At 69.9% G+C, this 55,262-nt stretch carries 60 protein-coding genes (2 of these 60 only partly in view); 45 read left to right on the top strand and 15 right to left on the bottom strand.

Features of this window, described 5'->3' with window-relative positions; translation table 11 throughout:
• Together O1W71_RS04800 and O1W71_RS04795 are read right to left on the bottom strand one after the other, a co-directional pair.
• On the bottom strand, positions 1 to 145 hold the start of the coding sequence (locus O1W71_RS04800; RefSeq protein WP_269266698.1) for an HNH endonuclease signature motif containing protein. Its footprint begins 1,331 nt before the window's first position; the window shows 145 of its 1,476 coding nt (coding positions 1–145); the start codon lies at positions 143 to 145; its stop codon lies beyond the left edge, outside the window.
• Between the two features lie 170 nt (positions 146 to 315).
• Entirely contained in the window at positions 316 to 498 is a 183-nt protein-coding gene (locus O1W71_RS04795; RefSeq protein WP_269266696.1) for a DUF5302 domain-containing protein, read from the bottom strand.
• Between the two features lie 289 nt (positions 499 to 787).
• Here O1W71_RS04795 and O1W71_RS04790 point away from each other — a divergent pair, with 289 nt between their 5' ends.
• From O1W71_RS04790 to O1W71_RS04760, 7 genes are all read left to right on the top strand, one after another.
• Positions 788 to 3,067: a polyribonucleotide nucleotidyltransferase gene (locus tag O1W71_RS04790; RefSeq protein WP_112613723.1), complete on the top strand. Its 2,280-nt coding sequence runs from the start codon at positions 788 to 790 to the stop codon at positions 3,065 to 3,067.
• A gap of 200 nt (positions 3,068 to 3,267) precedes the next feature.
• A complete protein-coding gene (locus tag O1W71_RS04785) occupies positions 3,268 to 4,290 on the top strand; it encodes an aldo/keto reductase (protein WP_112613725.1) in 1,023 nt (340 codons plus the stop codon).
• 85 nt (positions 4,291 to 4,375) lie between these two features.
• Complete coding sequence (locus O1W71_RS04780; protein ID WP_112613727.1) at positions 4,376 to 4,975, top strand: histidine phosphatase family protein; 600 nt, start codon at positions 4,376 to 4,378, stop codon at positions 4,973 to 4,975.
• 4 nt (positions 4,976 to 4,979) lie between these two features.
• A complete protein-coding gene (locus O1W71_RS04775) occupies positions 4,980 to 5,567 on the top strand; it encodes a GrpB family protein (RefSeq protein ID WP_269266695.1) in 588 nt (195 codons plus the stop codon).
• A 64-nt stretch (positions 5,568 to 5,631) separates the two neighbouring features.
• Complete coding sequence (locus tag O1W71_RS04770) at positions 5,632 to 6,453, top strand: sulfite exporter TauE/SafE family protein (RefSeq protein ID WP_269266694.1); 822 nt, start codon at positions 5,632 to 5,634, stop codon at positions 6,451 to 6,453.
• A gap of 10 nt (positions 6,454 to 6,463) precedes the next feature.
• Positions 6,464 to 7,279, top strand: coding sequence for a 4-hydroxy-tetrahydrodipicolinate reductase (dapB, locus tag O1W71_RS04765; RefSeq protein WP_269266692.1), 816 nt, complete (start codon positions 6,464 to 6,466; stop codon positions 7,277 to 7,279).
• Positions 7,276 to 7,725, top strand: a complete 450-nt coding sequence (locus tag O1W71_RS04760) for a tetratricopeptide repeat protein (protein ID WP_269266690.1) — start codon at positions 7,276 to 7,278, stop codon at positions 7,723 to 7,725. Before dapB ends, O1W71_RS04760 begins: the two co-directional genes overlap by 4 nt.
• Before the next feature lies 1 nt (position 7,726).
• Here the strand turns inward: O1W71_RS04760 and O1W71_RS04755 are convergent, their stop codons facing one another.
• From O1W71_RS04755 to O1W71_RS04745, 3 genes are all read right to left on the bottom strand, one after another.
• Positions 7,727 to 8,641 (bottom strand): TIGR01777 family oxidoreductase, encoded by a 915-nt coding sequence (locus tag O1W71_RS04755; protein ID WP_114587983.1) that lies wholly within the window; start codon positions 8,639 to 8,641, stop codon positions 7,727 to 7,729.
• Positions 8,634 to 9,059, bottom strand: a complete 426-nt coding sequence (locus O1W71_RS04750) for an OsmC family peroxiredoxin (RefSeq protein WP_023951786.1) — start codon at positions 9,057 to 9,059, stop codon at positions 8,634 to 8,636. Before O1W71_RS04750 ends, O1W71_RS04755 begins: the two co-directional genes overlap by 8 nt.
• Before the next feature lie 121 nt (positions 9,060 to 9,180).
• Complete coding sequence (locus O1W71_RS04745; RefSeq protein WP_181574138.1) at positions 9,181 to 9,615, bottom strand: TlpA family protein disulfide reductase; 435 nt, start codon at positions 9,613 to 9,615, stop codon at positions 9,181 to 9,183.
• A 74-nt stretch (positions 9,616 to 9,689) separates the two neighbouring features.
• Between O1W71_RS04745 and thyX the strand changes: the two genes are divergently transcribed.
• Positions 9,690 to 10,442 (top strand): FAD-dependent thymidylate synthase, encoded by a 753-nt coding sequence (gene thyX / locus O1W71_RS04740; RefSeq protein ID WP_269266689.1) that lies wholly within the window; start codon positions 9,690 to 9,692, stop codon positions 10,440 to 10,442.
• Positions 10,443 to 10,472: 30 nt separating this feature from the next.
• Here thyX and O1W71_RS04735 read toward each other — a convergent pair whose 3' ends face one another.
• On the bottom strand, positions 10,473 to 11,012 hold the full coding sequence (locus O1W71_RS04735; protein WP_269266688.1) for an NUDIX domain-containing protein: 540 nt from the start codon (positions 11,010 to 11,012) through the stop codon (positions 10,473 to 10,475).
• Positions 11,013 to 11,235: 223 nt separating this feature from the next.
• Between O1W71_RS04735 and O1W71_RS04730 the strand changes: the two genes are divergently transcribed.
• From O1W71_RS04730 to dapF, 15 genes are all read left to right on the top strand, one after another.
• Positions 11,236 to 12,078, top strand: a complete 843-nt coding sequence (locus O1W71_RS04730) for a type IV toxin-antitoxin system AbiEi family antitoxin domain-containing protein (RefSeq protein WP_269266687.1) — start codon at positions 11,236 to 11,238, stop codon at positions 12,076 to 12,078.
• Positions 12,079 to 12,235: 157 nt separating this feature from the next.
• Positions 12,236 to 13,213, top strand: a complete 978-nt coding sequence (gene dapA / locus O1W71_RS04725) for a 4-hydroxy-tetrahydrodipicolinate synthase (RefSeq protein ID WP_112613743.1) — start codon at positions 12,236 to 12,238, stop codon at positions 13,211 to 13,213.
• 52 nt (positions 13,214 to 13,265) lie between these two features.
• The gene (locus O1W71_RS04720; protein ID WP_269266686.1) at positions 13,266 to 14,942 is read left to right on the top strand and encodes a ribonuclease J; all 1,677 of its coding nucleotides are present in this window, start codon (positions 13,266 to 13,268) and stop codon (positions 14,940 to 14,942) included.
• Positions 14,943 to 14,990: 48 nt separating this feature from the next.
• The gene (locus O1W71_RS04715) at positions 14,991 to 17,714 is read left to right on the top strand and encodes an FtsK/SpoIIIE family DNA translocase (RefSeq protein WP_269266685.1); all 2,724 of its coding nucleotides are present in this window, start codon (positions 14,991 to 14,993) and stop codon (positions 17,712 to 17,714) included.
• Between the two features lie 17 nt (positions 17,715 to 17,731).
• Positions 17,732 to 18,304: a CDP-diacylglycerol--glycerol-3-phosphate 3-phosphatidyltransferase gene (gene pgsA, locus O1W71_RS04710; RefSeq protein WP_269266684.1), complete on the top strand. Its 573-nt coding sequence runs from the start codon at positions 17,732 to 17,734 to the stop codon at positions 18,302 to 18,304.
• Positions 18,301 to 18,846: a CinA family protein gene (locus O1W71_RS04705; RefSeq protein WP_114587978.1), complete on the top strand. Its 546-nt coding sequence runs from the start codon at positions 18,301 to 18,303 to the stop codon at positions 18,844 to 18,846. The genes pgsA and O1W71_RS04705 overlap by 4 nt, the downstream gene beginning before the upstream one ends.
• A gap of 157 nt (positions 18,847 to 19,003) precedes the next feature.
• The gene (locus tag O1W71_RS04700) at positions 19,004 to 19,324 is read left to right on the top strand and encodes a helix-turn-helix domain-containing protein (RefSeq protein ID WP_112613753.1); all 321 of its coding nucleotides are present in this window, start codon (positions 19,004 to 19,006) and stop codon (positions 19,322 to 19,324) included.
• Between the two features lie 15 nt (positions 19,325 to 19,339).
• Entirely contained in the window at positions 19,340 to 19,564 is a 225-nt protein-coding gene (locus tag O1W71_RS04695; protein ID WP_112613755.1) for a DUF3046 domain-containing protein, read from the top strand.
• A gap of 279 nt (positions 19,565 to 19,843) precedes the next feature.
• The gene (gene recA, locus O1W71_RS04690) at positions 19,844 to 20,896 is read left to right on the top strand and encodes a recombinase RecA (RefSeq protein ID WP_112613757.1); all 1,053 of its coding nucleotides are present in this window, start codon (positions 19,844 to 19,846) and stop codon (positions 20,894 to 20,896) included.
• Positions 20,893 to 21,612: a regulatory protein RecX gene (locus tag O1W71_RS04685; protein ID WP_269266683.1), complete on the top strand. Its 720-nt coding sequence runs from the start codon at positions 20,893 to 20,895 to the stop codon at positions 21,610 to 21,612. The genes recA and O1W71_RS04685 overlap by 4 nt, the downstream gene beginning before the upstream one ends.
• Positions 21,613 to 21,774: 162 nt before the next feature.
• The gene (locus tag O1W71_RS04680; protein ID WP_269266682.1) at positions 21,775 to 22,500 is read left to right on the top strand and encodes a hypothetical protein; all 726 of its coding nucleotides are present in this window, start codon (positions 21,775 to 21,777) and stop codon (positions 22,498 to 22,500) included.
• A 74-nt stretch (positions 22,501 to 22,574) separates the two neighbouring features.
• Positions 22,575 to 24,125 carry a tRNA (N6-isopentenyl adenosine(37)-C2)-methylthiotransferase MiaB gene (miaB, locus tag O1W71_RS04675; protein WP_269266679.1) on the top strand — a complete coding sequence of 517 codons (1,551 nt, stop codon included), beginning with the start codon at positions 22,575 to 22,577 and terminating at the stop codon, positions 24,123 to 24,125.
• Positions 24,122 to 25,126 (top strand): tRNA (adenosine(37)-N6)-dimethylallyltransferase MiaA, encoded by a 1,005-nt coding sequence (gene miaA / locus O1W71_RS04670; protein ID WP_269266678.1) that lies wholly within the window; start codon positions 24,122 to 24,124, stop codon positions 25,124 to 25,126. The genes miaB and miaA overlap by 4 nt, the downstream gene beginning before the upstream one ends.
• The gene (locus O1W71_RS04665) at positions 25,123 to 25,581 is read left to right on the top strand and encodes a GNAT family acetyltransferase (protein ID WP_269266677.1); all 459 of its coding nucleotides are present in this window, start codon (positions 25,123 to 25,125) and stop codon (positions 25,579 to 25,581) included. The genes miaA and O1W71_RS04665 overlap by 4 nt, the downstream gene beginning before the upstream one ends.
• Before the next feature lie 9 nt (positions 25,582 to 25,590).
• Positions 25,591 to 26,460, top strand: a complete 870-nt coding sequence (gene dapF / locus O1W71_RS04660) for a diaminopimelate epimerase (RefSeq protein ID WP_269266676.1) — start codon at positions 25,591 to 25,593, stop codon at positions 26,458 to 26,460.
• A gap of 36 nt (positions 26,461 to 26,496) precedes the next feature.
• On the opposite strand, the gene O1W71_RS04655 is transcribed toward dapF, so the two are convergent.
• Positions 26,497 to 27,138, bottom strand: coding sequence for a class I SAM-dependent methyltransferase (locus O1W71_RS04655; protein WP_269266675.1), 642 nt, complete (start codon positions 27,136 to 27,138; stop codon positions 26,497 to 26,499).
• A 274-nt stretch (positions 27,139 to 27,412) separates the two neighbouring features.
• Here O1W71_RS04655 and hflX point away from each other — a divergent pair, with 274 nt between their 5' ends.
• Positions 27,413 to 28,741 (top strand): GTPase HflX, encoded by a 1,329-nt coding sequence (hflX, locus tag O1W71_RS04650; protein ID WP_442923827.1) that lies wholly within the window; start codon positions 27,413 to 27,415, stop codon positions 28,739 to 28,741.
• Between the two features lie 119 nt (positions 28,742 to 28,860).
• Here the strand turns inward: hflX and O1W71_RS04645 are convergent, their stop codons facing one another.
• Positions 28,861 to 30,786, bottom strand: coding sequence for a prolyl oligopeptidase family serine peptidase (locus tag O1W71_RS04645; protein WP_269266673.1), 1,926 nt, complete (start codon positions 30,784 to 30,786; stop codon positions 28,861 to 28,863).
• Between the two features lie 101 nt (positions 30,787 to 30,887).
• Entirely contained in the window at positions 30,888 to 31,553 is a 666-nt protein-coding gene (lexA, locus tag O1W71_RS04640) for a transcriptional repressor LexA (RefSeq protein WP_112613785.1), read from the bottom strand.
• Positions 31,554 to 31,809: 256 nt separating this feature from the next.
• Here lexA and O1W71_RS04635 point away from each other — a divergent pair, with 256 nt between their 5' ends.
• The 6 genes from O1W71_RS04635 (at position 31,810) to O1W71_RS04610 (ending at position 36,158) form a co-directional block, all read left to right on the top strand.
• Positions 31,810 to 32,169 carry a LysM peptidoglycan-binding domain-containing protein gene (locus tag O1W71_RS04635; RefSeq protein WP_112613787.1) on the top strand — a complete coding sequence of 120 codons (360 nt, stop codon included), beginning with the start codon at positions 31,810 to 31,812 and terminating at the stop codon, positions 32,167 to 32,169.
• Between the two features lie 71 nt (positions 32,170 to 32,240).
• On the top strand, positions 32,241 to 33,326 hold the full coding sequence (locus O1W71_RS04630; RefSeq protein ID WP_112613789.1) for a histidinol-phosphate transaminase: 1,086 nt from the start codon (positions 32,241 to 32,243) through the stop codon (positions 33,324 to 33,326).
• Complete coding sequence (hisB, locus tag O1W71_RS04625; RefSeq protein WP_114587968.1) at positions 33,323 to 33,928, top strand: imidazoleglycerol-phosphate dehydratase HisB; 606 nt, start codon at positions 33,323 to 33,325, stop codon at positions 33,926 to 33,928. The genes O1W71_RS04630 and hisB overlap by 4 nt, the downstream gene beginning before the upstream one ends.
• Entirely contained in the window at positions 33,925 to 34,587 is a 663-nt protein-coding gene (gene hisH / locus O1W71_RS04620) for an imidazole glycerol phosphate synthase subunit HisH (RefSeq protein ID WP_269266671.1), read from the top strand. Before hisB ends, hisH begins: the two co-directional genes overlap by 4 nt.
• A gap of 58 nt (positions 34,588 to 34,645) precedes the next feature.
• Complete coding sequence (gene priA, locus O1W71_RS04615; RefSeq protein ID WP_112613795.1) at positions 34,646 to 35,392, top strand: bifunctional 1-(5-phosphoribosyl)-5-((5-phosphoribosylamino)methylideneamino)imidazole-4-carboxamide isomerase/phosphoribosylanthranilate isomerase PriA; 747 nt, start codon at positions 34,646 to 34,648, stop codon at positions 35,390 to 35,392.
• On the top strand, positions 35,376 to 36,158 hold the full coding sequence (locus O1W71_RS04610; protein ID WP_269266670.1) for an SseB family protein: 783 nt from the start codon (positions 35,376 to 35,378) through the stop codon (positions 36,156 to 36,158). Before priA ends, O1W71_RS04610 begins: the two co-directional genes overlap by 17 nt.
• A gap of 5 nt (positions 36,159 to 36,163) precedes the next feature.
• Here the strand turns inward: O1W71_RS04610 and O1W71_RS04605 are convergent, their stop codons facing one another.
• Positions 36,164 to 36,568, bottom strand: a complete 405-nt coding sequence (locus O1W71_RS04605; RefSeq protein WP_023951737.1) for a DUF1844 domain-containing protein — start codon at positions 36,566 to 36,568, stop codon at positions 36,164 to 36,166.
• A 227-nt stretch (positions 36,569 to 36,795) separates the two neighbouring features.
• Between O1W71_RS04605 and infC the strand changes: the two genes are divergently transcribed.
• From infC to pheT, 10 genes are all read left to right on the top strand, one after another.
• Complete coding sequence (gene infC, locus O1W71_RS04600) at positions 36,796 to 37,455, top strand: translation initiation factor IF-3 (protein ID WP_240309666.1); 660 nt, start codon at positions 36,796 to 36,798, stop codon at positions 37,453 to 37,455.
• 44 nt (positions 37,456 to 37,499) lie between these two features.
• Positions 37,500 to 37,694: a 50S ribosomal protein L35 gene (gene rpmI / locus O1W71_RS04595; protein WP_005048908.1), complete on the top strand. Its 195-nt coding sequence runs from the start codon at positions 37,500 to 37,502 to the stop codon at positions 37,692 to 37,694.
• 32 nt (positions 37,695 to 37,726) lie between these two features.
• Positions 37,727 to 38,107 carry a 50S ribosomal protein L20 gene (gene rplT / locus O1W71_RS04590; protein WP_023951735.1) on the top strand — a complete coding sequence of 127 codons (381 nt, stop codon included), beginning with the start codon at positions 37,727 to 37,729 and terminating at the stop codon, positions 38,105 to 38,107.
• A gap of 78 nt (positions 38,108 to 38,185) precedes the next feature.
• The gene (locus tag O1W71_RS04585) at positions 38,186 to 38,983 is read left to right on the top strand and encodes a TrmH family RNA methyltransferase (protein ID WP_114587965.1); all 798 of its coding nucleotides are present in this window, start codon (positions 38,186 to 38,188) and stop codon (positions 38,981 to 38,983) included.
• 113 nt (positions 38,984 to 39,096) lie between these two features.
• The gene (locus tag O1W71_RS04580; protein WP_269266669.1) at positions 39,097 to 39,888 is read left to right on the top strand and encodes an amino acid ABC transporter ATP-binding protein; all 792 of its coding nucleotides are present in this window, start codon (positions 39,097 to 39,099) and stop codon (positions 39,886 to 39,888) included.
• A 56-nt stretch (positions 39,889 to 39,944) separates the two neighbouring features.
• Positions 39,945 to 40,856 (top strand): glutamate ABC transporter substrate-binding protein, encoded by a 912-nt coding sequence (locus O1W71_RS04575; RefSeq protein WP_269266668.1) that lies wholly within the window; start codon positions 39,945 to 39,947, stop codon positions 40,854 to 40,856.
• A 70-nt stretch (positions 40,857 to 40,926) separates the two neighbouring features.
• Positions 40,927 to 41,574: an amino acid ABC transporter permease gene (locus O1W71_RS04570; protein WP_112613805.1), complete on the top strand. Its 648-nt coding sequence runs from the start codon at positions 40,927 to 40,929 to the stop codon at positions 41,572 to 41,574.
• Entirely contained in the window at positions 41,571 to 42,521 is a 951-nt protein-coding gene (locus O1W71_RS04565; RefSeq protein ID WP_269266667.1) for an amino acid ABC transporter permease, read from the top strand. The genes O1W71_RS04570 and O1W71_RS04565 overlap by 4 nt, the downstream gene beginning before the upstream one ends.
• A gap of 79 nt (positions 42,522 to 42,600) precedes the next feature.
• Complete coding sequence (gene pheS, locus O1W71_RS04560; protein ID WP_269266666.1) at positions 42,601 to 43,641, top strand: phenylalanine--tRNA ligase subunit alpha; 1,041 nt, start codon at positions 42,601 to 42,603, stop codon at positions 43,639 to 43,641.
• A complete protein-coding gene (pheT, locus tag O1W71_RS04555) occupies positions 43,641 to 46,148 on the top strand; it encodes a phenylalanine--tRNA ligase subunit beta (protein ID WP_269266665.1) in 2,508 nt (835 codons plus the stop codon). The genes pheS and pheT overlap by 1 nt, the downstream gene beginning before the upstream one ends.
• Before the next feature lie 108 nt (positions 46,149 to 46,256).
• Here pheT and O1W71_RS04550 read toward each other — a convergent pair whose 3' ends face one another.
• Positions 46,257 to 47,381 (bottom strand): AAA family ATPase, encoded by a 1,125-nt coding sequence (locus O1W71_RS04550; RefSeq protein WP_269266664.1) that lies wholly within the window; start codon positions 47,379 to 47,381, stop codon positions 46,257 to 46,259.
• A gap of 59 nt (positions 47,382 to 47,440) precedes the next feature.
• Between O1W71_RS04550 and O1W71_RS04545 the strand changes: the two genes are divergently transcribed.
• Together O1W71_RS04545 and O1W71_RS04540 are read left to right on the top strand one after the other, a co-directional pair.
• The gene (locus tag O1W71_RS04545; protein WP_269266663.1) at positions 47,441 to 48,244 is read left to right on the top strand and encodes an ABC transporter ATP-binding protein; all 804 of its coding nucleotides are present in this window, start codon (positions 47,441 to 47,443) and stop codon (positions 48,242 to 48,244) included.
• A complete protein-coding gene (locus O1W71_RS04540) occupies positions 48,226 to 49,806 on the top strand; it encodes a hypothetical protein (protein WP_269266662.1) in 1,581 nt (526 codons plus the stop codon). The genes O1W71_RS04545 and O1W71_RS04540 overlap by 19 nt, the downstream gene beginning before the upstream one ends.
• Positions 49,807 to 49,837: 31 nt before the next feature.
• Here the strand turns inward: O1W71_RS04540 and O1W71_RS04535 are convergent, their stop codons facing one another.
• The 4 genes from O1W71_RS04535 to O1W71_RS04520 are packed head-to-tail and all read right to left on the bottom strand — an operon-like array spanning position 49,838 to position 52,471.
• Positions 49,838 to 50,590, bottom strand: coding sequence for an ABC transporter permease (locus tag O1W71_RS04535; protein WP_269266661.1), 753 nt, complete (start codon positions 50,588 to 50,590; stop codon positions 49,838 to 49,840).
• Positions 50,590 to 51,522, bottom strand: coding sequence for an ABC transporter ATP-binding protein (locus O1W71_RS04530; protein WP_269266660.1), 933 nt, complete (start codon positions 51,520 to 51,522; stop codon positions 50,590 to 50,592). Before O1W71_RS04530 ends, O1W71_RS04535 begins: the two co-directional genes overlap by 1 nt.
• Positions 51,519 to 51,818: a transcriptional regulator gene (locus tag O1W71_RS04525; RefSeq protein WP_269266659.1), complete on the bottom strand. Its 300-nt coding sequence runs from the start codon at positions 51,816 to 51,818 to the stop codon at positions 51,519 to 51,521. The genes O1W71_RS04530 and O1W71_RS04525 overlap by 4 nt, the downstream gene beginning before the upstream one ends.
• Positions 51,815 to 52,471 carry a hypothetical protein gene (locus O1W71_RS04520; RefSeq protein ID WP_269266658.1) on the bottom strand — a complete coding sequence of 219 codons (657 nt, stop codon included), beginning with the start codon at positions 52,469 to 52,471 and terminating at the stop codon, positions 51,815 to 51,817. The genes O1W71_RS04525 and O1W71_RS04520 overlap by 4 nt, the downstream gene beginning before the upstream one ends.
• Before the next feature lie 380 nt (positions 52,472 to 52,851).
• Between O1W71_RS04520 and argC the strand changes: the two genes are divergently transcribed.
• The 3 genes in view from argC to argB are tightly spaced (each overlapping or abutting the next) and all read left to right on the top strand, a layout consistent with a single transcriptional unit that may run on beyond the window.
• Entirely contained in the window at positions 52,852 to 53,910 is a 1,059-nt protein-coding gene (gene argC, locus O1W71_RS04515; RefSeq protein ID WP_269266657.1) for an N-acetyl-gamma-glutamyl-phosphate reductase, read from the top strand.
• Entirely contained in the window at positions 53,907 to 55,064 is a 1,158-nt protein-coding gene (argJ, locus tag O1W71_RS04510) for a bifunctional glutamate N-acetyltransferase/amino-acid acetyltransferase ArgJ (protein ID WP_269266656.1), read from the top strand. Before argC ends, argJ begins: the two co-directional genes overlap by 4 nt.
• Positions 55,061 to 55,262, top strand: the 5' end (the start) of a protein-coding gene (gene argB / locus O1W71_RS04505) for an acetylglutamate kinase (RefSeq protein WP_114587953.1). Its footprint extends 704 nt past the window's final position; the window shows 202 of its 906 coding nt (coding positions 1–202); it begins with the start codon at positions 55,061 to 55,063; the stop codon falls past the right edge of the window. The genes argJ and argB overlap by 4 nt, the downstream gene beginning before the upstream one ends.

Below are 55,262 nucleotides of genomic sequence, written 5' to 3'. Positions count from 1 at the left end.
CACCAGCGGCCTGCTTCTCGGCCAGCAGCCCAGCCGCCGCGAGCACCCGAACCTCACGAATCTGCACGGCTCGCGCGGCATCCGAAACGCCCTCGGCATCCGCAACCAGAACGGCAAGCGCATCGACGTCTGCGTCACCGCCCATCCCGCAGCCTGCCCGGCTACCGATCCCATCATTCGAATACATGTTCGAATCGTGTCACGAGCCTCCGACATCGCCCCACCACTCTCCACACCCCCCGAAGCGCCCGAGAAATACAGGCGGGGCCCGGACGCGTCAGCATCCGAGCCCCGTTCGCGGGCGGCCGTTCGGCGTCACCCGCTCTTGCGGCGGAACTCCCGCTTCGTCATGGCACCGTGCGACGCGTGCACCGACGAATCGCCGTTGAGGTGTGCCTCTCCGGTGCGGTGCTGGGCGTTCTTCTTCTCGAGCGCCTCGCGGAACTTGCGCTTCACATCGTCGGATGCCGCGCCCGCGGGCTTGTCTGCTTCGCTCATGAGGCCACGATACGCAGGCGAGGGTCTCGCTGGTAGGCTGGGGCAGGTTGCCGTCCGGCACCCGCTCAATTCAACACTGAGCTCATGGAGCGGATCCGGCAGGAAGCTGGTCCCCTGTGGTGGGTTCCCATCCCGATCGAATGCCGATCGCGGAGATGGTGATCTTCGACTGGTGACCAGCGCGGGCGGTTCTCGCGGTTTCGTCCGCGCGCCCATATCTGCCCCGCTCCTTCGCACGATCTCGTGCGCGAAACGCGCGTGCGAGTCTAAACAAAGAAGGAGGGACCTCTTGGAAGGTCCAGAAATCACCGCAGCCGAAGCCGTCCTCGACAACGGCCGCTTCGGCACCCGCACCGTCCGGTTCGAGACCGGACGCCTGGCACAGCAGGCGCAGGGCGCCGTTGCCGCCTACCTCGACGAGGAGACGATGCTCCTCTCGGCCACCAGCGCCGGCAAGCACCCGCGCGAAGGCTTCGACTTCTTCCCGCTCACCGTCGACGTCGAAGAGCGCTCGTACGCCGCAGGCAAGATCCCCGGCTCGTTCTTCCGCCGCGAGGGACGCCCCTCGACCGAGGCGATCCTGGTCTGCCGTCTGATCGACCGTCCGCTGCGCCCCTCGTTCGTCGACGGCCTGCGCAACGAGGTCCAGATCGTCATCACGGTCCTCTCGATCGCACCCGGCGAGTACTACGACGCCCTCGCGATCAACGCGGCATCCGCTTCGACGCAGATCTCGGGCCTGCCGTTCTCCGGCCCGATCGCCGGTGTTCGCCTGGCGCTCGTTCCCGGTCACGGTGAGCACGAGGACCAGTGGGTCGTCTTCCCGAACCAGAAGGTCGTCGAAGAGGCTGTCTTCGACCTCACGGTCGCCGGCCGGGTCCTTCCCGACGGCGAAGTGGCCATCATGATGGTCGAGGCCGAGGCGACCGAGGGCAGCTGGAACCTCATCAAGGGCGGCGCCGTCAAGCCGAGCGAAGAGGTCGTCGCACAGGGCCTCGAGGCCGCGAAGCCCTTCATCAAGCAGCTCGTCGAGGCGCAGGCTTCGATGGCGGCATCCGCGTCGCGTGAGCCGGGCGTCTACCCCGTCTTCCCGCCGTACGCCCCCGAGGTCTACGACTTCGTCGCCGAGCGCGCCTACGGCGAGCTGACGAGCGTCTACCAGATCGCCGACAAGCAGGAGCGCCAGAACGCCGACGACGCGATCAAGGACCGCGTCAAGGGCGAGGTCGCCGCTGCCGTCGAGGCCGAGCAGCTCCCGGCGTCCGCGCTCGCGGAGTTCTCCGCCGCGTACAAGTCGGTCACCAAGAAGATCGTCCGCGGCCGCATCCTCAGCGAGGGCGTCCGCATCGACGGTCGCGGCCTGGCCGACATCCGTCCGCTCGACGCCGAGGTGCAGGTCATCCCGCGCGTCCACGGCTCGGCGATCTTCCAGCGCGGTGAGACCCAGATCCTGGGCGTCACCACGCTGAACATGCTGAAGATGGAGCAGCAGATCGACTCGCTGTCGCCCACGACGAGCAAGCGCTACCTGCACCACTACAACTTCCCGCCCTACTCGACCGGTGAGACCGGCCGCGTCGGCAGCCCGAAGCGTCGCGAGATCGGGCACGGCTTCCTCGCCGAGCGCGCGCTCGTGCCGGTGCTGCCCAGCCGCGAGGAGTTCCCGTACGCGATCCGTCAGGTCTCCGAGGCCCTCGGGTCGAACGGCTCGACCTCGATGGGCTCGGTGTGCGCCTCGACCCTCTCGCTGCTGAACGCCGGTGTGCCCCTGCGCGCGCCGGTCGCCGGTATCGCGATGGGCCTCGTCTCCGACCAGGTCGACGGTGAGACCCGCTACGCGGCGCTGACCGACATCCTCGGCGCCGAGGACGCGCTCGGCGACATGGACTTCAAGGTCGCCGGCACGAGCGAGTTCGTCACGGCCATCCAGCTCGACACGAAGCTCGACGGCATCCCGTCGTCGGTGCTCTCGGCCGCGCTGACCCAGGCCAAGGAGGCTCGTCTGACGATCCTCGGCGTCCTCAACGCCGCGATCGACAGCCCCGACGAGATGGCACCGACCGCTCCGCGCGTCATCAGCGTCCAGATCCCGGTCGACAAGATCGGTGAGCTGATCGGCCCCAAGGGCAAGACGATCAACTCGATCCAGGACGAGACCGGCGCCGACATCTCGATCGAGGAGGACGGCACCGTCTACATCGGCGCGACCGACGGCCCCTCGGCCGAGGCCGCTCGTGCCCGCGTGAACGCGATCGCCAACCCCACCAACCCCGAGGTCGGCGAGCAGTTCCTGGGCACCGTGGTGAAGATCGCGACGTTCGGCGCGTTCATCTCGCTCCTGCCCGGCAAGGACGGACTGCTGCACGTCAGCGAGGTCCGCAAGCTCGCCGGCGGCAAGCGCGTGGAGAACGTCGAGGACGTCCTGGGCGTCGGCCAGAAGATCCTCGTGCGCATCACGAAGATCGACGACCGCGGCAAGCTCTCCCTCGAGCCGGTTCTCGAAGAGACCGCTGACCAGGACGGCTCCGCCGCTGCGAGCGAGGGCCCCGAGGCTCCCGCCGAAGGCTGAATCTCCTGATCACCCGGATGCCCGTCCCCGTCTCGGGGGCGGGCATCCGTCGTTCTCGAAGCGCGCCGTGATGAAACAGTTATCTGGAATTCACGGCCCGTTCGCGACAATACGCGCCGTCCGGTGCGAGGTGTCCTACTCTCGAAGTGCGCGCCGAGGAGCCGCGCCCCGCGATTCCTCGGTGTCGACGGAGGTGTGTGATGTCGGGGGACCGGGTGGCTCAGGTCGCAGCCGCTGGTGCGCCCGCCGCGGCCGTGCATCCCTCCAGCCCGATCCCGGTACACGGCAAGCCCGTGGGCGCCGACATCCGCGTCGACCTGGCCGAGACCGGCAAGCGGATCTTCCCCCTCATCCTCGGCGGCTCCGAGTTCGGTTGGACCATCGATCTCGCAGCGAGCCACGCCGTCCTCGACGCGTACGTGCAGCGCGGCGGCAACGCCCTGCACACCTCCGACGGCTACGCCTCGGGTCGCAGCGAGCACATCATCGGCCGCTGGCTCTCCAGCCGGGGAAACCGCGACGACATCGTCGTCACGGTGCGGGTCGGGGGCAACCCCGACAATCCCGGGCTCGGCTCGGTGAATCTCGTGCGGTCGGTGGAGGCGTCGCTCGGCCGGCTGGGCATCGATCGCATCGATCTGCTGTACCTGGATGCCGCGACCGACGGCGTCACGGCGCTCGAAGACACTCTCGCGACGGCGGAATGGCTTGTCGAGAGCGGGAAGGTCGGAGCGCTGGGAGCGGCCGGATACACCGCGATGCAGCTCGTCGAGGCCCGCATCCTGTCCTCCGCGGGGTACCCGCGTTTCGCCGCACTGGATGTTCCCTACAACCTGCTGCACCGGTCGGAGTTCGACGGCGACCTGCGTCTCATCGCCGGCGCCCAGGGCCTCGCGGTGACGCCCTCGCAGGCTCTCGAGCACGGCTACCTCACCGGGAGCCATCGCGATCGTTCCGGTCTGTCGTCATCCGTGCGCGGCTCGCAGCTCGCCGCATGGATGAACCGTCGCGGCGCCCGGACGCTGAAGGCGCTCGACCGCATCTCGGAGGAGCTGTCGGTCTCGACGGCGGCGATCGCGGTCTCCTGGCTCCTCGCGCAGCGCGTCGTCACGGCGCCGATCGTCAATGCGAGCCGGCCCGCGCACGTCGACCAGCTCGTGCAGGGCGTCGGCGCCCGGCTCGGTCGCTCGCACCTCGCGGAGATCGCGCGCGCCGTGGAGTGAGCCGATCTGTGACCCCGCGGAGCTCTTGTCGGAGGGGTGACGTAGGGTGGATGGCGCCCTGTTCATCGTTTCGAATCGAGCTTCTGTGACGCAGTATCTCTACCTCGTGCGCCACGGAGAGCATCAGGACGCCGAGCACGGTCTCGAAGACGGCCCGCTCTCGCCGCGTGGACGCCGTCAAGCCGAACTGCTGGCCGATCGCATCTCCGGCGTGCCCCTCGACGCCGTCTGGCACTCGCCGCTCGAGCGCGCCCAAGAGACGGCGCGCGCCGTCGCCAAGCGCCTGCCGGCCCTGGCTCCGCAGGCGTCGTCCCTGCTGTTCGACTGCGTCCCGACCGGTATGACGCCCGATACGCCCGCCGCCTACGAGCCCTTCTTCGGGTCGTACACCGAGGCCGAGACCGAGGCGGGCGCAGCGCAGATGGCGGATGCGGTGGGGGAGTTCCTCGCACGCAAGCCCGACGCTCACGAACTGCTGATCACCCATAACTTCGTCATCGCCTGGTTCGTGCGCGAGGTGCTGCAGGCACCCGACTGGCGGTGGTTGACGATCAACCAGGCTCACTGCGGGCTGACCGTGCTCGCGCAGCGCCCCGGCCGCCCCTGGACGATGGTCTCGCACAACGACCTCTCGCACCTCCCTGTCGAGCTGCGCACCGGCCTTCCCGACATCCTTCCCGTCTGAGCCGATGGCCGAGGCACCCGCCGAAGAGCCCCGTAACCCCGCGCGGCTTCAGCCGCATGATCCCGCGTGGGCCGTCGAGGCGCGGGCGATCCTCGATCGCGTCCACAACGCTCTCGTCGGGCTGCCGGGAGTCGACGCCGCCCGCTTCGACCACATCGGGTCGACCGCGGTACCGGGACTCGACGCCAGGCCGATCCTCGATCTCCAGGTCAGCATCCTTCCCCTGCCGGCCGAGGACGAGCTCAGCGCGCGACTGGGACCTGTGGGCTTCCGTCGCGAGTGGGGATCCCGGCCCGATTCGCCCGGTGTCAGCCGCGACATCCCGCGTGGTACTGAGGATGTTCCTCATGAGGTCTGGGAGAAGCGGCTGTTCGTCGCGCGCGGCGCCGACGTGATCCTGCACGTGCGCCGCTTCGATTCGCCATGGGCGCGCGAGACGGTGCGATTCCGTGACGCCCTCTGTTCCGACCCCGGGCTCCGCGCCCGCTACCAGGACCTCAAGCGCCGACTGTCGGCCGCGAACGCGGGCAAGGCCGATTACGACGACTACACCCGAGCCAAGACGGCGTTCTTCAGCGACATGCACGGCTGATCCGCGGCGCGAGCCCGGCTCCTGCCGATTGGACGCGGCGCGCACCGAACCGGAGAATCGATCGGTGCTCGATGGTCCTCTGCTCGCCGACTGGCTTCCCGTCTCCGTCTCCGCGCTGATCTTCCTCATCGTCGCGGCCGGGGTGGCCGGCTGGGTCGACGCGGTCGTCGGCGGGGGAGGGCTGATCCAGCTCCCCGCCCTCGTCATCGGCGTGCCCAAGGATGTCGCGACGCCCTTCATCCTCGGGACGAACAAGCTGTCGTCCTTCGCGGGCACGCTCTCGGCCAGCTGGGTCTATCTGCGACGCATCCGCGTGCAACTGGTCCTCCTCGTGCCGCTTGTGGCCGGCGCATTCGGGGGATCGGCCGTGGGGGCCGCGCTGTCGCGCTACGTCCCGCGGGAATTGCTGACGCCGATCGTGCTGGTCGCGGTCGTGGCGGTCGCGATCTACACGCTGCTCAAGCCCAAAATGGGCTTGAAACACGAGCCGCGCCACGAGTCGCGTGCGGCGATCGTGTGGCGCTCGGCGCTCATCGGAATCGTCGTCGGCTTCTACGACGGTATCCTCGGTCCCGGCACCGGTTCGTTCTTCGTCATCCTGCTCGTCGCCGTGCTCGGATACGGCTTCCTCCAGGCGAGCGTCAACGCCAAGATCGCCAACCTCACCACGAATCTCGCAGCGCTCCTCGTCTACGGGGTGCACGGCGAGATCCTCCTGCTGCTCGCCGTCGTCATGGCGGCGGCGAACATGACGGGCGGGTTCATCGGCGCTCGCATGGCGACGAAGAACGGCAGTGGGTTCGTGCGGATCGTGTTCCTCGTCGTGCTGTCGATCCTCGTCGTGAAGCTCGCTTGGGACACGTTCATGCAGTTCGCGCCCGCGTAGGCTGGTGGTCATGACCACGCGCGTGGCCCTCGTGGGCGGCACCGGAAAGCTCGGCGGCATCATCCGAGACGTCATCGAGGCGTCGGAGGGCTTCGAGATCTCGGCGGTCCTGACGAGCCGCAGCAGCCTCGACGAGCTCGACGGCGCCGACCTCGTCGTCGACGCCTCGACCCCGGCCGTGTCGACGGATGTCGTGCGTGCAGCCATCGAGCGCGGCCTCAATGTGCTCGTCGGCACGTCGGGCTGGTCGCAGGAGCGGATCGCGCAGATCCGCCCCGCTGCGGATGCCGCGGGCATCGGAATCGTCTTCATCCCCAACTTCTCGCTCGGCTCGGTCGTCGGCAGCGCCCTCGCCGCTGCAGCCGCCTCGCTCTTCCCCTCGATCGAGATCATCGAGGCGCACCGCGACACCAAGGTCGACTCTCCGAGCGGTACCGCAGTCCGCACGGCGGAGCTCATCGCCGCTGCCCGCACCGGCGTCGGTCCGGTCGAGTCGCCCCACGCGGACCAGCGCGCCCGCGGACAGAAGGTCGCCAGCGTCCCGATCCATTCGCTGCGCCGGCCCGGCGTCATCGCCCGCCAGGAGACGATCCTCTCCGGCCCGGGCGAGGCCTTATCGATCGTGCACGACACGATCGAGCCCGCGCGAGCCTATGAGCCCGGCATCCGAATCGCGCTCGACGCCGCCAGAGACGCGCGGGGCATCACCGTCGGGCTCGACACCTTCATCGACATCGGGATCCGGCCGCCCGCCGCGACGAACGAGAACGCGCCGACCGACGAGGGCGACGTGCCGGGTCAGGTCGCGCGAGCCACCGGAGCATGAGCGCCCGCATCCTGGCGTTGATCATGGCGGCGCTGCTCGCCATCTACATCGTCTTCGTCGCGCAACGCGCCGTGCTGCTCGTCATGTCCGGCGAGCCCGTGGGCATCGCGATGGGCGTCGCGCTGATCGTCCTTCCGGTCATCGCCGCATGGGCGCTATGGCGCGAGCTGGCGTTCGGCGCGAGCGCGTCGCGGCTCGGCAAGCGGCTCGAGCAGGAGGCGGCGCTTCCCGTGGAGACCATCGATCTCGCTCCGGCCGGCCGGCCGGACCGCGCCGAGGCCGACGCCCTCTTCCCGCGCTACCGAGAAGCGGTCGAGCAGGCGCCCGAGGACTGGCGAGCGTGGTTCCGGCTGGGCCTCGCCTACGACGGCGCCGGCGACCGCCGGCGCGCACGACAGGCGGTCCGTACGGCGATCGCCCTCGAGCGAGCGGAGCGGAACGCCTGATTCAGCGCGGCGGGACGACGGCGCGGATGGCGTCCTCCACGCGCTCGTGCGTGAAGACGAAGCCCGACTTCTGCAGGACCGCCGGAGCCACGTCGGTGTCGTTGGTCAGCAGCGCCTCGGTCGCATCGCGTCCGAGGACGAGGCGGAGCCCCCACTCGGGAGCGCGGACCAGGTATGGGCGGTTCATCCTCATGGCCAGGGCGAAGCCCAGGTCGTTGGCCGTCGCGCGCGTCGGCCCGGTGAGGTTGACCGGACCGGCGACGTCGGCGTCGATGAGGTGACGGATGGCTGCGACCTCGTCGACGAGCGAGATCCAGGGCCATACCTGCGTGCCTCGACCGATCGGTCCCGACAGACCCGCTCGGGTCAGCAGCATGAGCGGCTTCAGCACGCCTTCGGGATGCACGACCGGCGCCGTCCGCAGGAGGACCACGCGCGCGTGCTCACGAGCGGTCAGTGCAGCCGCCTCCCACTCCCCGCAGAGATCGGCGAGGAACGAGTCGCCGCGCGGCGCGGTCTCGGTCATGCGGACGCCGGGCCGGGTCGGGTAGTAGCCGACGGCCGACGACGACAAGAACACCGGTGCATCCGATCCGAGCGCGCGGACGGCTGTTGCGAGGGTCTCGGTCGGGAGCAGCCGCGACCACACGAGCTCGTGCTTGTACGAACGGGTCCACGGGAAGCGGCCGATGCTCGCGCCGTTGAGCCCCACCACGGCGCGGGCCCCGTCGAGCACCGCGGGGTCGAGCGGGCGCTCTCCGGGGAACCATTGAACCTCGTCGGCGGCGACAGGGGATCGGCGGACGAGACGCGTGACCTCGATCCCGTCACCGCGCAGCGCGTCGACGAGGGCGCGTCCGATCAGACCGGACGCACCCGCGACGACGACACGGCCCGCCGAGCCCTGATCAGCCAAGCGTCGCCTCGAGGGTGATCTCGATGCCCGCGAGGGCGGCGGAGACGGGGCATCCGCTCTTGGCCTCCTGGGCCAGCCGGTCGAAGTCCTCGGCCGACAGGCCCGGGACGACGGCGTTGACGTTCAGGTGCGAGCCGGTGATGCCGGTGCCCGGGATGAAGGTGACCGATGCCGTCGTCTCGACGGACTCGGGCGGCGTGCCGTTCTCGGCCAGAGCGTGGGAGAGAGCCATCGAGAAGCAGGAGGAGTGGGCGGCGGCGATGAGCTCCTCGGGCGTGGTCACCGCGCTGGAGCCTTCGCTGCGCGCCTTCCAGTTGACCTCGAACGGGCCCTGGTTCGAGCTCTCGAGGGCGATCTGTCCCGATCCCTCCGTGAGGCTGCCCTTCCAGCTGGTGGTTGCTTCGCTCGTGACGCTCATGACTCTCCTCTTCGCAGATGGCACCTCGGGTGCCGTATCGAGACGGCGCGGTGTGCGCTCGCGTCGAGCCTAAGTCGGTCGGCCGCCCGTCGGAACGTCTTGACAGGGTCCGCCGGCGGACTCAGACCGAGGCGGAGTCGGCCCGCAGTCGCAGGATCTCGAGGTGCACGACATCCCGTCGCGGTGCGCCGCCGAATCTGGTCCGCACGACCCCCCGTCCGTCGAGGACGAGCGTGGTGGGCGTCTGCGCGATCTGGAATCGACGCGCGATGTCGGGGCGGTCGGTCACGTCGATGTCGAGGTGGACGACGTCGTCGGTCTCCCGGGCCATCTCCGAGAGCGTGCGATGCACCGCGGGGCACCGGTGGCAGGTCTCCCTGCTGAACTGCAGGAGCGTCGCCGTTCGACCGAGGGCATCGGGGTCGGCGCCGAGTCGACGCGGGTCGACGACATCGAAACGCGGGATGGGATAGGGCCGTGAGGCGCGCCACCGCAGGAAGACTCCGATCCCGCCTGTTACCGCTAACAGACAGGCCAGGACGACCGCCACCGCCATGAGTTCCACAACAGCCCAGAGTAGACCTTCGGGGGGAGCCGGAAGCACTCGGACGCCGGGGGTAATCTGAGAGTGTGAGCGACGCCGAGCAGACCCCGACCAGCCCCGAGATCGAGTTCCGCAGCGATGTGACGGTCGAGCTCGTCCGCTCGAGTGCCGCCGACTCGGACGTCCTGTTCGCGGCTCGCGTGTCGACGCAGGGGGAGCAGACCCTGGATGCCGCCGCCGCCGGCACCGAGGCATCCGGTCGCGACCGCGGCCTCATCAACTACCTCATGCGCGACCGCCACGGCTCGCCCTTCGAGCACAACTCGATGACCTTCTACGTGCAGGCGCCCATCTTCGTGTTCCGCGAGTTCATGCGGCACCGCATGGCCTCGTACAACGAGGAGTCCGGCCGCTACCGCGAGCTGCGCCCGGTGTTCTACGTCCCCGCCCGGGAGCGCAATCTCAACCAGGTCGGCAAGCCGGGCGCGTACGAGTTCCTGCCCGGCACCGACGAGCAGTTCGCCGTCGTCGACGAAAGCACGCGCCAGGCGTCGATCCAGGCGTACGAGGCCTACCGGCGGATGCTGGATGCCGGCGTCGCCCGCGAGGTCGCACGCATCGTGCTGCCGCTGAACATCTACTCGTCGATGTACGTGACGGTCAACGCCCGTTCGCTGATGAACTTCCTGTCGCTGCGGACCAAGGTCGAGGGAACGCATTTCCCGTCGTTCCCGCAGCGCGAGATCGAGATGTGCGCCGAGAAGATGGAGACCTTCTGGCGCGAGCTCATGCCGCTCACGCATGCCGCATTCAACGCCAACGGCCGCGTCGCTCCCTGACGGGTCGGAGGGCGACGTCCCGGGACCGACTCAGACGAATCGGCCCAGGCTGATGCCCGCGTACGCGAGCGCCGCGACCGTCTCGCCGTCGTCGATCCGTCCCTCGGCGACCTGACGCACGGCCTCGGCGAACGGGATCCACACGACGCGCTCGATGCCTTCTTCCCGCTGGGATGACGCCGCGTCCTCCGCCTCGGCGAGGCCGCGCGCGAGAAAGACGTGTTCCGGGGCGACCGCGATGCCGTTGAGCGCATTCATCCGGCCGATGGCCTCCCACGAGGCGGCTACGAGGCCCGTCTCCTCGAGCAGTTCGCGCTTCGCAGCCACGAGCGGTTCCTGGCCGTCAGTCCCGCCTGCCGGCACCTCGAGCGAGCGACCCGTCGTGTAGCGGTCGACTTCCACGAAGCAGACTCGGTCCTGCTCGTCGACGGCCACGACGAAAACGGCCGGATGCCGCATCTCGACGACGCCGTAGATCCCGTCTCCCGCCGGCCCGGTCACCTCGTCCTCGCGAACGGAGATCCACCGGTTCTCGTACGTCGTGCGGGTGCTTCGCGTCGTCCACGCCATGCCGCTACCCTAGAGCGCCCTGCGCCCTGCGATACATCTGTCGGACCGGCGGGGCTGGTGTCGCGTCGGGCGGCCCCCGAGGCGCATCCTGCACCGCGAGTCCGACGGTTGTATCCGACTCGAGGTCGCTCGGCGCTCCTCCCCAGTCTGCAGCGGGTCCGCTCCCTCCACAGACGGCCGATGTCCTGAGCGACGAGATCGCGTTCGCGGCGAACGTCGGTGAATGAGCGGATACGAACTGGCCACGAGAATCCGTGCGATGGGCGGGTGCGTGCGGTCGCGCTGGTTGACCTCGCGAGGCGTCACTCGTTTGCAGCTGGCGCGGGCGGTCGAGAGGGGCGCGCTCGTCAGGGTCCGGCACGGTGTCTACGCGGTTCCGGATGCCGAGCCGGCTGACCTCGAAGCCGCTGCCCACGGCGGCGAGGTGTGCTGCGCTTCGGCGTTGCGACGGCGCGGCGTGTGGGTGCTCGAGCCGCAGGAACGCCTGCACGTGCGGGTCGGGCGTGCAGGGCGGGTGCACGCGCACCCGGGATGCCGCTGCGTCACGCATTACGACGGGGACCCAGCGGCGTTCGGTGCCGTCTCGCTCGTCCACGCGCTCGTGCAGGCGGCCTCATGCCTCGGTGCGGAGACGTTCTTCGTGGCCTTCGAGTCGGCGTGGCGGCTCGGCCTGCTCACGCGCGCAGACCGGGCGGAGGTGCGCCTGACGCTCCCGGCCCGCTTCCGATACCTCGTCGATCTCGCTCGTCCCGATGCCGACAGCGGGCTCGAGTCCCTCCTGCGGCTGCGCCTCTCGCGGCTGGGCATCTCCGTCGAGAGTCAGGTGCTCATCCCGGGGGTGGGGCGGGTCGACTTCCTCGTCGCGGGGTGCCTCATCATCGAGGTGGACGGCCGTCTCAACCACGAGGGCGCGCCGCTGCGGCACAAGGATCTCGTGCGCGACGCCGAAGCGGCGGCGATCGGCTACGAGACTCTGCGCTTCGACTACTCCCTCGTCATCTTCGAGTGGACGCGCGTCGAGCGAGCCGTCCTCGCGCGTCTCGACGCGATCCGCCGACGCCGCTGACGCAGTCGCGATACATCCGTCGGACCGGCGGGGCGGATGTCGCCTCGCGGCGCTGCCGTGCCGCCACCAGCACCTCCGGTCCTGCGAACGTATCGGTGACCGGGAGTCAGCCCATCGGTCATACGCGATGCAAAGGCGGAACCGATACCCTGAGACCATGACGCACTCGGGCAATCCCTTCGGACAGGTCCTCGTCGCGCTGGTCACTCCCATGACCGCCGACGGTGAGGTCGACTGGCCCGCCGTCGAGAAGCACATCGACGACGTCATCACCGCGGGCGCCGACGGCATCGTCGTCACCGGTACGACGGGAGAGACGAGCACGCTCACCGACCCCGAGAAGCTCCGCCTCGTCGAGGTCGGCAAGTCGGTCTCCGCCGGTCGCGCGAAGATCATCACGGGCGGTGGCTCGAACGAGACCGCGCACGCGATCGAGCTGTACAAGGCCAGCGAGAAGGCCGGCGCCGACGGCATCATGATCGTCACGCCGTACTACAACAAGCCCACGCAGGCCGGCATCCTGACGCACTTCCGCCTCGTCGCCGATGCGACCGACCTGCCGGTCATCCTCTACGACATCCCCGGGCGCACGGGTGTTCCGATCAAGTACGAGACGATCCTGCGCCTCGCCAAGCACCCCAACATCCTGGCGGTCAAGGACGCGAAGGGCGACTTCAGCGAGGTCAGCCGCGTGCTGAACCAGACCGACCTCATGTACTTCTCCGGTGACGACGCCAACGTGCTGCCGCACCTCTCCATCGGCGCGAGCGGCCTCATCGGCGTCACGGCGAACATCACCGCGACCCCGTACCGCACGATCGTCGACGCGGTGAACCGGGGCGACCTCGCCGCGGCGACCGCGGCGCACAAGAGCCTCGAGCCTCTCGTGCGCGCCGTCATGACGCACGTCCCGGGCACCGTGAGCGCGAAGTACATCCTGCACGGCCTGGGCCGCATCTCGAGCCCACGCGTGCGGCTGCCCCTCGTCGGCCCCGAAGAGTGGGAGGCCGCCATCATCGAGGACGAGCTCGCCCTCGTCTCGGGCGTCCCCGGCGCCGACTTCTCCAACTTCCGTCCCGACCGTAACGCCGCCGCCGGCGGTGCCCTGCCCAAGGTGCACGGGACGACCCGCTAGACGAAAACAAATGAGGATGCCGCATACGTCGGCGTCCCGAGGAAGCGTGCCAATGCCCACGAACGTCTTCAGCCCGCCCGCTCTCGAACCCGGAACGCTGCGGGTGTACCCGCTCGGAGGCCTCGGCGAGGTCGGCCGGAACATGACCGTCTTCGAGTACGAGGGCAAGCTCCTCGTCGTCGACTGCGGCGTGCTCTTCCCCGAGGAGCACCAGCCGGGCGTCGACCTGATCCTGCCCGACTTCGAGCCGATCAAGCATCGCCTCGACGACATCGTCGGTGTCGTCCTGACCCACGGCCACGAGGACCACATCGGGGCGGTTCCCTACCTGCTCAAGCTCAAGGGTGACATCCCCCTCATCGGCTCGGGGCTCACGCTCGCCCTCATCGAGGCGAAGCTCAAGGAGCACCGCATCCGCCCCTACACCCTGACGGTCACCGAGGGGCAGGAGGAGCAGGTCGGCCCGTTCGACCTCGAGTTCATCGCGGTCAACCACTCGATCCCCGACGCGCTCGCGGTCGCCGTCCGTACCCCCGCGGGGCTCGTCCTCGCGACGGGTGACTTCAAGATGGATCAGCTCCCGCTCGACGGCCGCATCACCGACCTGCGTGCTTTCGCGCGACTGGGCGAGGAGGGCGTCGACCTGTTCCTCGTCGACTCCACCAACGCGGACGTTCCCGGCTTCACGCCGACCGAGCGCGGCATCGGTCCCGTTCTCGACCAGGTCATCAGCAAGTCGCCGCGCCGTGTCATCGTCGCGAGCTTCTCGAGCCACGTGCACCGCGTGCAGCAGGTCGTGGATGCCGCGGCCGCGAACGGTCGCCGCGTCGCCTTCCTCGGCCGCAGCATGGTCCGCAACATGACCATCGCCGAGAACCTGGGGTACCTCAACGTCCCCGACGGCGTGCTCATCGACTACAAGAAGGCCAAGGACCTGCCCGACGATCGCATCGTCTACATGTCGACGGGCTCCCAGGGCGAGCCGATGGCCGTGCTCTCGCGCATGGCCAACCTCGAGCACGCGATCGAGCCCGGGCCGGGAGACACCGTCATCCTGGCGTCGAGCCAGATCCCGGGCAACGAGAACGCGATCTACCGCGTCATCGACGGGCTGACCAAGCTCGGCGCGAACGTCGTGCACAAGGGCAACGCCAAGGTGCACGTGTCGGGACACGCCGCGGCGGGCGAGCTGCTGTACTGCTACAACATCCTCAAGCCGCGCAACGTACTCCCGGTGCACGGGGAGTACCGTCACCTGATGGCGAACGCGAAGCTCGCTCAGGACACCGGCGTTCCGGAGGATCGCACGATCCTGGCCGAGAACGGTACCGTCGTCGACCTCAAGGACGGCGTCGCGGAGGTCGTCGGCCAGCTCGACATCGGTTTCGTGTACGTCGACGGCTCGACCGTGGGCGAGATCACCGACGCCGATCTCAAGGACCGTCGGATCCTGGGCGAGGAAGGCTTCATCTCGGTCATCGTCGTCGTGGACGGCAAGACGGGACGAGTCGTGAGCGGCCCGGACATCCACGCGCGTGGTGTCGCCGAGGACGACGCGGTGTTCGAGGGCGTCAAGCCGAAGATCGCGGCTGCGCTCGCGGAGGCCGTGCAATCGGGGACGCGAGACAACCACGCGCTCTCACAGGTCGTCCGCCGCACGATCGGCCGCTGGGTGAACCAGTCGCTCCGCCGTCGCCCGATGATCGTCCCGGTCGTCATCGAGGCCTGACCCGCGTCGTTCCGCGGTAATGGGGGAACCCCCGCGTACCGTGGAGGAATGGCCAGGAGCACGAACGCGCCCTCCGGACGCCGCGCACCGGCGAAGACCTCGACCTCGCGCGCCCGCAAGAGCGAACCGACACCCAAGCGATACGTCGACGAGGCCGACCGGCCTCCCGTGATCGCGCGCGCCTGGATGGGGCTCGCCCACGCCACGGGCGGGATGTTCCGCGCGTTCGGACCCGAGACGCTCGAGAAGGACCAGCGTCGAGACGGGCTGCCCTTCCTCCTCGTGCTGCTCGCGATCGCGGGTGCGGCCGTCGAGTGGTTCATGATCGGAACCGAGGCCGGCACGCTCGTGAGCGCTTACACGGTGGGCTTCCTCATCGGTCGCGAGGCGTTCATCATGCCGGTGCTGCTGCTGTTCCTCGCGGGGTGGCTGTTCCGGCATCCCGCGTCCGTCAACGACAACGGTCGAATCGGCATCGGTTTCGGGCTGTTCATCCTCTCGGTCGCGGGGTTCTGCCATGTCTTCGGCACGCGCCCCGAGCCCAAGGCCGGTGCCCTCGAGCTGAGCGCGTCCGGCGGGCTGTTCGGATGGGCCGTGGGAGAGCCGCTGACCATCCTCACCGTGTACGGCGCTGCGGCCGTCCTGGGTCTCGTCACGGTGCTCAGCATCCTCATCCTCACCAAGACGCCGCCGAACCGTATCGGCAGCCGCCTCGGCGACCTGTACGCCTGGATGTTCGGCGCCGAGCGTCCGGCCGCCGACCCCGATGGCGACGCTCCGACCGTCGCCTTCTCGCCGAAGAAGAGCAAGAAGGCGACCCCGGCGGAAGTGGACGACGACGAGGACGAAGACGCCCTGCCGTGGTGGCGCCGCAACAAGAGCGGCCGCGAGGAGGATCCCGACGACGGCAGTGCGTCGCAGGACCTCACCGAGCTTCTCGGCCCCTCCGTCGCCGGTTCCGTCGCCGGCGGATTCGAGCAGGCCGTCGCCACGCCGCCCCCGCTTCCCGACGCGCCGACCGAGATCATCGACCCCTCCGTCATCGAGCGGGCGGCCACTGCCGCGCGTTCCGGCCGACCGGCCGACACCGCCGTGCGCGATGACCACGACACCGGTGAGATCGAAGAGCTGCCCGGGCTCACCGGCCTCGGCGGCGACTTCCACGGTCAGCCCCCGGCGACGCCGTACCGCCTGCCCGCCGTCGCGGCGCTCGGCGCCGGCACCCCCGCCAAGACGCGGTCCGAGGCGAACGACGCGATCGTGCGGGCCATCACCGGTGTCTTCGAGCAGTTCTCGATCGACGCCAAGGTCACCGGGTTCTCGCGTGGGCCGACAGTCACGCAGTACGAGATCGAGGTCGGGCCCGGCACCAAGGTCGAGAAGATCACGGCCCTGACGAACAACATCGCCTACGCCGTCGCCTCGAACGAGGTTCGCATCCTCGCGCCCATCCCCGGGAAGAGCGCGATCGGCGTCGAGATCCCCAACACCGACCGCGAGATCGTCACGCTCGGAGACGTGCTGCGCTCGAACGCCGCGACCTCGTCGACCCACCCGATGACGATCGGCGTCGGCAAGGATGTCGGCGGCGGATTCGTCGTCGCGAACCTCGCGAAGATGCCTCACCTGCTCGTCGCCGGTTCGACCGGATCGGGTAAGTCGAGCTTCGTGAACTCGATGATCACGAGCCTGCTGATGCGGGCGAAGCCCACCGACGTCCGGATGGTCCTCATCGACCCCAAGCGCGTCGAGCTCACGAGCTACGCCGGCGTGCCGCACCTGATCACCCCCATCATCACGAACCCGAAGAAGGCGGCCGAGGCGCTGCAGTGGGTCGTGAAAGAGATGGACATGCGGTACGACGATCTCGCATCGTTCGGCTTCCGTCACATCGACGACTTCAACAAGGCCGTCGTGGCCGGTGAGATCCAGCTCCCGGCGGGCAGCGAGCGCGTGCTCAAGCCGTACCCCTACCTCCTGGTCGTCGTCGACGAGCTCGCCGACCTCATGATGGTCGCTCCGCGCGACGTCGAGGACTCGATCGTCCGCATCACCCAGCTCGCACGCGCCAGCGGCATCCACCTCGTCCTCGCGACCCAGCGACCGTCGGTCGACGTCGTGACGGGCCTCATCAAGGCCAACGTGCCGTCACGGCTCGCGTTCGCCGTCACGAGCGTCACGGACTCCCGCGTCATCCTCGACCAGCCCGGCGCCGACCGGCTCATCGGTCAGGGCGACGCCCTCTTCCTGCCGATGGGCACGTCGAAGGCCATCCGTGTGCAGGGCGCGTGGGTGGCGGAGTCGGAGATCGAGAAGGTCGTCGCACACGTGAAGGGGCAGGCCCAGCCGGAGTACCGCTCCGACGTGGCCGCGGTCGCCGAGAAGAAGGAGATCGACGCCGACATCGGTGACGACCTCGAGCTGCTGCTCGCCGCCGCCGAGCAGATCGTGTCGACCCAGTTCGGGTCGACGTCGATGCTGCAGCGCAAGCTGCGCGTCGGGTTCGCCAAGGCCGGACGCCTCATGGACCTCCTCGAATCTCGCGAGATCGTCGGGCCCTCGGAGGGTTCGAAGGCGCGTGACGTCCTCGTCACCCCCGACCAGCTGCCGGCCGTCCTGGCACGGCTGCGGGGAGAGGACCCGCCGGCTCCCGCGGCTGCCGCTCCCGCCGGCGGCGCCGCCGACCCCGTCGAAGCGCAGTTCGAGGGGCTGGAGGTCGTCGACGGTGACGACGCCTCCGAAGACGCCTGGGGCCTCACCGGACGCGACTGACGGATAGGCTCGGCTCCGTGGCGATCCCTCGGCAACTGCCCAACGCGATCACGATCGCGCGCATCCTGTGCGCCCCCGTCTTCCTCTGGCTGCTGCTGGTCGACGGGGGAGCGGACGGCGCTTTGCGCTGGTGGGCCGGCGTGCTCTTCATCGTCGCGATCGCGACGGACGGCATCGATGGGTACCTCGCCCGCAAGTACCGCATCGTCACGGATCTCGGAAAGCTGCTCGACCCGATCGCCGATAAGGTTCTGACCGGCCTGGCCTTCGTCGGGCTCTCGATGCTCGGCGAGCTTCCCTGGGTGGTCACCATCGTCGTGCTCGTGCGCGAGCTGGGCATCACCGTGCATAGGCTCATCGTCGCGGGCGATCACGTCGTCGCCGCGGCGTGGATGGGCAAGCTCAAGACCGTCGCACAGGCGGTCGCCCTGTCACTGGCCCTCCTGCCGCTGTGGACGATCGTCGGCGACTGGATCCACGTGGTCAACGGCATCGCGATGTGGATCGCCGTGCTGCTGACCGTCGCGAGCGGCATCGATTACGTCATCACCGCCGTCCGCGGCGCGCGACGGAGCGGAGTGGGATCGTGACGGCGCGCGAGCATGTCCACGATCTCCCGGATGATGTCGAGGCGACACTCGTCTCGCCGGGTCGGCGCACCGACGCCGAGCGCCTCATCGAGCGACTCGGCGAGCTGGGGTGGACGCTCGCCGTGGCCGAGTCGCTGACAGGCGGACTCGTGGTCGCCGAGCTTGTCGCGGTCTCGGGAGCGTCGTCGGTGGTGCGCGGCGGAGTCGTCGCCTATGCGACCGAGCTGAAGCAGCGGTTGCTTCACGTCGACGGCGCACTGCTCGAGGCGCATGGGGCGGTGCACCCGCGGGTCGCGCGTCAGATGGCCGAGGGTGCGCGCGCCGCGCTCGGGCCGGGTGATGCAGTGGCGGATGTCGGCATCGCCACGACCGGTATCGCGGGACCGGGCTCGCCGGATGGACAGCCCGTCGGAACGGTGCACATCGCGGTGGCGACGGCGCTCGGTGTGCGGGTCGAGAGCCTGCACCTCGGGGGCGACCGTGCGCAGATCCGCGCGGAGGCCACCGCCCGGGCGATCCGGTTGGCGCTCGACGCGCTGTGACGGAATAGACGAGCGGCGACCGCGGTTCTTGTCATCGTGAGCAGCGCATGTCAACTCTCATCCGACCCACAGCAGGTGCGGGCTAGGGTGGCGTGCTGATGAGATACCGTTGTCCACCCGGGACAAGCCAGCACCACGACGAAGGAGGGGGTCCGAGATGATCTTGGTTCGACAGGAGATCGGCGATGTTCTGCGTGACCTCCGCCTGCAGAAGGGTCGCACGCTCCGGCAGGTGGCCAGCCGCGCCAGCGTCGCGCTCGGCTACCTGAGCGAGGTCGAGCGCGGTCAGAAGGAAGCATCGAGCGAGATCCTCGCCGCGGTGGCCGAAGCCCTCGACGTGCCGATCTCGAGCATCATGCGCGAAGTCGGCGACCGCATCTCCGTGCTGGAGGGGCTGCCGGTGCTCTCGGATGTCGTGCCCGACGACATCGCGGGTCTCGACAACGACCTCATCGCACCCGAGCTCTCGCTGCACTGAGCTTCGCGCGGTCCGATGCGTCGCAGTGAATTCGATCGCGCCGTCGAGGCGGAGTTCGCCGGCCGCGGTCCTGCGCTGATCGACGATCTGGCGCTGGGGCCGCTGGGCGACCGCACCGCGCGCCAGGCATTGGCCGACGGCGAGCCGCCTCGCGCCGTATGGCTCGCGTTGTGCGTCGAGGCCGACGTACCCGAGCCCCGACGTTACGGGGTCGGGCGGCTGGATCCGCGGGAGCGCTGACGGTCGCACGTGCGGGCGCGGACACCGCGCGTGTTCGATGCTGAACCGGATGTTCCGGCGTGTCGTCGAATATCCGTTCGAAACGGGCGTAGTGTCCTGCACAGGTGGTTCATCCCGTCGAGGATCCCCGGATACGGCCCGGTAGCCGACGAATGTCGGAGGCCCTCCGTACCGTGGACAGCGTCGAGAGACACACCATGCCTTGTCGCAGCATCCCGGCACCGAGCCGGGAGCGCGACAGCCTACAGGCGTCGGAAACGCGAGCATAAGGAGCACGCCATGCCATCACCCGCTGACCGCGAGAAGGCCCTCGAATCGGCCCTCGCCCAGATCGACCGGCAGTTCGGAAAGGGATCGGTCATGCGCCTCGGCTCCGACGAGCGCGCGCCCGTCGAGGTCGTGCCGACGGGGTCGATCGCCCTCGACGTCGCTCTCGGCATCGGAGGTCTCCCGCGTGGCCGCATCATCGAGATCTACGGCCCCGAGTCGTCGGGTAAGACGACGCTGACCCTGCACGCCATCGCCAACGCGCAGCGCGCGGGCGGTATCGCCGCGTTCATCGACGCCGAGCACGCGCTCGACCCGTCTTACGCTCAGAAGCTGGGCGTCGACATCGACGCGTTGCTGGTCTCGCAGCCCGACACAGGTGAACAGGCGCTCGAGATCGCCGACATGCTGATCCGCTCCGGGGCGATCGACCTCGTCGTCATCGACTCCGTTGCTGCGCTCGTGCCCGAGGCCGAGATCAAGGGCGAGATGGGCGACTCCCACGTCGGTCTGCAGGCACGCCTCATGTCGCAGGCGCTCCGCAAGCTGACGGGTGGTCTGAACCAGACCAAGACGACGGCCATCTTCATCAACCAGCTGCGCGAGAAGATCGGTGTCTTCTTCGGCTCGCCCGAGACGACCGCCGGCGGTAAGGCGTTGAAGTTCTACGCGTCGGTCCGCCTCGACATCCGCCGTATCGAGACGCTCAAGGACGGTACTGAAGCGGTCGGCAACCGCACGCGTGTCAAGGTCGTCAAGAACAAGATGGCGCCGCCGTTCAAGCAGGCCGAGTTCGACATCCTCTACGGCGTCGGCATCTCTCGCGAGGGCAGCCTGATCGACTTCGGTGTCGAGCACGGCATCGTCAAGAAGTCGGGCGCCTGGTACACGTACGACGGTGAGCAGCTCGGTCAGGGCAAGGAGAACGCCCGCAACTTCCTGATCAAGAACGTCGACATCGCCGCCGACATCGAGAACAAGATCAAGCAGAAGCTCGGTATCGGTCAGCCGGCGGGCGCAGCAACGACCGAGTCCGACGAGCTCGCGGCGCGTCGCCCGGCGTGAGCGGTACGGATCACGACGGGGGCGAGACCGAGCGCCTCGCCCCCGTCATCCCGCTCTTCGGGCAAGCGGATGCCGCCCCGTCGGCGCCTCGCCCGCGAAGCGCGCGCGTCCCGGAGGACGGCCAGAAGTGGCACACCACCTGGACCACCGAACCGCGAACAGCTGCTTCCCGTCCGTCGCCCGCGGTTCGACCGGCTCCCGATGAGCCGGCAGCGGTGAGGTCCGCTGACGAAGCCCCCGCAGACGATGCCGCCGTGCGCGCGCGTGCCGAGCGCACGCTGCTCAAACGCCTGCGCGGCAGGTCGCTGTCCGTGCGCGAGGCTCGCGACGTCCTGCGCGAGGCGGAACTCGCCGAGGCTGACGCCGATGCTGTCATCGCCGCTTTCCTCGACAACGGCTATCTCGACGACAGCCGGCTGGCGGAGCAACTGCTCGACGGGGCGCTCGGGCGCAAGGCGCAAGGCGCCACCGCGATCGCGCAGACACTGTCTCGTCGTGGCCTCGACCGCGAGGTCATCGACATCGCCATGGCGTCGCTGCCCGACGACGAAGCCGAGCGCGCGCTCGAGTTCGCTCGGCAGCGCGCGCGCGGGATGTCGGGGCTCGATCACGACGTCGCACTGCGGCGGTTGCACGGGCAACTCGCGCGCCGGGGCTTCCGCGGGTCCGTCGCGCTGGATGCAGCACGTCAGGCGCTCTCGGACGAAGGCGGCTGATCGACGCCGGGGTTCCCGGCGTCCTCACCACGACGGTCGGCGGGAACGTCTCGATAACCGGACTCGATCTCCTGGGATCGGTCGCCGCGCTCCTGAACACACCGCTCACCGACGGCGTGGTCACGATCAACCTGCAGGCCGGAACGATCGACGTCGATCTCGATGCTCCTGCCTTCCCTCAACAACGCTGCGCCGAACACCGAGATCGTCCTCAACGACGCCGTGCTGAACCCGATCGTGGATCGCGCCGGCGTCCTACTCGACAACTGGTCGTCGCAGATCGTCGCTGCGCTCACCGCGGAGCTCCGTGAGGCGACGGTCACGGTCGCGCTCGAAGCCGTCGTGGCTGCGCCGGGCATCGGCATCCTTCCCGGCCTGAATGTGCTCGCGGCTGACATCGGGTTCGTCGGCCCGCTCGGAGCCCTGCTGGACGGGACCGCGGTGCCGACGATCGGCGCGAATGCCGTCGGCACGGGCGCCGCCGTCGACGCACTGCTCACAGCGGTGGGCCTGCCCAACGTTTCGCAGCGGTTGAGCACGGTTAGGCAACTGGGCTCCAGCCTGGTCTCGACCCTGGCGAACACGCTGACGACCACGATCGCCGGGGCGCTCACGACCCTCGGCGGCACGCTCGCGACGGCGGTGACCGCAGTCATCACGGCACTCGGCTCCGTGGTCGACGCTCTGCCGTCGGTCGTGTCGCTGATGGTCAATGTCCAGCCCGATCAGCCGAACGCGCCGCCGGACGCGACCTTCACGGCGGCGTCGGGCGAGTCGACCGCCGAGTACAAGGTCGCCGCTCTGCGGCTCGGACTTGCGGACGGCCTCGGCGGTATCGCGGCCGCGACGTTCGCCACGGCGTCGGCGGGTCCGGTCACCGCGCCCTGACGGTGCCGATCACCGATCGTGGGGTCGGCCTTCGCGGGTCGACCCCACGAGCACGCTCGTAGAATGAGGGAATCATGTCGACTCCCTCGAGCGCACCCACCCTCATCGCGCCGTCGCTCGCGGCGCGCACCGCCGACGGCCGCCCGCGCACGTACGAGGTGCGCACCTTCGGCTGCCAGATGAACGTCCACGACTCCGAGCGCCTGTCGGGTTCGCTCGAGAGCGCCGGATACCTCCCGGCTGATCCCGGCACCGAGGCCGACGTCATCGTCATCAACACCTGCGCGGTGCGCGACAACGCGGCCGGCAAGCTCTACGGCACCCTCGGGCACCTGAAGTCGCGCAAAGACAAGCACGACGGTATGCAGATCGCCGTCGGCGGATGCCTCGCGCAGATGGACCAGGCGGCCGTCCAGCAGAAGGCGCCGTGGGTCGACGTCGTCTTCGGGACGCACAACATGGGGGCCCTCCCGGGCCTGCTCGAGCGAGCGCGGCACAACGGCGAGGCCGAGCTCGAGATCCTCGAATCGCTCGAGACGTTCCCCTCGACTCTCCCGACGAAGCGCGACTCGGTCTACAGCGGCTGGGTGTCGATCTCGGTCGGATGCAACAACACGTGCACGTTCTGCATCGTGCCGCACCTGCGCGGCAAGGAGAAGGACCGCCGTCCCGGCGACATCCTGAACGAGATCCGTCTGCTGGTCGACGACGGGGCGATCGAGGTCACCCTCCTCGGCCAGAACGTGAACAGCTACGGTGTCGAGTTCGGCGACCGACAGGCGTTCGGCAAGCTCCTGCGCGCAGCGGGGGAGATCCCCGGCCTCGAGCGCATCCGTTTCACGAGTCCGCATCCGGCGGCGTTCACCGACGACGTCATCGACGCCATGGCCGAGACGCCGGCGGTCATGCCGCAGCTGCACATGCCGCTGCAATCGGGCTCCGACAGCATCCTGAAGGCGATGCGCCGGTCGTACCGCAGCTCGAGATTCCTCGGCATCCTCGATCGCGTCCGCGAGCGCATCCCGCACGCGGCGATCTCGACCGACATCATCGTCGGATTCCCCGGCGAGACCGACGCCGATTTCGAAGACACCCTGCGGGTGGTGGAGCAGTCCCGGTTCGCGAGCGCATTCACCTTCCAGTACTCGATCCGCGAGGGCACACCCGCCGCGACGATGCCCGACCAGGTGCCCAAGGCCGTCGTGCAGGAGCGCTACGAGCGCCTTGTCGCGCTGCAGGACCGCATCGCGCTCGAGGAGAACCAGAAGCAGCTCGGCCGTGAGGTCCAGGTGCTGGTCTCGTCGGCCGAAGGCAAGAAGGGCGCCGAGACGCACCGGCTCACGGGGCGCGCAGAAGACAACCGCCTCGTGCACTTCGAGGTGCCGGAGGGCTCCGAGACCCCGCGACCGGGGGATGTCGTGACGGTGACGGTGACGCACGCAGCCCCCTTCCACCTGCTGGCCGACAGCACGGACGGCTCGCCGCTGCGCGTCCGCCGTACCCGAGCCGGCGACGCGTGGGACCGCTCGCTGGCCGAGTCGTGCGGCGTGCCGGCTCCGGCCTCGTCGGATGGCGGTCCGCGCTCCGTCTCGCTGGGGCTGCCGTCCCTGCGCGTCGGCGTGTGACGGCAGCTTCGGGCCCGGGCACCGGCGGCAGCGAGGCTGCCGGAGCGCCGATCCTGTGGGCCGTCGTCGGGGCGACGGGCACCGGCAAAACGGGTCTCTCCCTCAACCTCGCCGCAGCGCTCGCCGCACGCGGCCGGTCGGCCGAGGTCGTCAACGTCGACGCGATGCAGCTGTACCGCGGCATGGACATCGGGACGGCGAAGCTCCCCGAGACCGAGCGCCGCGGCATCCCGCACCACCTGTTCGATGCGCTCGCCGTCACCGAGGAGGCCGCGGTCGCGTGGTACCAGGAAGTCGCGCGCCACACGATCGCGGCGATCCACGGCCGAAGAGCCGACGCGATCCTCGTCGGCGGTTCCGGGCTGTATGCGTCGAGCGTCCTGTTCGACTTCCGCTTCCCGCCGCGCGACGAGCGGTTGCGCGCGGCACTCGAGGACGAACTCGAGCGACACGGTGCCGGACATCTGTTCGCGCGCCTGCGCGCGGCCGACCCGGAGGCGGCCGATCGCATCGACCCGCGGAACGGCCGCCGCATCGTGCGCGCGCTCGAGGTGCTGGCATCGGGTGGACGGACGCACGGCGGAGCCCTGCCCGAGGCGCCGGTGCTCTGGATGCCGCGGACGCGGATCATCGGTACGGCGGTACCGCGCGACGAGCTCGTCCCGTTGCTCGACGTGCGCGTGGAACGGATGTGGGCTGCCGGGCTGCTCGACGAGGTCGAGGCGCTGCGACGGCAGGGCCTCGAACGCGGAGTGACGGCGGGTCGCGCCATCGGCTATGCGCAGGCGCTCGCGCAGCTGCGGGGCGACCTGACCGAGGGCGAGGCCATTGCGGAAACGCAGGCCCTCACACGACGCTACGCGCGCCGGCAGGTGTCGTGGTTCAAGCGCTATGAGAGCGTGCGGTGGGTCGATGCCCGGGAGGTCGGCGCGGAATCGCTTCTCGGTGCGGTGGCCCGACCGGGCGACACGTCACCCCGGTCGGAAGGGGACCACCAATGACGATCACCGTGCGCGCATTCGCGCTCGCCGATGAAGAAGCCGTCATCCGGCTCTGGCACGAGGCCGGTCTCACCCGTCCCTGGAACGACCCGCGTGCCGACATCAGGCGGAAACTCACCGTGCAGCCCGAACTCTTCCTCGTGGCCGTCGATCAGCCTGTCGACGGGACAGCGGAAGCCGTCGTCGGCACCGTGATGGCCGGTTACGACGGCCACCGCGGCTGGCTCTACTACCTCGCCTCGGCTCGGTCTCACCGCGGGCTCGGTATCGGGCGCATGCTCGTCACCGAGTCCGAGCGCCTGCTCGAGGCCATGGGGTGCCCGAAGGTGCAGCTCATGGTGCGGCCTGAGAACGAGGCGGTGCGCGGCTTCTACGACGAGCTCGGCTACCAGCCGTTCACCGTGTGGTCCGCGGGCAAGCGCCTCGTCGTCGATGGCCCGGGCGGCCCCGCCTAAGCTGGGCTCATGGCGACTCTCGCGTTCACCAAGGGGCACGGCACCGGCAACGACTTCGTGATCCTGGCCGACCCGGACGCCGACCTCGACCTGAGCGACGCGCAGATCGCGGCGCTCTGCGACCGCCATGTCGGCATCGGCGCCGACGGGCTGCTGCGCGTGGTCCGCTCGGCCGCGATCCCCGAGGGGGCGGATGCCGCGGCCGCCGGCGCTGAGTGGTTCATGGACTACCGCAACGCCGACGGCTCGAAGGCCGAGATGTGCGGCAACGGAACGCGGGTCTTCGCGCGCTACCTCGCCGACGCCGGCTTCGCCTCGATCGATGCCGGCCTCCGCATCGGCACGCGTGCCGGAGTGAAGACGATCACCCGGGCCGACAACGGCTTCGAGGTCGACCTCGGAACCTGGCGGGCCGAGGACGGCGACGTTCTCGTCCGCGCACGCGGGCTCGGCGTCGCGCGCCCCGGGCAGGGGGTCGACGTCGGCAACCCCCACGTCGTCGTGGCGCTCGCCGGGGAGGATGAGCTCGAAGGCCTCGACCTGACGGTGCAGCCCACCCTCGAGCCACGTCCGTCCGCCGGCGCGAACGTCGAGTTCGTCGTTCCGGCCGAGCCGCTCGTTCAGAACGGAGTCGGGGCCATCCGGATGCGCGTCTACGAGCGCGGCGTGGGAGAGACCCTGTCGTGCGGCACCGGGGTCGCAGCATCCGCTCTGGCCGTGCGCCACTGGGCCGGGGCTGCGGCACCCGACCGCTGGACCGTCGACGTGCCGGGCGGAACGCTGGGCGTGCGCATCGTGCGGCAGGCCGATGGCGAGCACGTGCTGCTCTCGGGCCCCGCGACGCTGGTCTTCTCGGGGCAGGTCACCCTCGCCGACTGATCCGAGCGCCGCGGCGTCTGGACGCTCGGCCCGTGATCAGGGCAGTTCGATCGCGCCCGTCGGGGGAGTGCCGTGCCGGCGCACCCGAAGCACGCGGAATCCGCGTCCGGTCGCGGCGCGCGAGACGCCATAGCCGTCGTCGAACGTCGCGGCGAGCCAGCGCTGGAGGGAATCCGAACCGAGGTTGCGCTGCACGACCAGCCACGCGTCGCTGCGTTCAGCCAGACGGGGTATCCAGCGCTGCAGCATCCCGTGGAGCTCGTTCTTGCCCACGCGGATCGGCGGATTGGAGCGAATGGTCCGGAATGCGACGTCGTCGGGAACATCGTCGGGCAGGACGGCGTTGACGTTATCGAGTCCCAGATCAGCGGCGTTGCGTCGCACCAGGTCGAGAGCCCGTTCGTTGACATCGACGGCCCACACCGTGGCGTGAGGCGACTCCAGAGCCAGCGACAGCGAGATCGGCCCCCAGCCGCAGCCGAGGTCGAGGAAATCCCCACCGGACGGTGCCGGCGGAGTATTGGCCAAAAGAACCCCTGTACCCGAATCCACGTGGTCAGGGCTGAACACCCCGCCCGCGGTCGTGACCTCGACGGCGTGACCCGCGAGGGTCACGCGGATACGGCGGAGGTTCTGTTCGCTGGACGGGGACGCGCTGAAGTAATGATCGCTCCCCATGCATCCGAGCGTATCGGAGCCGGACGTACCGGCGGGAGACTAGAATTCACGGATGCCCGGGCACGGGCATCCCGGGAAGAGAGTTATGACGCATATCACCACCCCCGACGGCGACGGCGACATCGCGGTGGACCCGGTCGATCGCGTGCTCGCGAGCGCGGAGACGCGCTCGTCGATCCGCGTCTTCGGCGGCGCGCAGGCGCTGCAGGATGAGTCGACGGTGTCGTACGGAGACACCGACGGCGACCAGTGGGATCGCGAGGAGCGCGCGGCGCTGCGCCGTGTCCCCGGCCTGTCCACAGAGCTCGAGGACGTCACCGAAGTCGAGTACCGACAGCTGCGACTCGAGAACGTCGTGCTCGTCGGCGTGTATCCCCAGGGGTCGCACGAGGACGCGGAGAACTCGCTGCGCGAGCTCGCGGCCCTGGCCGAGACCGCCGGTGCGGTCGTGCTCGACGGCGTTCTGCAGCGGCGGCCGCATCCGGACCCCGCCACCTACATCGGACGCGGCAAGGCCGCCGAGCTGCGCGACCTCGTCGCCGCCGTCGGTGCCGACACCGTGATCGCCGACACCGAGCTGGCGCCGAGCCAGCGGCGCGCCCTGGAGGATGTCGCGAAAGTCAAGGTTATCGACCGCACCACGGTCATCCTCGACATCTTCAGCCAGCACGCCAAGAGCCGTGAGGGCAAGGCCCAGGTCCAGCTCGCGCAGCTCGAGTACCTCCTGCCGCGTCTGCGCGGGTGGGGCGAGTCGATGAGCCGCCAGGCCGGTGGCCAGGTCGGCGCGGGCGGTGCGGGCATGGGCTCGCGCGGTCCCGGTGAGACGAAGATCGAGCTCGACCGGCGCCGCATCCGCACCCGCATGGCGCAGCTGCGCAAGCAGATCCGGGAGTTCGCGCCGTCGCGCGAGGCGAAGCGAGCCGAGCGTCGGCGCAACACGATCCCCTCGGTGGCGATCGCCGGTTACACCAACGCCGGCAAGTCGAGTCTGCTGAACCGGCTGACGAGCGCGGGTGTCCTGGTCGAGAACGCTCTGTTCGCGACGCTGGATGCCACGGTGCGTCGGGCCGAGGCCGCCGACGGGCGCGTGTTCACGCTCACCGACACCGTCGGCTTCGTCCGCAATCTCCCGCACCAGCTCGTCGAGGCGTTCCGGTCCACACTCGAGGAGGTCTCGGGCGCGGACGTCATCGTGCACGTCGTCGACGGCTCGCATCCCGATCCCGCGGCGCAGCTCGCGACCGTCCGCGACGTGATGGGCGACGTGGGCGCTCGCGCCACCCGTGAGCTCGTCGTCTTCAACAAGGCGGACCTCGTCGACGACGATGCGCGCCTGCTGCTGCGCGGGCTCGAGCCGACGGCCCACTTCGTGTCGTCCCGCACGGGCGAGGGCATCGACGAGCTGCGCGCCGCGATCGAGGATGCGCTGCCGCTGCCGGCTGTGGAGGTGCGCGCTCTCGTGCCGTATGACCGTGGCGACCTGATCTCGGCCGTGCACGAGAGTGGCCACATCGTCGCCACCTCGCACGAGGAGGACGGCACGGCCGTGCACGCGCACGTCTCCGAGCGTCTCGCGGCTGAGCTCGCGCCCTACGCCGTCTGATCACGCGGCCGGCGATACACCTGCAGGCTCGGCGGTGCTGGTGAGTCCTCCGCGGATGCGGAAGGCCTCACCAGCACCGCCGGCCTGACAGGCGTATCAGCGCCAGGCGATCGCCGGGCTCAGTCGAGCTCGATCGGCGCGACGCCGGGTGTGTCGAAACCGAACACCTGGCCGAGGAACGCCAGCTCGCTCTCCAGAGCGTTCACGATCGTCTCCGTCCGTCGGAACCCGTGCCCCTCGCCCGCGTACAGGACATAGGCGTGGGGCACGCCCTGCGCGACGAGTGCGTCGCGGATGGCCTCGGCCTGCGCCGGCGGCACGACGGCGTCCTCGTCGCCCTGGAGAAGCAGCAGCGGCACGCGGAACCCCTCGGCGTGGCTCAGCGGCGACCGCTCGATGTACACGTGCTCCGCTTCGGGAAGGGGACCGATCAGGCCGTCGAGGTAGCGCGCCTCGAAATCGTGGGTCTCGGCCGCGAGGGCGCGGGCATCGCCGACGCCGTAGCGCGAGACCCCCGCGCCGAACACGTCCGTGCCGACGAGCGCCGCCAACACGGTCCAGCCACCGGCCGACCCGCCCTCGATCGCGAGCCGTGACGCATCGGCGAGTCCGTCGGCGGCGAGGCCGCGTGCCGCCGCCGCGACGTCATCGACGTCGACGACGCCCCACTGGCCCTTCAGCCGTTCACGGTATGACCGGCCGTACCCGGTCGACCCGCCGTAGTTCACGTCGAGCACGCCGATGCCTCGGCTGGTGAAGTAGGCCGCCTTGGCGTCGGCGGTACCGCCCACGTGCGACGTCGGCCCGCCGTGCACCCAGACGAGGTACGGCGGCAGCTCGTCGGTCGGCGCCGTGACATCGGGGTTTGTCGGCGGATAGGCGAAAGCGTGCACCGGGCCGTGGGGACCCTCGGTGGTGATCTGACGGGCATGGGGGATCCATGCCTCGTCGATATCAGGGGTTCCGCCGCGCACCGCTGTCGGCTCGCCGCTGTCGAGATCGACCAGCCAGAGCCCGCTCGCCCCGGGCATGGCGCCGCTCACGAGGGCGCGGCTGCCGCGGACGTCCTCGATCTGCAGTCGAGCGGTGGCGGGGAAGGGGAGCGGGATCGCGCCGCCGTCGCGGTCGATGATCACGAGCTGGTCCGAGCCGTGCGTGCGGACGGCCACGACGCGGCCGTCGTCGAGCGGCGCGTACCACCGGGTGCCGAGGACCCACAGGCCACCACCCGTGTCGGCGTCGGCGGGGGAGACCGCGACGGGTGCCGCACCGGTCGCGGGGTCGACGCGATGGAGGTTCCAGCGCCCCGTCGGCTCGTCGAGCAGCAGCAGCTGGCCGTCCGATGTCCATTCCGGCTGCAGCGCGGCCGTGCTGCCGCCGGCTACCTCGCGGACACGATCCGGGGCGTCGAGCTCGATGACACGGATGCGGGTGCGGTCCCAGGGCATGTCGGGGTGATCCCACGCCACCCACGCGAGCTGTGATCCGTCGGGTGACAGTGCCGGCTGAGCCACGAAGTCGCTGCCCCCGGCGAGCTCCGTCACTCCCGCTTCGTCGCCCCTCGCGGCGTTCTCATCGCTGCTCGCGCCGTCGATCCGCACGATGTGTCGTTCCGGAGTGCGCCCCGGGCGCTCGCGCTCGCGCACCGCGAGGAGCGCGGCGTGCTGCCAGCGGAGACCGCCGTAGTGGGTGCCGCTCTCCTCGGGAGTGAGCGCCTCGGGCTCGCCGCCCGGGCGGAGGCGTCGAATGCGCTGGTCCGACTTGTCGACGAAGAACAGCTCGCCGTCGTCGGACGCCGTCCAGGCGCCGCCGCCATACTCGTGCACACGCGATCGCGCGTTCCCGGGCGCGGGGAGGACGACCTCTACAGAATCGTCGCGGCGGCGCATGACGGCGACGCGACCGGCCTCATCGGGAAGGGATTCGCCCCACCAGATCTCATCCCCGACGAAGCGCGCGCCGTCGAGGCGCAACGAGGACGCGCTGGCCCACGAGGCGGTCAGGGGGGAGGGCCAAGAACCGTACGGGAGTTGCTGCTGCGACATACCGCCACGCTACGCGAGCGGATCCGGGTCGTGCCGGGCGACGGGAGGGGATGCCGCCGAGTCGCGGCATCCCCTCCCGCAGTTCCGTCGGTGCGGCGAGGTCAGACCGTGCGGAGGACGGCGACGACCTTGCCGAGGATGGTGGCGTCATCGCCGAGGATCGGCTCGAACGCCGAGTTGCGGGGGAGGAGCCAGGTGTGGCCGTCGCGCTGACGGAGCGTCTTGACGGTGGCCTCGCCGTCGAGCATGGCCGCGACGATCTCGCCGTTGTCGGCGGTCGCCTGTGCCCGCACGACGACCCAGTCGCCGTCGCAGATGGCGGCGTCGATCATGGAGTCGCCGACGACCTTGAGCATGAACAGCTCGCCCTTGCCGACGAGCTGACGCGGCAGGGGGAAGATCTCCTCGACCTGCTGGTCGGCGGTGATCGGGACGCCCGCCGCGATGCGGCCCACGAGCGGCACGAGGGCGGCGTCGCCGAGGGCAGGCGCGGCGTCGGCGGGGTTCTCGCCGGCCGTGCCGGGGAGGTCGATGAGGACCTCCATTGCGCGGGTCTTGCCGGGGTCGCGGCGGAGGTATCCGCTCAGCTCGAGCTGGTTCAGCTGGTGGGTGACGCTCGACAGCGACTTGAGGCCGACGGCGTCGCCGATCTCGCGCATGCTCGGCGGGTAGCCGTTGCGGGCGATCGCGTGCTGGATCACCTCGAGGATCGCGAGCTGCTTATCGCTCAGATTCTTCCGTCGTCGCGTCTGCGGCTTCTCGCTCATACCGCCGGTCTCCTGTCGTCGCGCCCCGTCCCCGACCCGATGTCGGAGGTTCGTGGTGGGCTCTCGCTGTCGAAAAGGTAGCCCGATCCGACAGCGACATCACGGAACGCTCCGCGTGTCTCTTCGATCGGTCTCCGATTTCGGTGGGTGGTTGACACCACACAATATCGAAGATACGTTCGGAACCGAAGTTCGCACCCGCCTCTCCCGGCCGAGAGGCGGGAGCGAATCTTCCTACCGCTCCCGAGGAGATGTCATGACCACGATCGATGCCCGCTTCGCACCGGCCCCCCGCACCCGTCTGCGCCTGACGCGCCGCGGACGCCGCGTCATCGCAGCGATCGCCGCACTTCCCGCCGTCGTCGCCGTCACCGCTGCCGTGCTCTCCGGCGGGGGAGCACTCGCCTCCAACGAGGCGGGCGCGCCCGAGGGGTCGTTCACGACGGTGACCGTCATGTCGGGCGAATCGCTCTGGTCGATCGCTGAAGAGGTGGCGCCGGCCGCCGACCCCCGTGACGTCGTCGACGCCATCATCCGGCTGAACGCCCTCGGCTCTGGTCAGCTCGAGGCAGGCCAGACACTCGCCATCCCCGCCGAGTACGACGCCGCGAGCTGAAGCCCGCCGTCTTCGGCGCAGAAGCTGGGATGCGGCCACGCCGGACTCGGACGCGGCCTAGCATGGGTGGGATGAGCCCGAGTCTGGATGATCTGCCCCTCAGAGACGATCTGCGAGGCCTCACCCCGTACGGCGCCCCGCAGGCGCCGCTTCCGGTCGCGCTGAACGTCAACGAGAACACGCATCCCGTTCCCGAAGAGGTCGCCGACGACATCCTGGATGCCGTCGCCCGTGCCCTGCGCGACGTCAACCGCTATCCCGACCGCGAGTTCACGCACCTCCGCGAGTCCTTCGCCGAGTACCTCGGTCACGGCCTCACCCCCGATCGCATCTGGGCCGCGAACGGATCGAACGAGGTGCTGCAGCACCTGCTCCAGGCCTTCGGCGGCCCGGGGCGCACCGCCATGGGCTTCGGCCCCACGTACTCGATGTACCCGCTGCTGACGCGAGCCACCGGCGCGCAGTACGTCGCGGGCACGCGCGGCCCCGACTTCACGCTCGACCCGGCCTCCGCTGCGGCGCAAGTCTCCGAACTGCGCCCCGACGTCGTCTTCCTCTGCGCGCCCAACAACCCGACCGGCACGCCGCTCGGTCTCGACGTCATCGAGGCGGTGTACGACGCCACCGACGGCATCGTGATCGTCGACGAGGCCTATCAGGAGTTCGCGCCGCGCGAGAGCCCCTCCGCGCTGACGCTGCTCGGCGAGCGGGAGCGCCTGGTCGTCTCACGCACGATGAGCAAGGCGTTCGCCTTCGCCGGTGCGCGCGTCGGCTATCTCGCCGCCGACGCGACCCTCATCGACGCCCTGCGTCTCGTCCGCCTGCCGTACCACCTCAGCGCCCTCACGCAGGCGGCGGCGACAGCCGCGCTGTCGCACTCGTCGACGATGCTCCGGATGGTGGACGAGATCGTCGCGCAGCGCGATCGGATGTCGGCGACGCTCGATGCCCTCGGGTACCACGCCTACGAGAGCTGGACGAACTTCGTCCTGTTCGACGGGGTCGACGACCCGCGCGCCACCTGGCAGGCGCTCTACGATCGCGGCATCCTCGTCCGCGACGTCGGCATCCCGCACAGCCTGCGCGTCAGTGCCGGTACGGAAGACGAGACGACCGCGTTCCTCGAAGCACTGGCGTCGATAGACTCGGAGGCATGACCAGCCCCCGAACGGCCAGCATCCGTCGTGCCACGAGCGAGTCGAGTGTCGAACTCGAGCTCGACCTCGACGGGACCGGGATCAGCACGATCGAGACGACCGTGCCGTTCTTCGATCATCTGCTGACGGCGTTCGCGAAGCACTCGCTCACCGACCTGACTGTGCGCGCGACGGGCGACACGCACATCGACGCGCACCACACGGTCGAGGATGTCGCGATCGTGCTCGGGCAGGCGCTGCGCTCTGCGCTGGGCGACAAGTCGGGCATCTCGCGCTACGGCGATGCGCTCGTGCCCCTCGACGAGGCGCTCGCGCAGGCTGTCGTCGACATCTCCGGGCGTCCCTACCTCGTGCACACGGGAGAGCCCGAGGGATACGAGTACCACCTCATCGGCGGGCACTTCACGGGGTCGCTCGTGCGGCACACGTTCGAGGCGATCGCGTTCAACGCGGGCCTGACGATGCACGTCCGCGTGCTCGGCGGACGCGACCCGCACCACATCGCCGAGGCGGAGTACAAGGCCTTCGCCCGTGCCTTCCGGCAGGCCAAGGCGCTCGATCCGCTCGTGCACGGCATCCCCAGTACGAAGGGCGCTCTATGACCGAGGGTGACACGACCGGACGCGCGCCGCTCGTCGCCGTCCTCGATTACGGCTCGGGCAACATCCACTCGGCCGTCAAGGCCCTCTCCGCCGCGGGTGCGGACGCCCGACTGACCTCCGATCGTGGTCTCATCCGTGATGCGGACGGTCTTCTCGTTCCCGGCGTCGGTGCGTTCAGCGCGGTCATGGCCGCCCTGCGCGAGAGCCGCGGCGACGAGATCATCGAGCGGCGCCTGGCCGGGGGTCGCCCGGTGTTGGGCATCTGCGTCGGCATGCAGATCATGTTCGGCAACGGCGTCGAGCGCGGCGATGACACCGAGGGCCTCGGGCAATGGCCGGGCACCGTCACCGAACTGCAGGCGCCCGTGCTGCCCCACATGGGCTGGAACACCGTTCGTGCCGGGGCGGGGTCGACGCTGTTCGACGGGCTGCAGGACGAGCGCTTCTACTTCGTGCACTCGTACGGCGCCCAGGACTGGAGCCTCGAGGTCATGAAGCCCTTCGCCGAGCCCGTGCTGACCTGGTGCGACTACGGCGCGCCCTTCCTCGCGGCCGTCGAGAACGGACCGCTCTCGGCGACGCAGTTCCACCCCGAGAAGTCGGGGGCCGCCGGCATCCGTCTCCTCGCCAATTGGATCGGCGCCCTGCCGCGCCACTAGTCTCCCTCTGGTGCGCTCGCGTGGACGAGCGTGCATCCCGACCCACCCCTGGAATGTGATGAACGACTTCGCGTCCACCCCCGAACTGATCCTCCTGCCCGCCGTCGACGTCGCCGACGGGAAGGCCGTGCGCCTGACCCAGGGCGAGGCCGGCAGCGAGACGACCTACGGCGACCCCGTCGATGCGGCGCTCGCCTGGGCCAAGCAGGGTGCGCAGTGGATCCATCTCGTCGACCTCGACGCGGCCTTCGGCCGAGGCAACAACACCGCCGTGCTTCGCAAGGTCATCAAGCAGGTCAAGGGCGTGCAGATCGAGCTGTCGGGCGGCATCCGCGACGACGCGACGCTCGAGGCCGCTCTCGAGAGCGGTGCGACGCGCATCAACCTGGGCACTGCCGCGCTCGAGAACCCCGAGTGGGCCGCCGACGTCATCGGCCGCTACGGCGACGCGATCGCGGTCGGACTCGATGTCCGCGGCACGACGCTCGCCGCCCGGGGCTGGACCCGCGACGGCGGCGACCTGTGGGACGTCCTCGAGCGTCTCGAAGACGCCGGCTGCAGCCGATACGTCGTCACCGACGTGACGAAGGACGGCACGCTCCAGGGCCCGAACCTCGAGCTGCTACGCGAGATCACCTCGCGCACACCCAAGCCCGTGGTCGCATCCGGCGGTATCTCGAGCCTCGACGACATCGCCGCGCTGCGCGAGCTCGTGCCGCTGGGCGTCGAGGGTGCGATCGTCGGCAAGGCTCTCTACGCCGGCGCGTTCACGCTGGCCGAGGCGCTGGATGTCGCCGGAGACTGACGACGGCTGCGGCCACGCCGCCGACTCGGCGGGCGTTCCCTGGGAAGGGCGCAGCTTCGAGTCGAACCCTCACGCCGGTGACGACGGCTCCGCCGATCCCGCGCTGCTCGCGGCGCTCGAAGCCTTCCGCGCGGGGACCGGTGACGCCGTGGCGGTCGTCGAGGCGTATCGCGCGGCGCGGCTGCTGATCCCGCTCGTGCCCGAGAAGGGCGACGAAGGGGTCGGGCCGACGGGGCTGCGTGTCGACAAGACCCAGGAGCTGTCGATCGTCACGGTCGCGGCTCCTGACGGTCGGCGCGTTCTGCCGGTCTTCACGTCGGTGGCCGCACTCGCGCGGTGGGATGCCGTCGCCCGTCCGGTTCCGGCCGACGGGGTACGCACGGCGATGGCGGCGGCGTCCGACGACACCGACCTGATCGTGATCGACCCGGGCTCCGAGACCGAGTTCGTGCTGCGACGCCCCGCCGTCTGGGCGATCGGACAGGGACTGCCCTGGGAACCGGCGCCCACCTCGCCCGAGGTCTTCACCGCTCTCCAGGCCAGCATCGGCGGAGAGCTCGCGGTGCTCGACCTGTCGGTCGCGGCGGGTGATCCCGACGCCCGGATGCGCGGCCCCGAGCTGATCGTCCGGCTTCATCTCATCGATGGGCTGGATGCCGCTGAGCTCGACGCGGTGCTGTCGCGGCTGGCGTCGCGGTGGGCCGCCGACGACCGCATCGCGGTGCTCGTCGACTCGCTGACGGTCAAGCTGGTGCGCGCTTCCTGACCTCGTCAGTTGACGGGACCGGTGAACTTCTCGCCGGGGCCCTTGCCGATCGGGTCGGGGATCGTCGACGCCTCGCGGAAGGCGAGCTGCAGCGAGCGCAGGCCGTCGCGCAGCGATCGCGCGTGCATGTCGCTGATCTCGGGAGCGCCGGCGGTGATGAGCCCGGCGAGGGCGTTGATGAGCTTGCGGGCCTCGTCGAGGTCGAGCTGGGTGGCCGGGTCGTCGGCGAGCCCGACCTTGACGGCGGCGGCGCTCATGAGGTGCACGGCGGCGGTGGTGATGACCTCGACCGCCGGCACGTCGGCGATGTCGCGGGTCGCGGCCGAGGCCGCGCGCTCCTGCTCCTCCCACCGCTGGCGACGAGCCTCGTCGTCGGTGAAAGTGCTGTTGTCGGCGGGGTTCGTGTCCACGTGTCGCTCTCTGCTAGACTGTGCGGGCACCGGAGTGTTCTACTCCGGATCGAAAGAGGATCACATCCCACCCGCGCTTGCCGTTCCAGGCTACCGGGTCATGCACTCCGCTCCGTCCGTCTCACCGCGGCCGGGGTAGCCAGGGTGCGGAACACGAATGCCGACGCACGCGCGTCGTGCGGGGTGGATGCGATGCTCTTCCGCCCGGGTCGCGTCCTCGCGTCCCGGTGGCCACCACCGCACGAACAGGAGTTCCGCACATCAGCGATCCCCGCACCAACGACCGCATCCGCGTCCCCGAGGTTCGCCTCGTCGGCCCCGCTGGAGAGCAGGTCGGCGTCGTCCGTATCGAGGTCGCCCTGCGTCTGGCGCAGGAGGCCGAACTCGACCTCGTCGAGGTCGCCCCGAACTCGAAGCCGCCCGTGGTCAAGATCATGGACTACGGCAAGTTCAAGTACGAAGCGGCTCAGAAGGCCAAGGAAACGCGCCGCAACCAGGCCAACACGGTCCTCAAGGAGGTCCGTTTCCGCCTGAAGATCGAGGCGCACGACTACATCACCAAGCTCAAGCGCGCCGAGGGCTTCCTCCAGGCGGGCGACAAGGTGAAGGCGATGATCCTGTTCCGCGGTCGCGAGCAGTCGCGTCCCGAGCAGGGTGTGCGCCTGCTCCGCAAGTTCGCCGAGGATGTCGCCGAGCTCGGCACCGTCGAGTCGAACCCGACGATCGACGGCCGCAACATGGTGATGGTCATCGCGCCGCACAAGAACAAGTCCGAGGTGAAGACCGAGCAGAACGCCCAGCGTGCCGCCAACAAGGAGGCAGCACGCCAGGCCCGCTCCGGCGACGCACCCGCGACCGAAGACGCCGCTCCCGCCTCGGCGGAGTAGCCCCCAGACTCCCGCCTCGCGGGAAACACAACGAAGGAAGAGACATGCCGAAGCAGAAGACCCACTCGGGTGCCAAGAAGCGCTTCAAGGTCACCGGCAGCGGAAAGATCAAGAAGCAGCAGGCGAACCTCCGCCACAACTTCGAAGGCAAGCCCACCAAGCGCACGCGCCGCCTGTCGGCCGACAAGATCCTGGCTCCCGGCGACGCGAAGGTCGCCAAGAAGCTCCTCGGCATCTGAGCGCTGCTGCGCACGAATAGGAAACAAACGAAATGGCTAGAGTCAAGCGGGCAGTAAACGCCCACAAGAAGCGTCGCGTCATCCTCGAGCGCGCCTCCGGTTACCGCGGACAGCGTTCGCGCCTGTACCGCAAGGCGAAGGAGCAGGTCACCCACTCGCTCGTCTACGCGTACCGCGACCGTCGCAAGCGCAAGGGCGACTTCCGCCGTCTGTGGATCCAGCGCATCAACGCCGCTGCCCGTCAGAACGGCATCACGTACAACCGCTTCATCCAGGGCCTCGGCCTCGCGGGTGTGCAGGTCGACCGTCGTATGCTCGCCGAGCTCGCCGTGAACGAGCCCGCCGTCTTCGCGTCGCTCGTGGCGACGGCCAAGGGCGCGCTGCCCGCCGACGTCAACGCTCCCAAGGCCTGATCGGGTCTTCGCGTTCCACGCACCGCACGAAGGGGCGTCCTCCGAGAGGAGGGCGCCCCTTCGCCGTATGCTGAAAACGTGCTCGAGAACCCCCGTTCGCCCCGCGTTCGCGCCGTCGCCAAGCTGACCAAGCGCAGCGCGCGTCAGGAGACCGGTCTGTTCCTGCTCGAGGGTCCGCAGGCCGCGCGGGAGGCGCTCGCGTACCGTCCCGACACCCTGGTCGAGGTCTTCGCGACACCCGGCGCGATCGAGCGGCATCCCGAACTGGCTGCGAACGCCGAGAAGGCCGGCGTCGCCGTCGTCTCGGCGAGCGAGGCCGTGCTCGAGGCGATGGCCGACACCGTCACGCCCCAGGGCATCGTCGCCGTCGCGCGTCAGTCGCCGTCGTCGCTGCGTGACATCTTCGCCGCCGGTCCCCGCCTCGTCGCGATCTGCGAAGAGGTGCGCGACCCCGGCAACCTCGGCACCATCATCCGAGCCGCGGATGCCGCCGGTGCGGATGCCGTCGTCTTGACGGGTCGCACCGTCGATCCCTACAACCCCAAGGTGGTGCGCTCGACCACCGGGTCGCTGTTCCACCTGCCGATCGTGCTCGGCGTCGAGCTCGACGCCGCCGTGGCGCGCGCGCACGAGGCGGGGCTGCGAGTCGTCGCCGCGGACGTCAAGGGCGAGGAGTTCCTCGACCACCGTGCGACGCTCGCGGAGCCCACGGCGTGGCTGTTCGGCAACGAGGCACGCGGCCTGGCCGACGAGGCCCTGGCCCAGGCCGACCTCGCGCTGCGGCTGCCGATCTACGGTGCCGCCGAGTCGCTCAACCTGGCCACCGCCGCGAGCGTCTGCCTGTACGAGACCGCGTTCGCCCAGCGCGCCGGCTGAGCCCGTCGACGGCGCCAGCGGGATGCGCCGTGTATTCCGATTCTGTTACAGATCGGTGACTCGGCGCGTTCCTCGGGGTCCCGGGCGGGGGAGTGCTCTTAATGTGATCTCTTATGACGACTCCCGAAAACCCGGCGCCCCCGACGTCGAACATCTCGGTGCGCCGCGGCGACCCGCTCGTGGTGATCGAGGGCGTGCAGAAGCATTACGGCTCGTTCCAGGCTCTGAAGGACATCGACCTGACCGTCAACCGCGGCGAGGTCGTTGTCGTCATCGGTCCCTCGGGCTCGGGTAAGTCGACCCTCTGCCGCACGATCAACCGCCTCGAGACCATCAGCGAGGGCACGATCACGATCGACGGCGAGAAGCTGCCGTCCGAGGGCAAGGCTCTCGCGGCGCTCCGCGCCGACGTCGGGATGGTCTTCCAGTCGTTCAACCTCTTCGCCCACCTCACGATCCTCGAGAACGTCACGCTCGGCCCGATCAAGGTCAAGGGAATGAAGAAGGCCGAGGCCGACAAGCTCGCCCGTGAACTCCTCGACCGCGTCGGCGTGGGGCACCAGGCCGACAAGCTGCCGGCGCAGCTGTCGGGTGGTCAGCAGCAGCGCGTCGCGATCGCGCGTGCGCTCGCGATGAAGCCGAAGGTCATGCTCTTCGACGAGCCCACGAGCGCCCTCGACCCCGAGATGATCAACGAGGTCCTCGACGTCATGGTCGGTCTCGCGCACGACGGCATGACGATGATCGTCGTCACGCACGAGATGGGCTTCGCCCGCAAGGCCGCCGACCGCGTCGTCTTCATGGCCGATGGCCAGATCGTCGAAGAGGCCGTTCCCGAGCAGTTCTTCACGTCGCCGAAGAGCGACCGTGCCAAGGACTTCCTCTCCAAACTCATCACCCACTGAGACCACCGACCTCCGCGCTCTGCACCGGGCGCGGAAGCCCCAACCAGGAGGACCACATGCGCAAGACACGAATCACCGGCGCCTTCGCCGGTGTCGCCATCGCTGCGATCGCTCTGACCGGCTGCAACAGCGGCTCGCCCACCTCGCCCGGCGGCGCCGCCAGCGGTGACGGCGGCGACAGCAACGAGGCCCTGTGGGAGGTCGCCTCCGACGTCTCGCTCGAGGGCAGCCCGACGTTCGACGCGATCCAGTCGCGTGACAAGGTGATCGTCGGTGTCAAGGAGGACCAGCCCGGCCTCGGCTTCCTCGACGCGACGACCAACGAGCGCAGCGGCTTCGACGTCGACATCGCACGGTGGATCGCGGCATCCCTCGGCTACGACGAGGACAAGATCGAGTTCAAGGCGATCGCGTCGGCCAACCGTGAGCAGGCCATCGTCAACGGCGACGTCGACTACTACGTCGGCACCTACTCGATCACCGACGCGCGCAAGCAGCAGATCGACTTCGCCGGGCCGTACTTCATCACGGGCCAGGGCCTGCTCGTCGCCGCCGACAGCGACATCGCGAGCGAGGACGACCTGAACGAGAACACGCGCGTGTGCTCGGCGACCGGTTCGACGCCCATCCAGAACATCAAGACGAACTACCCCGAGGTTCCCACCGAGGAGTTCGACCTCTACTCGGCATGCGTCGACGCCCTCATCAACGGCACCGTCGACGCCGTCACGACCGACCAGGCGATCCTGATCGGCTACGCGGCGCAGTACCCCGACGACATCAAGGTCGTCGGCGAGCCCTTCAGCGAGGAGAAGTACGGCGTCGGCCTGCGCAAGGGCGACGACGCGTTCCGCGCGCACATCAACGAGCTGCTCACCGACGGCGGCGACGTGTGGCAGGGCATCTTCGACAAGAACCTGGGCCAGTCCGGGATCACGGTCGAGCAGCCCGCGGTCGACGCGTACTGAGTCGCACTGACACCATGACCACGGGGCGGGGGCGCACGCGTCCCCGCCCCGCACCATCCAAGGAGACGATGTGGGCGTCATCACCGACAACCTCGACCTCTGGGGCGAGGCTCTCGGCAACACCCTGTTGCTGTTCTTCGCCGGCGGAGCGATCGCCCTGGTCCTCGGCACCCTGATCGGCGCCATGCGCGTCTCGCCGATTCCGGTGGCGCGCGCCTTCGGCACGGTCTACGTCAACACCATCCGCAACACCCCGCTGACGCTCGTCTTCTTCTTCTTCGCGTTCGGCTACCCGCAGCTCGACCTGCCGAACCCCGGCTTCACGGTGCTCGGCGTCTGGGCGCTGGGCATCTACACCGCGACCTACGTCGCGGAGGTCATCCGCGCGGGAATCAACACCGTGCCGGTCGGCCAGGCCGAGGCGGCCCGTGCGATCGGGCTCACGTTCGGCCAGGTCATGACGCTGGTCGTCATGCCGCAGGCCTTCCGGTCTGTCGTGCCGCCGATGATGAGCGTCTTCATCGCGCTGCTGAAGAACACCACGGTCGCCGCCGGCTTCTCCGTGGTCGAGCTCGGCGCCATCCGCGCGAACCTGAGCGAGCGGGGCGAGAACGCCCTGACCGTGCTCCTCTGGGTCGCCGTCGTCTTCGTCGCCCTGGTGCTGGTCCTCAGCGCCGTGCAGCGACGACTCGAGAACAAGTGGAGGATCGCGCGATGACTTCCGTCCTGTACGACGTCCCGGGGCCCCGCGCGATCCTGCGCAACCGCATCCTCGGCATCGTCACCATCCTCCTGGTCGCCGCGGCGATCGGATTCGTGGTCTTCCGCTTCGCGGTGAGCGGTCAGTTCTCCGCCGACAAGTGGTACATCTTCACGTTCAGCAACGTGTGGCTGGGCATCGGCCGGGCGCTCGGCAACACGCTCGTCGCGTTCGGGGTGGCGGCAGTCGGTGCGCTGGCTCTCGGCTTCGTCCTCGCGATCGGCCGCCTGTCGGATCACGCGTGGGTGCGGATTCCCTTCGGCGTCGTCATCGAGGCGTTCCGGGCCGTCCCGGTGCTGATCTTCATGATGCTGATGTACTACGGCCTGCCGACGCTCGGCATCCGCATGGAGCCGTACTGGGCGGTCGTCATCGCCCTCGTCGCCTACAACGGCTCCGTGCTCGCGGAGGCCCTGCGCGCCGGCATCGAGTCGCTGCCGCGCGGACAGAAGGAGGCCGGCTACGCGATCGGTCTGCGCAAGAGCGGCGTCATGCGCCTCGTCCTGCTGCCGCAGGCGGTCCGCGCAATGCTGCCCGTCATCGTCGCGCAGCTCGTCGTGACGCTGAAGGACACCGCGCTCGGCTTCATCATCACCTACCCCGAGCTGCTGTACTACGCCAAGCAGCTGACCTCCCAGCCGGGGCGCCCGATCCTCCAGGCGGGCATCGTCATCGGCGCGATCTACATCGTGATGTGCCTGCTGCTGTCGTGGTTCGCCAGCTTCCTCGAGAAGCGCCTCTCGCGGTCGCCGCGCACTCCGGGCGGCGGCGCCGCCGCTGTCGACCCGCTGCACCACCCGGTGGCGCCGACGACCGATACCGAGCTCATCGCCACCCAGACGGGGACGGACGGCGCTACGGGCAACGAAGGCGGCGGCTTCGCCGGCTTCCCACGTCGCGGCTGAATTCGACCTCGCCCTTCCGAGACCCGACGGGCCCCTCACGCGAAAGCGGAGGGGCCCGTCGCCGGTAGACTCGACTCCCGTGTCCGACGCACCCGAGATCACCCCTGACGCGGTCGCCGCGGCGGTGGATGCGGCCCTCGCCGCCATCGCCGACGCGTCCTCGACCGCAGAGCTGAAGTCCGCCCGCAACGCCCACACCGCCGAGGGGTCGCCGCTTGCGCGACTCAACGCGCAGCTGCGGTCGGTGCCCAATGAGAAGAAGGCCGAGTTCGGCAAGCTCGTGGGCCAGGCGCGCGGTCGCGTCACCCAGGCTCTTGCTGCCCGCGAGGACGAGCTCGCCGCCGCCGAGACGGCCGCGAAGCTCGAGGCCGAGGCGCTCGACGTCACCGCCATCGCCCCGCGCGGACGCGTCGGGGCGCGGCATCCGATCTCGCTCCTGCAGGAGGAGGTCGCCGACCTCTTCGTCGGGATGGGCTGGGAGATCGCCGAGGGACCGGAGCTCGAGCACGAATGGTTCAACTTCGACTCGTTGAACTTCGACGTCGACCATCCCGCGCGCCAGATGCAGGACACGTTCTTCGTCGACCCGGTCGCGCGGCACCTCGTCATGCGCACGCAGACGAGCCCCGTGCAGATGCGGTCGATGCTCGAGCGTGACATCCCGATCTACGTCCTCTCGCCGGGCCGGGTGTTCCGCACCGACGAGTACGACGCGACCCACCTCCCCGTGTTCACGCAGTTCGAGGGCCTCGTCGTCGACAAGGGCATCACGATGGCCCACCTCAAGGGCACCCTCGACCACGCGGCGCGCGAGCTGTTCGGCCCCGAGGCGAAGACGCGCTTCCGCACCAACTACTTCCCGTTCACCGAGCCGAGCGCCGAGCTCGACCTGTGGCACCCGACCTTCGCTGGCGGAGCGCGCTGGATCGAGTGGGGCGGCTGCGGCATGGTGAACCCCAACGTGCTCCGTGCCGCGGGCATCGATCCCGAGGTCTACTCCGGGTTCGCCTTCGGCATGGGCATCGAGCGGACGCTGATGTTCCGCTCCGACGTGAAGGACATGCGCGACATGGCCGAGGGCGATGTGCGTTTCAGCGAGCAGTTCGGGATGGTGGTCTGATGCGCGTTCCGCTGTCGTGGTTGCGTGAGTACGTCGAGGTACCGGCGGATGCCGCGCCTGAGGACATCCTCGCGGCGCTGGTGTCGGTCGGCTTCGAGGAGGAGGACGTCCACGGTTTCCACCTGACCGGTCCGATCGTCGTGGGCCGCGTGGTCTCGTTCGAGCCCGAGCCGCAGTCCAACGGCAAGACGATCCGCTGGTGCCAGGTCGACGTGGGTGAAGCCAACGGCGGCATCCGCGGCATCGTCTGCGGCGCCGGCAACTTCTTCGAGGGTGACAAGGTCGTCGTGACGCTTCCCGGCGCTGTGCTGCCCGGTCCGTTCCCGATCGCGGCGCGCAAGACGTACGGCCACGTCTCGGACGGCATGATCGCCTCGGCGAAGGAGCTGGGCCTCGGCGACGAGCACTCGGGCATCCTGCGTCTGACCGAGCTCGGACTCGACCCCGAGGTGGGCACCGACGCGATCGCGTTGCTCGGCCTCGACGACGCCGCGATCGACGTCAACGTCACCCCCGACCGCGGCTACGCGCTGTCGGTGCGCGGCATCGCGCGCGAGTACTCGCACGCGACCGGCGCGGCATTCCGCGACCCGGGCCTGCGCGAGTTCGACGAGCTCGAGCACCCCGCGACCGGCTTCGGCGTCGCGGTCGACGACCAGGCGCCGATCCGCGGCCGCGTCGGTGCGACCGAGTTCGCGGTGCGCGTCGTCTCGGGCGTCGACCCGTCGCGGCCGACGCCGCCGTGGATGGTCGCGCGTCTCACGCTCGCCGGCATCCGCTCGCTCGGCATACTGATCGACATCACCAACTACGTGATGCTCGAGCTCGGCAACCCGATTCACGGGTACGACCTCGACAAGCTGACGGGCGGCATCACGGTGCGCCGCGCGACGCCGGGCGAGAAGCTCACGACGCTCGACGGCAAGGAACGCGCCCTCGACGGCGAAGACCTGCTCATCACCGACGAGTCGGGCCCTATCGGCCTCGCCGGCGTCATGGGCGGAGGCACGACGGAGATGACGGATGCGACGCGCAACGTGCTCATCGAGGCCGCGATCTTCGACACCGTCACGATCGCCCGCACCGCTCGTCGGCACAAGCTGCCGAGCGAGGCCTCGCGGCGCTTCGAGCGCGGCGTCGACCCGCTGCTGCCGTTCGTGGCCGCCCGCCGCGTCGCCGACCTCATGGTCGAGCTCGCCGGCGGCACGCTCGAGCCGGTCGGTGGCGCGCTGTTCGGCGAGGTGTTCCTCGAGGCGATCGATCTGCCGCGCGGCTTCGTCGCAGGCCTCATCGGCATCGACTACACCGACGACGAGGTCGTCTCGGCGCTCGAGACGATCGGCGCCGAGGTGACCGACACGGATGCCGGTTGGGAGGTCATCCCGCCGTCGTGGCGGCCCGACCTCACCGACAAGTGGACGCTGGCCGAAGAGGTCGCGCGCATCCACGGCCTCGACCGCGTTCCTTCGGTCCTCCCGACGGCTCCCTCCGGCCGCGGCCTGACGGAAGCGCAGAAGGGGCGCCGCCGCGTATCGAACGCACTCGCGGCCGCGGGCTTCGTCGAGACCCCGTCGTTCCCGTTCACGACGCGAGACAGCAACGATCTGCACGGCTCGGCGTCGGGCGAAGGACTTCCGTCGGTCAAGATCGCGAATCCCCTCGACGGGCAGGCGCCCTTCCTGCGCCGTTCGCTCGTGCCGGGGCTGCTCCAGGTCGCGCACCGCAACGTCTCGCGCGGACTGACCGATCTCGCCCTCTTCGAGGTCGGTGCCGTCTTCCTCCCCGAGCCCGGCCAGCAGTACGGCACCGCGACGGTGCCGCCGCTCGCCGCGCGTCCCGACGACGCCACGCTCGCGGAGCTCCACGCGTCGATCCCGCCGCAGCCGCGTCACGTTGCGGTGCTCGTCGCCGGCAACGTGGCGCCCAAGTCGCCGGGGCATGCCGCCGTCGCGGCGGACCTCAGCGATGTCTTCGCCGCTGTCGCCGCGATCGCTTCGGCGGCCGGCATCGACATCGAGATCTCGCAGGCCCGTCGTGCCGCGCTGCACCCGGGGCGCGCCGCCGCGCTCACGGTCGGAGGTGTCGAGGTCGGCTACGCCGGGGAGCTGCATCCCGAGGTCTCGGCTGCGGCCGACCTGTCGGGCCGTGTCCTCGTCGCCGAGATCGACCTCGACGCGGTTCTGGCGAGCGCGGGGGAGCGGGTCGTCGTCGCGTCGCTGTCGGGCTACCCGGCGGCCACGCAGGACGTCTCGCTCGTCGTTCCTGCGGACGTGACGGCGGGTGCGCTCGCGTCGGCGCTGTCGGAGGGGGCGGGCCAGCTGCTCGAGTCGCTCCGTCTCGTCGACGACTACCGCGGTGCCGGCGTTCCCGAGGGCTCGAAGAGTCTGACGTTCGCGCTGCGCTTCCGCGCCGACGACCGCACCCTCACGGCGGCCGAGGCGAGCGAGGCCAAGCTCGCGGGCGTCGCCGTCGCGGCCGAGCGTTTCGGCGCCGTCATCCGCGACTGATCTGCATATCGGGCGCAGTTCCCCACGTCACGCGCGGTTACGAGCGCGCTCCACGTCCGGAACTGCGCCCGACGCGTTCCTGCGACCGGCCGGCCGACCGAGAGGGGCTTAGCGCGAGCCCCAGTTCCAGGCCGGAACGTCGAGCAGACCCTGACCGCGGACCGTCGTCTCGGCGTTCGATCGCTGGAGTTCGACGCGCGACGGTTCTGGCAGAGCGTCGACGAGCGCATCGGCATGCGACACCGTGAGCACCTGCGTGCGCTCGGATGCCGCTCGGATGAGCGAGGCCAGCGGCCCGAGGAGGGAGGGATGCAGGCTCGCCTCGGGCTCGTTCAGCACCAGGAGCGGTGCGGGTCGCGCCGGCAGCAGCGCGGCACACAGCAGCAGGTACCGCAGCGTGCCGTCCGAGAGCTCGGCCGCATCGAGCGGACGCAGCAGGCCGGGCTGCTCGATCGTCAGGCGGAAGAGTCCGTCGGAGGTCACGACGCGCACGCGGCTGCCCGGGAACGCCTGGTCGACCGCACGCGCCAGAGCGTCGCCGTGCCCGGCGTCGACGATCGTCGCCCAGGTGGCGGCGAGGTTCGCCCCGTCGTGCGCGAGGGTGTGGCTGCGGGTGCCGACCTGTGGTTGGCGCGCGGGTGCATCGAGGTCGACGCGGAAGTGGTCGTAGAAGCGCCATGCGGTCATCGCGCGGCGGAGGGTCAGCAGTTCGGGTGCGGTGTCGCCGTCGGCGAGGTCGGTGACGATGCTCTCGTACGGCGCCAGCTGCTGGTCAAGCATCGTCCAGGAGTGCTCGCGCACGCGGGTGCGCTGTCGCGTGCGGTCGATGAGCAGGGTCGACGGCTTGGCGACCGCGCCGGCGAACACCTGCTCGCGTTTGATCTCGGGGTCGCGGGCGAAGGGGCTGGTCTGGTCGCCCTGCGGGATGCCGAGATCGATGAGGTACCCCAGCTCGTCGGACGCGTAGCCGAGCTGCACCGCGACGGGTCCCCGGCGCACCGTTCCCTGATCTCCGCCGTTCTCGGGCCCGGCCCAGAGGACCGACGGCAGCCCTCCTTCGCGTGCCAGCGCGCCCACGATGTCGCCCCGCGCCGCTGCGGCGAGCAGGCGCAGGGCACGGTAGAGGTTCGACTTGCCTGAGCCGTTGGGGCCGGTGATGACCGTGAGGTCGCCGAGCGGCACGACGACGTCGCGGAGCGAGCGGTATCCCGATACAGCCAGAGTGCGCAGCATCCCCTCACTCTGGCATCCGCGTCTGACACCGCCGTCCGCTTCCCGATAGTGTCGGGGCCGTGAGCGAGATCCCAGCCATCGTCACCCCATCCTCCCCGGCGGCCGGTGCCGCCCCCGCCCTCGAACTGCTCGGCCTGGTCAAGAGGTTCGGTGAGAAGGTCGCCGTCGACGGCATCGACCTCGTCGTGCCGGCCGGCTCGTTCTACGGACTCGTCGGACCGAACGGCGCAGGTAAGACCACGAGCCTCTCCATGGCCACGGGGCTGTTGCGCCCGGATGCCGGCACCGCGCGCGTCCACGGGATCGACGTGTGGCGCGACCCGGTGGCCGCCAAGCGCACGATCGGCAACCTCGCCGACGGCGTGCGGCTCTTCGACCGTCTGACGGGGGAGCAGCTCATCACCTACACCGCGATGATGTTCGGGCTGCCGCGCCCCGAGATCGCACCGCGCGTGTCGGACCTGCTCGACCTCATGGACCTGCGCGGCGCAGCCGGGACGATCGTCGCCGACTACTCTGCGGGCATGACCAAGAAGGTCGCGCTCGCATGCGCTCTCGTGCACGCCCCGCGCCTGCTCGTGCTCGACGAGCCCTTCGAGTCGGTCGACCCGGTGTCGGCCGCGAACATCGAGGACGTCCTGCGCAGCTACACCAGCTCGGGCGGATCGGTGATCGTCTCGAGCCACTCGATGGACCTCGTCCAGCGCATGTGCGACCACGTCGCCGTCATCGCCGCAGGCCGCGTGCTCGCCGCTGGCACGATCGACGAGGTGCGTGCCGGCGAGAGCCTGCAGGACCGCTTCGTCTCGCTCGTCGGCGGACGCCACCAGTCGGAGGGACCGCAGTGGTTGCGACAGTCCTGAAGCTGCGTTACCGCGTTCTCGGGAACACGCTCGCCCGTCGTCCCTGGCAGCTCGTCGGCTTCATCCTCGGATCGCTCTGGGGTCTCAGCATCCTCGGCGGGCTCGTCGTCGGGTTCGTCGCGCTGTCGGTGTTCGAGAACCTCGAGGCCGCGACCGTCGTCGCGGTCCTCGGCGGCTCGATGCTTATCCTCGGCTGGCTCGTGGGTCCGATCATCATCGCGGGGCTCGACAGCACGGTCGACGCCGTGCGTCTGGCGCCGTTCCCCCTGACGCGCCGTCAGGTCATGCTCGCCCTCGCGGGTGCCGGGCTCACCGGCATCCCCGGCATCGTCACCACGGTCGCTGCCCTCGCGACGCTGATCGTGTGGGTGCGGTGGCCGGTCGCGGCCATCGTCGCCGTGCCGACGGTGCTGCTCGGCGTTCTCACCTGTGTGCTGGCCTCGCGTCTGATGGGCGAGCTCTCGGGCGGCATGGGCGGCCGGCGCTCGCGCGAGATCATCGGCACCGTCGTGCTCGTCGTGCTCATCATGACCGGTCCCATCCTCACCGGCATCGCCGCGCTGCTCGATCAGGCCGGTGGCGATCTGTGGACGCGATTGCAGCAGGCCGCCGGCATCCTCGCCTGGACTCCGCTCGGCGCCGCCTGGTCGGTCGCCCCGAGCGCGGCGGCGGGGCAGTGGCTTCCCGCGCTCGCCAGCACCGTGATCGCCATCGTGACCGTCGTGGTGCTCTGGATCGTGTGGGACCGCGTCATCGAGACGGCCGTGTCGTCGCCGCGCCAGCGCGCGACTCGCACCGTGGCTGCCGGAAAGCTCGGCCTCTTCGGCGTGATGCCGACCGGTGGTGTCGGCGCGACGTGGGCGCGATCGCTCTCGGGATGGCTGCGTGATCCGCGGTACCTGCGGCAGCTCATCGTCATCCCGCTGTTCCCCGTGCTCTTCGCCTTTACCGGCGGGACCGACGGCTTCATGTTCCTCATCTCGCCGGTGCTCGCCGCGCTCGTCATGGCCGCGGTGGGCTACGCCGATGTCTCCTTCGACGGCACGGCCTTCGGCACGACCCTCGCCACCGGCATCTCCGGCCGTGCCGACCGTCTCGGTCGCCTGCTCGGCGCCGCCTGCGTCGGAGTTCCGCTGATCGGGCTCATCGCGGTCGCCACCGCGGTGGTCTCGGGCGACGCGGCGCACCTGCCCGCGGTGCTGGGAGCGGCCCTCGGCGTGCTGCTGGCCGGATACGGCGCGTGCGCGGTGTCGTCGGCGCTCATCGTCACCCCGGTGCCCGCACCCGGTGACAGCCCGTTCAAGAGCACCCCGGGGCAGAACTCCATCATGGGCCTGCTGGTCTTCGTCGTATGGGCCGCGGTGATCGCGCTGTCGTTGCCGGCCATCGTGCCCGCCGTCGTGAACGCCGTGACGGGAGACGCGATGTGGGGCTGGATCGCGCTGGCCGCCGGTGTCGTGTTCGGCGCAGTGGTTGCGATCGTCGGGGTGCTCGTCGGTGGGCGCACGATCGAGCGGACCGGTCCCGACCTGCTCGTGCGCATCAAGTCGTTCCCCACCTGATCGACGTCCGGCCCCGCGGCCCCGTCCGAGATCAGCGGTAGCGGCGGCCCTCGTCGCGTCGGTACAGCCACACGACGAGGGCGCCCAGCGCGAGCGTCCACGCGACGACGCCGAGGATCGCCCAGAGGGGCACCTCGGCACCGGTCGCGACGCCGACGACGATCTCTCGGGCCTGACGGATCGGCAGGACCGACGAGGCGGTGTCGAGCCAAGCGGGGAAGAACTGCGGGGGCAGGAACAGGCCGCCGCCGAAGGCGAGCAGGAACAGGGCCACCTGCGTGACGGCGATGGCGGCCTTCGGGCCCGTCGTGAGACCGATGATCGCGCCGATGAGCATCGGCGGAAGCGCCGTCGCGATCACGAGCACGATGGCCGCGAGCAGCCGGAGCGGTTCGGGCCGCGCGCTGGTGAAGACACCTCCGACGACGAGCAGCGGCACCATCGCCACGGTCGCGATCGCGAGGGTCGCCAGGATCAGGGCCCCGATGCGGGCGAGCGGGCTGCCGGGGAGCGTCCGCAGATAGGGCGTCCACGGCTTCGAGCGTTGCTCGGCGAGCTCGAGCCCGACCGAGAACAGCCCGGACGACATGAAGGCGAACACGACCATCGAGCAGACGGCGGCGGTGGCGACGCTGCTATCCGCCACGACCGCGCCCTGGGGCAGCACGAACAGGCAGAACGCGAGGGTCGGGAAGACGACCGACCCGATCACCGCGATCGGAACCCGCGCGGTCTCGATGAGGTTGTATCTGGTCGCAGCCAGGGTGAGCGAGAGCGTGGACATCAGACGGCCTTCTCGGTGGTGGGTGCAGGCGTGGGTGCGGGTGCGCCGGGGTGCGCAGACGTGGCGGTCAGGGCGAGGAACGCCTCCTCGAGCGTCGCTCCGCGCACCGTGAGATCGCGGAACGGTAGATCGGCGGCGACGAGCGAGCGGACGAGAGCGTCGGAGTCGCCGACGACGGCCGTCACGGCGTCGTCTGCGGTGGAGACGGATGACTCGGGGGCGAGGCGCCGGATGTCGTCCGCCGAGACTCCGCGCAGGGTGACACGGCGTCGCGACACGCTCGACACGACAGCCGCGAGCGTGTCATCGGTGCGGACGACACCGTCGTCGATGACGACGACGCGGTGAGCGAGCTGCTCGATCTCTTCGAGGTGGTGGCTCGTGACCACGACGGCGCATCCGGCGGCGTGCCGGGCGCGGACGGCATCCCACAGTGCTCGTCGGGCGTCGACGTCGAGACCGGTTGTGGGCTCGTCGAGCAGCACGAGGTCGGGGTCGCCGACGAAGGCCAGCGCGACGGCCACACGCCGCTGCTGCCCGCCCGACAGCGCCCCGCACTGCTGGCGCAGCAGCGGGCCGAGGTCGAACTCCTCGATGATGCGGGCGCGGGGGGAAGGATGGGGGAAGTGCGCCGCGACGAAGTCGAGCACCTCGCCCACGCGCAGGGCCTCGGGCAGCGCCGTCGCCTGCGGTGTCGACCCGAGTCGAACGCGGGATGACGCGGCGCGCGGGTCGCCGCCGAACAGGCGCACCTCGCCGCTGGTCGGGGTTCGCAGGCCTTCGACGAGCGACAGGAGGGTCGTCTTACCGGCGCCGTTCGGGCCTAGCAGGCCGACGCATTCGCCGACATGGATGTCGAGGGTCACTCCGGCCAGCGCGGTGACGTCGCCGAACCGCTTCACGAGGTGGCGGGTGCTGATGAGAGCGGTCATGATCCTCCTCCGAGGAGATCGAGCAGATGGGTGCGGTAGGTGCGGAACGCGGCGCGCCCGGCGGGGGTCAGCGCGACGTAGGTCACGGGCTTCCGGCCCGCGAAGGCCTTGCTGGTATCGACGTAGCCCGCCGCCTCGAGCTTCGCGAGGTGCGTGGTGAGGTTCCCGGCGGTCATCCCGAGCAGCTTCTGCAGCACGGGGAAGGTCACCTCGTCGCCGTCGGCGAGGGCCTCGTTCAGCGCCGTGACGATGCGCAGGCGGGCCGGGGCGTGGATCACCGGGTCGAGCTCGGTCATCGGCTGCCTTCCGCCGGGATGACGCCGCGCAGCATCAGGGTCGCGACGATGAGCATCGCGAGCGGTCCGACGGTCGCGTACACGAGGTAGTTGGTCGGCGTGCCCGCGTACGAGGCCACGACCGCGGTGGCGATCATCACGATGCCGAGCGCGTACTGGACGGGGGAGCGCCACAGCGCCCCGCCGGCGAGGTAGAGCACGCCGACCAGCAGGACGAAGATCGCGGGGGAGAGCACTGCCACGACGTCGGCATCCGCGCCGGTGCGCTGTACCGCGCCGATGAGGAGCCCGGCACCGAACATCGACAGCGACCACGCCCAGCCGTACATGGCCCCGGCCAGGCGCGACGGCCCCCGCACGCCCACGCCGGAGCGGATGCCGGCGACGGCGGAGACGACGATGCCGGCGATGAGCACCGTGCCGAAGACGATCCATGCGGGGGTCGTCGGAATGCGGAACCAGGGGTTGCCGCCGCCGTCGGCCGCGCTCCAGATGGCTCCGAAACCGACGATCCACGCCGCCGCCCAGGTGATGAGCATCACCGCGTAGTTGCGGTTGACCCAGTGCGCGGTGCGTCGGCGCTGGTCCTGCATGAGGGCGAGCATCGCCGCCGGGTCGGCCTGCGACTCGTCATCTATCGGATCGTGTTCCATACAAACCACTTTGCACTGCAAACCTACCCTGCGTCAACGCGGCATCCGGTCGTGCCCGCGCCGCATCGGTCGCACGTCGAAGCGTCGGGCGCAGTTCGAATCGCGCCCGACAGTGACAACTGCGCCTCATCCGGCGGGCGCGGTGAGCGGGGGTGCCGCCAGGGGGATTTGGCGGATGCCGCGAGGGAGCGCTACTGTCGGCGCATGTCTTCGGCCCCGCAGCGCACCGTCACGGTGCTTCGCGCGCGCCGACGTCTGGGCGACCGCCGACGCTAGGCGACCCTGCACGCTCCCGCATCCGCGGTTGAGCGCGTGGTGTCGCCGCCGCCGGTCCCCGTCGCCGCGAGGGCGACGTCATCCCAGACAATAAGGTGGAAGTCATGCCCCTCTCCGTCGCCGTCTCCGGCGCATCCGGATACGCGGGAGGCGAGATCCTGCGCCTGCTCGCCGCTCACCCCGAGGTCGAGATCCGCACGGTCACCGCGCACTCCAACGCCGGTCAGCCGCTCATCGATCACCAGCCGCACCTCCGCTCGCTGCGTCACCTCACGCTGCAGCCCTCGACGCCCGAGGTGCTCGCGGGGCACGACATCGTGTTCCTCGCCCTCCCGCACGGTCAGTCGGGTCAGTACACCGAGGCGCTCGCCGACACCGCCCTCGTCATCGACGCGGGCGCCGACCACCGGCTGACCTCGTCCGACGACTGGGATGCCTTCTACGGCGGCGACTTCCACGAGCCCTGGACCTACGGTGTGCCCGAGCTCCTCGTCGGAGGCGCGAACGGCACCGGCAAGCAGCGCGACAAGCTCGTCGGAGCCTCGCGCATCGCTGCTCCCGGGTGCAACGCCTCGACCGTCGCGCTGAGCCTCGCGCCCGGTGTCGCAGCCGGTGTCATCGACCCGGCCGACATCGTGAGCGTGCTCGCGGTCGGTCCGTCCGGCGCGGGCAAGAGCCTGAAGACGAACCTCCTCGCCGCCGAGATCCTCGGATCGGCGAACCCCTATGCCATCGGCGGGACGCACCGCCACATCCCCGAGATCCGGCAGGCGCTTCGGGGAGCGGGCGCGGCAGGCGACATCCGCATCTCGTTCACGCCCGTCCTCGTTCCGATGTCGCGCGGCATCCTGGCCACCTCGACCGCTCCGATCGCGGACGGCGTCTCCGACGCTCAGATCCGCGAGGCGTGGGAGAGCGCCTACGCGGATGAGACGTTCGTGCAGCTGCTGCCCGAAGGATCCTTCCCTCGGACAGCGGACGTCACCGGCGCGAACACCGCGCTCATGGGCCTGGCGATCGACCGGGCCGCCGGCCGTGTGGTCGTCGTGGCCGCGGTCGACAACCTCGCCAAGGGCACCGCGGGTGCCGCCATCCAGTCGATGAACATCGCCCTCGGTTTCGCCGAGACCACGGGCCTGAGCGTGAACGGAGTCGCCCCGTGAGCGTCACCGCCCCCCAGGGTTTCGAAGCCGCCGGTGTCGCCGCGGGTCTGAAGTCGACCGGCAAGCCTGACGTCGCCGTCGTCGTCAACCGCGGCCCGCTCAAGGTCGGCGCCGCGGTGTTCACCTCGAACCGCGCCAAGGCGAACCCGATCTTGTGGTCGCAGCAGGCGATCGCCGATGGCGTCGTCGAAGCCATCGTCCTCAACTCCGGCGGAGCGAACTGCTTCACGGGCAGCTTCGGCTTCCAGACGACGCACCAGACCGCCGAGAAGGCGGGGAAGCTGCTGGATGTCAGCTCGGGCGATGTGCTCGTCTGCTCCACGGGCCTCATCGGCACCGGCGACGAGGTGTTCCGCGCCAAGGTGCTCGAGGGCACCACGGCGGCGATCGGCTCGCTCAGTGCCGAGGGCGGCGAGGACGCCTCGCTCGCGATCATGACCACCGACTCGCGGCCCAAGCGCGCCGTCGTCTCACGGGGTGGCTGGACGATCGGCGGCATGGCGAAGGGCGCGGGGATGCTCGCGCCGGGCCTCGCGACGATGCTCGTCGTCATCACCACCGACGCCGTTCTCGACGCGGCGCAGGCGGATGCCGCGCTGCGCTCCGCTACCCGCACGAGCTTCGACCGGCTCGACTCCGACGGATGCATGTCGACCAACGACCAGGTCACGCTCATGGTCAGCGGCGCGTCGGGCGTGACGCCGGATGCCGCCGAGTTCGCCGCCGCGCTCGCCGAGCTGTGCGCCGACCTCGCCGAGCAGCTGCAGGGTGATGCCGAGGGCGCGAGCCACGACATCGCGATCGAGGTCGTCGGCGCGGCATCCGAAGAGGACGCCGTCGTCGTCGGACGCTCGGTCGCGCGCAACAATCTCTTCAAGGCCGCGATCTTCGGCAACGACCCGAACTGGGGCCGGGTGCTCGCCGCGATCGGCACGACCGACGCGGCCTTCGACCCCTACGACGTCGACGTCTCGTTCAACGGCGTGCGGGTGTGCACCGCCGGCGGGCCCGACCGTCCGCGTGAAGAGGTCGACCTGACGCCCCGCGCGACGCGCATCCTCATCGACCTGAAGTCGGGCGATGCCACGGCGACGATCCTCACGAACGACCTCACGCACGACTACGTCCACGAGAACAGCGCTTACTCCTCATGAACGACATCGACCTCCAGTACACGACCCCCGAAGAGGCGGCCGCCAAAGCGGGCGTCCTCATCGAGTCGCTGCCGTGGCTGCAGCGCTTCCGCGATCAGATCATCGTCATCAAGTACGGCGGCAACGCGATGGTTTCTGAGGAGTTGCAGGAGTCGTTCGCGCAGGACATCGCTTACCTCCGCTTCGTCGGCGTGAAGC

Origin of the sequence: Microbacterium sp. H37-C3, assembly GCF_027157935.1 — a bacterium.
GTDB classification, from domain to species: domain Bacteria; phylum Actinomycetota; class Actinomycetes; order Actinomycetales; family Microbacteriaceae; genus Microbacterium; species Microbacterium plantarum.
Note: the sequence above shows the minus strand (reverse complement) of the source record. Positions and strands in the feature narration are given on the sequence as shown.

Excerpts from the sequence above, each read along its gene's own strand:
- argC (WP_269266657.1), top strand. The coding sequence starts at position 52,852 with ATGCCCCTCTCCGTCGCCGTCTCCGGCGCATCCGGATACGCGGGAGGC.
- lexA (WP_112613785.1), bottom strand. The coding sequence starts at position 31,553 with ATGAGCGAGAAGCCGCAGACGCGACGACGGAAGAATCTGAGCGATAAG.
- O1W71_RS04795 (WP_269266696.1), bottom strand. The coding sequence starts at position 498 with ATGAGCGAAGCAGACAAGCCCGCGGGCGCGGCATCCGACGATGTGAAG.
- O1W71_RS04735 (WP_269266688.1), bottom strand. The coding sequence starts at position 11,012 with ATGGCGTGGACGACGCGAAGCACCCGCACGACGTACGAGAACCGGTGG.
- O1W71_RS04785 (WP_112613725.1), top strand. The coding sequence starts at position 3,268 with ATGTCGGGGGACCGGGTGGCTCAGGTCGCAGCCGCTGGTGCGCCCGCC.
- O1W71_RS04760 (WP_269266690.1), top strand. The coding sequence starts at position 7,276 with ATGAGCGCCCGCATCCTGGCGTTGATCATGGCGGCGCTGCTCGCCATC.
- pheT (WP_269266665.1), top strand. The coding sequence starts at position 43,641 with ATGCGCGTTCCGCTGTCGTGGTTGCGTGAGTACGTCGAGGTACCGGCG.
- O1W71_RS04745 (WP_181574138.1), bottom strand. The coding sequence starts at position 9,615 with ATGGCGGTGGCGGTCGTCCTGGCCTGTCTGTTAGCGGTAACAGGCGGG.
- O1W71_RS04775 (WP_269266695.1), top strand. The coding sequence starts at position 4,980 with ATGGCCGAGGCACCCGCCGAAGAGCCCCGTAACCCCGCGCGGCTTCAG.
- hisB (WP_114587968.1), top strand. The coding sequence starts at position 33,323 with ATGACCAGCCCCCGAACGGCCAGCATCCGTCGTGCCACGAGCGAGTCG.
- O1W71_RS04630 (WP_112613789.1), top strand. The coding sequence starts at position 32,241 with ATGAGCCCGAGTCTGGATGATCTGCCCCTCAGAGACGATCTGCGAGGC.
- O1W71_RS04655 (WP_269266675.1), bottom strand. The coding sequence starts at position 27,138 with ATGGGGAGCGATCATTACTTCAGCGCGTCCCCGTCCAGCGAACAGAAC.
- rplT (WP_023951735.1), top strand. The coding sequence starts at position 37,727 with ATGGCTAGAGTCAAGCGGGCAGTAAACGCCCACAAGAAGCGTCGCGTC.
- O1W71_RS04575 (WP_269266668.1), top strand. The coding sequence starts at position 39,945 with ATGCGCAAGACACGAATCACCGGCGCCTTCGCCGGTGTCGCCATCGCT.
- priA (WP_112613795.1), top strand. The coding sequence starts at position 34,646 with ATGAACGACTTCGCGTCCACCCCCGAACTGATCCTCCTGCCCGCCGTC.
- O1W71_RS04525 (WP_269266659.1), bottom strand. The coding sequence starts at position 51,818 with ATGACCGAGCTCGACCCGGTGATCCACGCCCCGGCCCGCCTGCGCATC.
- miaB (WP_269266679.1), top strand. The coding sequence starts at position 22,575 with ATGTCGACTCCCTCGAGCGCACCCACCCTCATCGCGCCGTCGCTCGCG.
- O1W71_RS04715 (WP_269266685.1), top strand. The coding sequence starts at position 14,991 with ATGGCCAGGAGCACGAACGCGCCCTCCGGACGCCGCGCACCGGCGAAG.
- O1W71_RS04700 (WP_112613753.1), top strand. The coding sequence starts at position 19,004 with ATGATCTTGGTTCGACAGGAGATCGGCGATGTTCTGCGTGACCTCCGC.
- O1W71_RS04720 (WP_269266686.1), top strand. The coding sequence starts at position 13,266 with ATGCCCACGAACGTCTTCAGCCCGCCCGCTCTCGAACCCGGAACGCTG.
- O1W71_RS04645 (WP_269266673.1), bottom strand. The coding sequence starts at position 30,786 with ATGTCGCAGCAGCAACTCCCGTACGGTTCTTGGCCCTCCCCCCTGACC.
- O1W71_RS04730 (WP_269266687.1), top strand. The coding sequence starts at position 11,236 with ATGAGCGGATACGAACTGGCCACGAGAATCCGTGCGATGGGCGGGTGC.
- O1W71_RS04530 (WP_269266660.1), bottom strand. The coding sequence starts at position 51,522 with ATGACCGCTCTCATCAGCACCCGCCACCTCGTGAAGCGGTTCGGCGAC.
- O1W71_RS04520 (WP_269266658.1), bottom strand. The coding sequence starts at position 52,471 with ATGGAACACGATCCGATAGATGACGAGTCGCAGGCCGACCCGGCGGCG.
- hisH (WP_269266671.1), top strand. The coding sequence starts at position 33,925 with ATGACCGAGGGTGACACGACCGGACGCGCGCCGCTCGTCGCCGTCCTC.
- O1W71_RS04580 (WP_269266669.1), top strand. The coding sequence starts at position 39,097 with ATGACGACTCCCGAAAACCCGGCGCCCCCGACGTCGAACATCTCGGTG.
- O1W71_RS04695 (WP_112613755.1), top strand. The coding sequence starts at position 19,340 with ATGCGTCGCAGTGAATTCGATCGCGCCGTCGAGGCGGAGTTCGCCGGC.
- dapB (WP_269266692.1), top strand. The coding sequence starts at position 6,464 with ATGACCACGCGCGTGGCCCTCGTGGGCGGCACCGGAAAGCTCGGCGGC.
- O1W71_RS04635 (WP_112613787.1), top strand. The coding sequence starts at position 31,810 with ATGACCACGATCGATGCCCGCTTCGCACCGGCCCCCCGCACCCGTCTG.
- O1W71_RS04750 (WP_023951786.1), bottom strand. The coding sequence starts at position 9,059 with ATGAGCGTCACGAGCGAAGCAACCACCAGCTGGAAGGGCAGCCTCACG.
- dapA (WP_112613743.1), top strand. The coding sequence starts at position 12,236 with ATGACGCACTCGGGCAATCCCTTCGGACAGGTCCTCGTCGCGCTGGTC.
- dapF (WP_269266676.1), top strand. The coding sequence starts at position 25,591 with ATGGCGACTCTCGCGTTCACCAAGGGGCACGGCACCGGCAACGACTTC.
- O1W71_RS04550 (WP_269266664.1), bottom strand. The coding sequence starts at position 47,381 with ATGCTGCGCACTCTGGCTGTATCGGGATACCGCTCGCTCCGCGACGTC.
- rpmI (WP_005048908.1), top strand. The coding sequence starts at position 37,500 with ATGCCGAAGCAGAAGACCCACTCGGGTGCCAAGAAGCGCTTCAAGGTC.
- O1W71_RS04665 (WP_269266677.1), top strand. The coding sequence starts at position 25,123 with ATGACGATCACCGTGCGCGCATTCGCGCTCGCCGATGAAGAAGCCGTC.
- O1W71_RS04565 (WP_269266667.1), top strand. The coding sequence starts at position 41,571 with ATGACTTCCGTCCTGTACGACGTCCCGGGGCCCCGCGCGATCCTGCGC.
- O1W71_RS04610 (WP_269266670.1), top strand. The coding sequence starts at position 35,376 with ATGTCGCCGGAGACTGACGACGGCTGCGGCCACGCCGCCGACTCGGCG.
- O1W71_RS04535 (WP_269266661.1), bottom strand. The coding sequence starts at position 50,590 with ATGTCCACGCTCTCGCTCACCCTGGCTGCGACCAGATACAACCTCATC.
- O1W71_RS04680 (WP_269266682.1), top strand. The coding sequence starts at position 21,775 with ATGCTCCTGCCTTCCCTCAACAACGCTGCGCCGAACACCGAGATCGTC.
- recA (WP_112613757.1), top strand. The coding sequence starts at position 19,844 with ATGCCATCACCCGCTGACCGCGAGAAGGCCCTCGAATCGGCCCTCGCC.